Source organism: Geminocystis sp., from assembly GCF_041753295.1.
Lineage (GTDB): Bacteria > Cyanobacteriota > Cyanobacteriia > Cyanobacteriales > Cyanobacteriaceae > Geminocystis.
On record NZ_JBGSUU010000115.1, the window covers coordinates 1 to 50,900 of the forward strand.

General features: G+C 32.4%; 52 protein-coding genes and 1 pseudogene. 30 read left to right on the top strand and 23 right to left on the bottom strand.

The features are described from left to right. Window positions 1-231 precede the first annotated feature (231 nt). The 7 genes from ACEW8E_RS14270 (at window position 232) to ACEW8E_RS14300 (ending at window position 6,162) form a co-directional block, all read left to right on the top strand. A complete protein-coding gene (locus tag ACEW8E_RS14270) occupies window positions 232-1,668 on the top strand; it encodes an LCP family protein (RefSeq protein WP_373481025.1) in 1,437 nt (478 codons plus the stop codon). Window positions 1,669-1,792: 124 nt separating this feature from the next. After that, window positions 1,793-2,785, top strand: coding sequence for a chlorophyll synthase ChlG (gene chlG / locus ACEW8E_RS14275; RefSeq protein WP_373481026.1), 993 nt, complete (start codon window positions 1,793-1,795; stop codon window positions 2,783-2,785). 240 nt (window positions 2,786-3,025) lie between these two features. Further along, window positions 3,026-3,697: an HAS-barrel domain-containing protein gene (locus ACEW8E_RS14280; RefSeq protein ID WP_373481027.1), complete on the top strand. Its 672-nt coding sequence runs from the start codon at window positions 3,026-3,028 to the stop codon at window positions 3,695-3,697. A gap of 136 nt (window positions 3,698-3,833) precedes the next feature. After that, entirely contained in the window at window positions 3,834-4,289 is a 456-nt protein-coding gene (locus ACEW8E_RS14285) for a DUF29 domain-containing protein (protein ID WP_373481028.1), read from the top strand. A gap of 144 nt (window positions 4,290-4,433) precedes the next feature. Further along, window positions 4,434-4,634 (top strand): hypothetical protein, encoded by a 201-nt coding sequence (locus ACEW8E_RS14290; RefSeq protein ID WP_373481029.1) that lies wholly within the window; start codon window positions 4,434-4,436, stop codon window positions 4,632-4,634. A gap of 20 nt (window positions 4,635-4,654) precedes the next feature. Beyond that, complete coding sequence (locus ACEW8E_RS14295) at window positions 4,655-5,452, top strand: aminotransferase class IV (protein WP_373481030.1); 798 nt, start codon at window positions 4,655-4,657, stop codon at window positions 5,450-5,452. 176 nt (window positions 5,453-5,628) lie between these two features. Further along, window positions 5,629-6,162, top strand: a complete 534-nt coding sequence (locus tag ACEW8E_RS14300; RefSeq protein ID WP_373481031.1) for a TRAP transporter small permease subunit — start codon at window positions 5,629-5,631, stop codon at window positions 6,160-6,162. A gap of 55 nt (window positions 6,163-6,217) precedes the next feature. Here the strand turns inward: ACEW8E_RS14300 and ACEW8E_RS14305 are convergent, their stop codons facing one another. Continuing rightward, the gene (locus ACEW8E_RS14305) at window positions 6,218-7,015 is read right to left on the bottom strand and encodes a tetratricopeptide repeat protein (protein WP_373481032.1); all 798 of its coding nucleotides are present in this window, start codon (window positions 7,013-7,015) and stop codon (window positions 6,218-6,220) included. A gap of 186 nt (window positions 7,016-7,201) precedes the next feature. Here ACEW8E_RS14305 and psbP point away from each other — a divergent pair, with 186 nt between their 5' ends. From psbP to ACEW8E_RS14340, 7 genes are all read left to right on the top strand, one after another. Further along, window positions 7,202-7,753, top strand: coding sequence for a photosystem II reaction center PsbP (psbP, locus tag ACEW8E_RS14310; protein WP_373481033.1), 552 nt, complete (start codon window positions 7,202-7,204; stop codon window positions 7,751-7,753). Between the two features lie 44 nt (window positions 7,754-7,797). Beyond that, window positions 7,798-8,382 carry a nucleoside triphosphate pyrophosphatase gene (locus ACEW8E_RS14315; RefSeq protein ID WP_373481034.1) on the top strand — a complete coding sequence of 195 codons (585 nt, stop codon included), beginning with the start codon at window positions 7,798-7,800 and terminating at the stop codon, window positions 8,380-8,382. A 59-nt stretch (window positions 8,383-8,441) separates the two neighbouring features. Beyond that, window positions 8,442-8,771: a hypothetical protein gene (locus tag ACEW8E_RS14320; RefSeq protein ID WP_373481035.1), complete on the top strand. Its 330-nt coding sequence runs from the start codon at window positions 8,442-8,444 to the stop codon at window positions 8,769-8,771. Window positions 8,772-8,826: 55 nt separating this feature from the next. Next, window positions 8,827-9,696, top strand: a complete 870-nt coding sequence (locus ACEW8E_RS14325; protein WP_373481036.1) for a hypothetical protein — start codon at window positions 8,827-8,829, stop codon at window positions 9,694-9,696. A 441-nt stretch (window positions 9,697-10,137) separates the two neighbouring features. After that, complete coding sequence (locus ACEW8E_RS14330) at window positions 10,138-11,556, top strand: form I ribulose bisphosphate carboxylase large subunit (RefSeq protein WP_373481037.1); 1,419 nt, start codon at window positions 10,138-10,140, stop codon at window positions 11,554-11,556. Window positions 11,557-11,733: 177 nt separating this feature from the next. Then, window positions 11,734-12,147 (top strand): chaperonin family protein RbcX, encoded by a 414-nt coding sequence (locus ACEW8E_RS14335; protein ID WP_373481038.1) that lies wholly within the window; start codon window positions 11,734-11,736, stop codon window positions 12,145-12,147. Window positions 12,148-12,150: 3 nt separating this feature from the next. Beyond that, window positions 12,151-12,486 (top strand): ribulose bisphosphate carboxylase small subunit, encoded by a 336-nt coding sequence (locus tag ACEW8E_RS14340; RefSeq protein WP_373481039.1) that lies wholly within the window; start codon window positions 12,151-12,153, stop codon window positions 12,484-12,486. 113 nt (window positions 12,487-12,599) lie between these two features. Here the strand turns inward: ACEW8E_RS14340 and ACEW8E_RS14345 are convergent, their stop codons facing one another. From ACEW8E_RS14345 to ychF, 5 genes are all read right to left on the bottom strand, one after another. Then, the gene (locus ACEW8E_RS14345; protein ID WP_373481040.1) at window positions 12,600-12,857 is read right to left on the bottom strand and encodes a YlxR family protein; all 258 of its coding nucleotides are present in this window, start codon (window positions 12,855-12,857) and stop codon (window positions 12,600-12,602) included. After that, window positions 12,832-13,986, bottom strand: coding sequence for a transcription termination factor NusA (gene nusA / locus ACEW8E_RS14350; RefSeq protein ID WP_373481041.1), 1,155 nt, complete (start codon window positions 13,984-13,986; stop codon window positions 12,832-12,834). Before nusA ends, ACEW8E_RS14345 begins: the two co-directional genes overlap by 26 nt. A gap of 16 nt (window positions 13,987-14,002) precedes the next feature. Beyond that, window positions 14,003-14,467 carry a ribosome maturation factor RimP gene (rimP, locus tag ACEW8E_RS14355; protein ID WP_373481042.1) on the bottom strand — a complete coding sequence of 155 codons (465 nt, stop codon included), beginning with the start codon at window positions 14,465-14,467 and terminating at the stop codon, window positions 14,003-14,005. A gap of 418 nt (window positions 14,468-14,885) precedes the next feature. Continuing rightward, entirely contained in the window at window positions 14,886-16,046 is a 1,161-nt protein-coding gene (gene hpnI, locus ACEW8E_RS14360) for a bacteriohopanetetrol glucosamine biosynthesis glycosyltransferase HpnI (protein WP_373481043.1), read from the bottom strand. Window positions 16,047-16,176: 130 nt separating this feature from the next. Then, on the bottom strand, window positions 16,177-17,268 hold the full coding sequence (gene ychF, locus ACEW8E_RS14365) for a redox-regulated ATPase YchF (RefSeq protein WP_373481044.1): 1,092 nt from the start codon (window positions 17,266-17,268) through the stop codon (window positions 16,177-16,179). A 167-nt stretch (window positions 17,269-17,435) separates the two neighbouring features. On the opposite strand from ychF, the gene ACEW8E_RS14370 reads away from it, so the two are divergent. The 4 genes from ACEW8E_RS14370 to ACEW8E_RS14385 all read left to right on the top strand — a co-directional run bounded on the left by ACEW8E_RS14370 (window position 17,436) and on the right by ACEW8E_RS14385 (window position 21,601). Then, the gene (locus ACEW8E_RS14370; RefSeq protein ID WP_373481045.1) at window positions 17,436-17,831 is read left to right on the top strand and encodes an ArsR/SmtB family transcription factor; all 396 of its coding nucleotides are present in this window, start codon (window positions 17,436-17,438) and stop codon (window positions 17,829-17,831) included. Between the two features lie 26 nt (window positions 17,832-17,857). Then, window positions 17,858-19,873 carry a recombinase family protein gene (locus ACEW8E_RS14375; protein WP_373481046.1) on the top strand — a complete coding sequence of 672 codons (2,016 nt, stop codon included), beginning with the start codon at window positions 17,858-17,860 and terminating at the stop codon, window positions 19,871-19,873. A gap of 228 nt (window positions 19,874-20,101) precedes the next feature. Next, the gene (locus ACEW8E_RS14380) at window positions 20,102-20,308 is read left to right on the top strand and encodes a glycogen debranching protein (RefSeq protein WP_373481047.1); all 207 of its coding nucleotides are present in this window, start codon (window positions 20,102-20,104) and stop codon (window positions 20,306-20,308) included. A gap of 144 nt (window positions 20,309-20,452) precedes the next feature. After that, window positions 20,453-21,601 carry a HEAT repeat domain-containing protein gene (locus ACEW8E_RS14385; RefSeq protein ID WP_373481048.1) on the top strand — a complete coding sequence of 383 codons (1,149 nt, stop codon included), beginning with the start codon at window positions 20,453-20,455 and terminating at the stop codon, window positions 21,599-21,601. A 16-nt stretch (window positions 21,602-21,617) separates the two neighbouring features. Here the strand turns inward: ACEW8E_RS14385 and cobW are convergent, their stop codons facing one another. From cobW to ACEW8E_RS14400, 3 genes are all read right to left on the bottom strand, one after another. After that, window positions 21,618-22,643: a cobalamin biosynthesis protein CobW gene (gene cobW, locus ACEW8E_RS14390; RefSeq protein ID WP_373481049.1), complete on the bottom strand. Its 1,026-nt coding sequence runs from the start codon at window positions 22,641-22,643 to the stop codon at window positions 21,618-21,620. 22 nt (window positions 22,644-22,665) lie between these two features. Continuing rightward, window positions 22,666-23,304, bottom strand: a complete 639-nt coding sequence (locus ACEW8E_RS14395) for a response regulator transcription factor (protein ID WP_373481050.1) — start codon at window positions 23,302-23,304, stop codon at window positions 22,666-22,668. Window positions 23,305-23,561: 257 nt separating this feature from the next. After that, window positions 23,562-24,476 carry a LysR family transcriptional regulator gene (locus ACEW8E_RS14400; protein ID WP_373481051.1) on the bottom strand — a complete coding sequence of 305 codons (915 nt, stop codon included), beginning with the start codon at window positions 24,474-24,476 and terminating at the stop codon, window positions 23,562-23,564. A 116-nt stretch (window positions 24,477-24,592) separates the two neighbouring features. Here ACEW8E_RS14400 and ACEW8E_RS14405 point away from each other — a divergent pair, with 116 nt between their 5' ends. Next, window positions 24,593-24,970: a hypothetical protein gene (locus ACEW8E_RS14405; RefSeq protein WP_373481052.1), complete on the top strand. Its 378-nt coding sequence runs from the start codon at window positions 24,593-24,595 to the stop codon at window positions 24,968-24,970. Between the two features lie 64 nt (window positions 24,971-25,034). Beyond that, the gene (locus ACEW8E_RS14410) at window positions 25,035-25,523 is read left to right on the top strand and encodes a hypothetical protein (protein WP_373481053.1); all 489 of its coding nucleotides are present in this window, start codon (window positions 25,035-25,037) and stop codon (window positions 25,521-25,523) included. 141 nt (window positions 25,524-25,664) lie between these two features. Here the strand turns inward: ACEW8E_RS14410 and ACEW8E_RS14415 are convergent, their stop codons facing one another. After that, complete coding sequence (locus tag ACEW8E_RS14415) at window positions 25,665-25,919, bottom strand: GGDEF domain-containing protein (RefSeq protein WP_373481054.1); 255 nt, start codon at window positions 25,917-25,919, stop codon at window positions 25,665-25,667. A 38-nt stretch (window positions 25,920-25,957) separates the two neighbouring features. Here ACEW8E_RS14415 and ACEW8E_RS14420 point away from each other — a divergent pair, with 38 nt between their 5' ends. Together ACEW8E_RS14420 and ACEW8E_RS14425 are read left to right on the top strand one after the other, a co-directional pair. Then, window positions 25,958-26,308, top strand: a complete 351-nt coding sequence (locus tag ACEW8E_RS14420; protein ID WP_373481055.1) for a cupin domain-containing protein — start codon at window positions 25,958-25,960, stop codon at window positions 26,306-26,308. A gap of 3 nt (window positions 26,309-26,311) precedes the next feature. Next, window positions 26,312-27,364: a DMT family transporter gene (locus tag ACEW8E_RS14425; protein ID WP_373481056.1), complete on the top strand. Its 1,053-nt coding sequence runs from the start codon at window positions 26,312-26,314 to the stop codon at window positions 27,362-27,364. A 58-nt stretch (window positions 27,365-27,422) separates the two neighbouring features. Here the strand turns inward: ACEW8E_RS14425 and ACEW8E_RS14430 are convergent, their stop codons facing one another. Continuing rightward, a complete protein-coding gene (locus ACEW8E_RS14430; RefSeq protein WP_373481057.1) occupies window positions 27,423-27,803 on the bottom strand; it encodes a ferredoxin in 381 nt (126 codons plus the stop codon). 234 nt (window positions 27,804-28,037) lie between these two features. On the opposite strand from ACEW8E_RS14430, the gene ACEW8E_RS14435 reads away from it, so the two are divergent. After that, window positions 28,038-29,882 (top strand): hypothetical protein, encoded by a 1,845-nt coding sequence (locus ACEW8E_RS14435; RefSeq protein ID WP_373481058.1) that lies wholly within the window; start codon window positions 28,038-28,040, stop codon window positions 29,880-29,882. Window positions 29,883-29,901: 19 nt separating this feature from the next. Beyond that, window positions 29,902-31,323 carry a DUF697 domain-containing protein gene (locus ACEW8E_RS14440; RefSeq protein ID WP_373481059.1) on the top strand — a complete coding sequence of 474 codons (1,422 nt, stop codon included), beginning with the start codon at window positions 29,902-29,904 and terminating at the stop codon, window positions 31,321-31,323. Here ACEW8E_RS14440 and ACEW8E_RS14445 read toward each other — a convergent pair. The 3 genes from ACEW8E_RS14445 to glp all read right to left on the bottom strand — a co-directional run bounded on the left by ACEW8E_RS14445 (window position 31,320) and on the right by glp (window position 34,483). After that, on the bottom strand, window positions 31,320-32,126 hold the full coding sequence (locus tag ACEW8E_RS14445; protein WP_373481060.1) for a TIGR03943 family protein: 807 nt from the start codon (window positions 32,124-32,126) through the stop codon (window positions 31,320-31,322). The two genes, ACEW8E_RS14440 and ACEW8E_RS14445, sit on opposite strands and share 4 nt — an antisense overlap. A 23-nt stretch (window positions 32,127-32,149) precedes the next feature. After that, window positions 32,150-33,166 carry a permease gene (locus ACEW8E_RS14450; RefSeq protein WP_373481061.1) on the bottom strand — a complete coding sequence of 339 codons (1,017 nt, stop codon included), beginning with the start codon at window positions 33,164-33,166 and terminating at the stop codon, window positions 32,150-32,152. Window positions 33,167-33,259: 93 nt separating this feature from the next. Further along, window positions 33,260-34,483 (bottom strand): gephyrin-like molybdotransferase Glp, encoded by a 1,224-nt coding sequence (gene glp / locus ACEW8E_RS14455; protein WP_373481062.1) that lies wholly within the window; start codon window positions 34,481-34,483, stop codon window positions 33,260-33,262. A 172-nt stretch (window positions 34,484-34,655) separates the two neighbouring features. Between glp and ACEW8E_RS14460 the strand changes: the two genes are divergently transcribed. Further along, on the top strand, window positions 34,656-35,903 hold the full coding sequence (locus ACEW8E_RS14460) for a M16 family metallopeptidase (RefSeq protein ID WP_373481063.1): 1,248 nt from the start codon (window positions 34,656-34,658) through the stop codon (window positions 35,901-35,903). Window positions 35,904-35,990: 87 nt separating this feature from the next. Here ACEW8E_RS14460 and ACEW8E_RS14465 read toward each other — a convergent pair whose 3' ends face one another. Then, complete coding sequence (locus ACEW8E_RS14465) at window positions 35,991-36,908, bottom strand: alpha/beta fold hydrolase (protein WP_373481064.1); 918 nt, start codon at window positions 36,906-36,908, stop codon at window positions 35,991-35,993. Window positions 36,909-37,039: 131 nt separating this feature from the next. On the opposite strand from ACEW8E_RS14465, the gene ACEW8E_RS14470 reads away from it, so the two are divergent. Beyond that, window positions 37,040-37,480 (top strand): GNAT family N-acetyltransferase, encoded by a 441-nt coding sequence (locus ACEW8E_RS14470; RefSeq protein WP_373481065.1) that lies wholly within the window; start codon window positions 37,040-37,042, stop codon window positions 37,478-37,480. A 179-nt stretch (window positions 37,481-37,659) separates the two neighbouring features. Here the strand turns inward: ACEW8E_RS14470 and ACEW8E_RS14475 are convergent, their stop codons facing one another. The 6 genes from ACEW8E_RS14475 to ACEW8E_RS14500 all read right to left on the bottom strand — a co-directional run bounded on the left by ACEW8E_RS14475 (window position 37,660) and on the right by ACEW8E_RS14500 (window position 42,722). Further along, on the bottom strand, window positions 37,660-38,745 hold the full coding sequence (locus tag ACEW8E_RS14475; protein WP_373481066.1) for a 2OG-Fe(II) oxygenase: 1,086 nt from the start codon (window positions 38,743-38,745) through the stop codon (window positions 37,660-37,662). A 58-nt stretch (window positions 38,746-38,803) separates the two neighbouring features. Further along, on the bottom strand, window positions 38,804-40,033 hold the full coding sequence (locus ACEW8E_RS14480) for a tetratricopeptide repeat protein (RefSeq protein WP_373481067.1): 1,230 nt from the start codon (window positions 40,031-40,033) through the stop codon (window positions 38,804-38,806). A 43-nt stretch (window positions 40,034-40,076) separates the two neighbouring features. After that, on the bottom strand, window positions 40,077-40,499 hold the full coding sequence (locus tag ACEW8E_RS14485; protein WP_373481068.1) for a heavy metal-responsive transcriptional regulator: 423 nt from the start codon (window positions 40,497-40,499) through the stop codon (window positions 40,077-40,079). Continuing rightward, the gene (locus ACEW8E_RS14490) at window positions 40,499-40,792 is read right to left on the bottom strand and encodes a hypothetical protein (RefSeq protein ID WP_373481069.1); all 294 of its coding nucleotides are present in this window, start codon (window positions 40,790-40,792) and stop codon (window positions 40,499-40,501) included. Before ACEW8E_RS14490 ends, ACEW8E_RS14485 begins: the two co-directional genes overlap by 1 nt. A gap of 81 nt (window positions 40,793-40,873) precedes the next feature. Beyond that, window positions 40,874-42,097, bottom strand: coding sequence for an RNA-guided endonuclease InsQ/TnpB family protein (locus ACEW8E_RS14495; RefSeq protein WP_373481070.1), 1,224 nt, complete (start codon window positions 42,095-42,097; stop codon window positions 40,874-40,876). A gap of 175 nt (window positions 42,098-42,272) precedes the next feature. Next, window positions 42,273-42,722, bottom strand: a complete 450-nt coding sequence (locus tag ACEW8E_RS14500; RefSeq protein ID WP_373481071.1) for an ATP-dependent zinc protease — start codon at window positions 42,720-42,722, stop codon at window positions 42,273-42,275. A 252-nt stretch (window positions 42,723-42,974) separates the two neighbouring features. Here ACEW8E_RS14500 and ACEW8E_RS14505 point away from each other — a divergent pair. The 3 genes and pseudogenes from ACEW8E_RS14505 (at window position 42,975) to ACEW8E_RS14515 (ending at window position 45,482) form a co-directional block, all read left to right on the top strand. After that, a pseudogene (locus ACEW8E_RS14505) lies at window positions 42,975-43,849 on the top strand (response regulator). Window positions 43,850-43,858: 9 nt separating this feature from the next. Beyond that, window positions 43,859-44,143 (top strand): circadian clock KaiB family protein, encoded by a 285-nt coding sequence (locus tag ACEW8E_RS14510; protein WP_373481072.1) that lies wholly within the window; start codon window positions 43,859-43,861, stop codon window positions 44,141-44,143. A 121-nt stretch (window positions 44,144-44,264) separates the two neighbouring features. Beyond that, window positions 44,265-45,482 (top strand): sensor histidine kinase, encoded by a 1,218-nt coding sequence (locus ACEW8E_RS14515; RefSeq protein WP_373481073.1) that lies wholly within the window; start codon window positions 44,265-44,267, stop codon window positions 45,480-45,482. 63 nt (window positions 45,483-45,545) lie between these two features. Here the strand turns inward: ACEW8E_RS14515 and ACEW8E_RS14520 are convergent, their stop codons facing one another. Further along, window positions 45,546-47,549: an NAD(P)H-quinone oxidoreductase subunit 5 gene (locus ACEW8E_RS14520; protein ID WP_373481074.1), complete on the bottom strand. Its 2,004-nt coding sequence runs from the start codon at window positions 47,547-47,549 to the stop codon at window positions 45,546-45,548. Window positions 47,550-47,650: 101 nt separating this feature from the next. Beyond that, the gene (gene ftsY, locus ACEW8E_RS14525) at window positions 47,651-49,012 is read right to left on the bottom strand and encodes a signal recognition particle-docking protein FtsY (protein WP_373481075.1); all 1,362 of its coding nucleotides are present in this window, start codon (window positions 49,010-49,012) and stop codon (window positions 47,651-47,653) included. Between the two features lie 299 nt (window positions 49,013-49,311). Here ftsY and ffh point away from each other — a divergent pair, with 299 nt between their 5' ends. Continuing rightward, entirely contained in the window at window positions 49,312-50,730 is a 1,419-nt protein-coding gene (ffh, locus tag ACEW8E_RS14530; protein WP_373481076.1) for a signal recognition particle protein, read from the top strand. Window positions 50,731-50,900: the final 170 nt, after the last annotated feature.

Consider the following 50,900-nt stretch of genomic DNA (forward strand, 5'->3'; position numbering starts at 1 on the left):
ATTTAGGAATTGTCAAAAGACAAAGAAAACCAAGAATGAAATTGATTATTGCTCCTTTTCCAGATAAAGGGAAAAATTTGGACAATTTTTTCTATGAAAACCCCTTGACACATTGCTTTTCACCTTAACTTCTAACCAATGGGTTATTATAGAGAGCGAAAATCTTTAAATAATATTAAGATTGTTACATTGTTATTTTATATTTATCATCTTTGTGTGTGAGGAGACTAAATGTCAGAGGAAAAACTAAAGCATCAAAATAAACCTTTTCATCGTCAACAGTCTGTCAAGATTTCTTCCTCTTCTAAAAACAATCCTCGTTGGTTATTAATTGGTTTAGGATTGAGTGCCATCGCCGTTTTTTCTGCCACCGCAGGAGCAATACTAGCTTTATCTCTATCCAATACACCGTTAAAACAAGCAAAATTAACCGCCGCCGAAGAAGCTGTTTTTAATAAAGAAGAAAGTATTACTTTTGATAGTCTCCAAATTCCTAAATTAAACCGTCCAGTCAATATTCTTGTACTAGGAATTAAGGTAACAACTTCAGATTTACCCGATCAAGTACATGAAGATGTAGGGTATCATGCTTTAGTTAACTCTTTTCAAGGGTTGTCTGATAGTATGTTATTGCTAAGATTTGATCCTGAAAAAGATTATGTCACCGTATTATCTATTCCTAGAGATACTAAAACTTTGGTGGAAGGAAGAGGAGTTACTAAGATAAATGATGCGAATTATTATGGTGGCCCTGCTTTAGCTGCCGAGTCGGTAAGTAATTTATTAGATGGTGTGACCATTGATCGTTATATTAGAGTAAATGTTCAAGGTATTGAAAAATTTATTGATGCTTTAGGAGGTTTAAATTTATATGTACCTCAAGACATGAAATATACAGATTTTAGTCAACATTTATATATTGATTTGAAAAAAGGTGAACAACATCTTGATGGAAATAAAGCAATTCAATTCTTACGTTTTCGCTACGATGCTTTAGGGGATATTGGTAGAGTTCAAAGACAACAAAGTTTCATGCGCGCTTTAATTGAACAGGCTTTAAATCCCAGAACTATTTTAAGAATGCCTGATATTTTATCTGTAGTTCGCGCTCATTTAGATACTAACCTCACCACGAATGAATTAATCGCTTTAGCAGGTTTTACAGGGAAGAAAAATCGCTCTAATGTTAATATGATTATGCTACCGGGAGACTTTAATACCCCCGAAGAAGGAGAGTTAAGTTATTGGTTACCTGATAGTAATAAGATTAGCTCAGTTATGGCTCAACATTTTGATCTTGAATCAGAATATGATAACCTTGCCACAGATTTAGATCCTACTACATTACGAATCGCCGTACAAAGTAACCAAGAAAATCAAGAAACGGCTTTAAAGGTTGTAGAATATTTACAAACTCAAGGTTATAATCGCACCTTTTTAACCCAGCAGTTTATCACAGAACCTTTACTAAAAACTAAAATTGTTGCACAACAAGGTGATAACTATTCTGCCGCTAGAATTAGAGCAGATTTAGGGGTAGGAGACGTAGTGGTAGAAAGTACGGGAGTTTTAAAAACTGATATTACTATTCAAGTGGGGCAAGATTGGAAAACTCCAAACTTAGATAATACTATTGATAATAGTAGTGTTAAAACGATTTCTTATTAACTGACGTTATCAACAAACATTCATTAAATAGAAATAAATTTTTTTTACTCTATATTCTCAAATTATCTATGACTGATTGTTATACTATTTGAAATTAATAAATTAACGATATTATTAAAAAATAATGACAGAAACAGAAAATAAGGATTACACAAAAGTTGAGTTAGATCGTGATGATAAAGGCTCAAAAGCTAGGCAGTTATTAGGCATGAAAGGTGCAACTACCGCTAAAAATATTTGGCAAATTAGACTTCAGTTGATGAAACCCATCACATGGATTCCTTTAATTTGGGGTGTGGTATGTGGTGCGGCTTCTTCTGGTGGTTATGTCTGGAGTTTTGAGGATTTTTTGATGGCTTTAACTTGTATGTTAATGTCAGGACCTCTTTTAGCAGGTTATACTCAAACTATGAACGATTTTTATGATCGAGATATTGATGCTATTAATGAACCTTATCGCCCCATTCCTTCAGGTATTATTAGTATTCCCCAAGTAGCAACGCAAATTTTAGTATTATTATTTGCAGGTATCGGTGTTGCTTATGGTTTAGATGTGTGGGCAAATCATGAATTTCCTATTTTAACTTGTTTAGCGGTGGGTGGTTCATTTGTTTCTTATATTTATTCTGCACCTCCTTTAAAACTAAAACAAAACGGTTGGTTGGGTAACTATGCTTTAGGTTCGAGTTACATCGCATTACCTTGGTGGGCTGGTCATGCTCTCTTTGGCGAGTTAAACTGGACTATTGTTATTCTAACTCTCATCTACAGTATGGCTGGTTTAGGTATCGCCGTTGTTAATGACTTTAAAAGTGTTGAAGGCGATCGCCAATTAGGTTTAAAATCCTTACCAGTGATGTTTGGAATAACCACCGCCGCATGGATTTGTGTAATTATGATTGATGTCTTTCAAATTGGCATGGGTGCATATCTAATTTACCTTAATCAAAATCTTTATGCAACAATCTTGTTATTATTAGTAATTCCTCAAATAACTTTTCAAGATATGTACTTTTTGCGCGATCCTTTAAAAAATGACGTTAAATACCAAGCCAGTGCTCAACCTTTTCTTGTCTTGGGTATGTTAGTAATGGGACTAGCATTAGGAAATAGTTAGGAATAAGAGACTTCTTGCAGAAGTGGAGTAATAAGTAATGAGTAATGAGTAATGAGTAATGAGTAATAAGTAATGAGTAATAAGTAATGAGTAATGAGTAATGAGTTAAGAAATTAAAGTTTTCCATCCTAAAATAGATTTTACTTTTTATTTTGCAAGAGGTCTAAGGAATAAGGAATAAGAAATAAGAAATAAGAAATAAGAAATAAGAAATAAGGAATAAGGAATAAGAAATAAGGAATGAGATTACCACTACCTAAATTAAACAACGAAGATCGTTCTTTAGAACATATTGCAGAAGTAATTGAAACTTCAACTACAGAATTTTTAGCTCAATGTTTAGAGCCTGAAGAGCTGAATTTCCCTGCTATGCCACCTTTTGGCAGTTGGGTTAAATCTTTTGATGAAGAGTCAGGCAATAAAATTTACTCTTTAGTTACGAATGTTACAACAGCACCTATAGATTCAGTACATCGAGCTAGAGCATTAGGTTTAACTTTAGCAGAATTAAAGGATCAACAACCGCAAATTTTCGCTATGTTAAAGACAGAATTTCGGGCGGTAATTATCGGTTTTGAAACGCCGCCAACTAATGAAAATAATGGTTATAGTCCTTCTAATGGTAAAATATACCAATATTTGCCTCCTCGTCCTCCCCAAATTCATCAAGCTGTTTTTTCTTGCAATACTGAGGAAATAATCAACTTTACTTCTAATCCAGACTTTTTACGAGTCTTATTACAAGTGCAAAATACTCCGGTTGAATCTCTCATTGCTGCTACTTTACGAGAAAGTTATCGTTTAAGAGGTGGTGATAGACAATGGTTAGTTAAGGCTGGGCGAACTTTAAGCGTATTATTAAAAAATGACTATGATTGTTTAAAATATATACTAAGTCAAGTTAATTGGTAAGAAAGATAATTGTTTATAGCTATCAGCAGTCAGCTTTTAGTCGTTATGTATAGATTTATAAATTTATTGGTGAATCTTTAATTATTTAAAAATTATTTATATTGGCGATAATCGTGTTTAATTATGAGGATTAATTATGATAGTAAATACTGCTGAAAAATTAAAAGAATTATATGAAATAGATGATCATTTATGGTTAGAAGAAACAATCAAATTATTAAAAGAAAAAAAGTTTAATCAACTAGATTTAGAAAATTTAATTGAGGAGTTAGAAAGTTTGTCACGGAGAGATAAATTAGCCTTACAAAGTCTATTAAATCAAATTATTCGACATTTATTATTAATTCAATATTGGGAAAATGAACGAGAAACAAATTATCGTCATTGGCAATCAGAAGTAATTAGTTTTCGAGGACAAATTAATCAACGTATGACTACTCATTTTTATCATTATTTAGCAGAAAATATACCTTTTATTTATACACAAGCTCGTAAATATGTCAAGGCAAAATCAGGTATTGATACTTTTCCTTCTGAATGTCCTTACAATTTAGATCAATTATTAGATGAAGATTGGTTTCCTCTAGTATAATTAGGTCAAACCAAATCAATAAAAATTCACCGTCTGAGTTATTAACTAAAATATTATTAGTATTTTTGGAAACTTTTTAAGTTGATTTTTGGTCTAAAATAATATAAACGTTGGTTATCTCAATATTTGTCGGTGTTCTTCGTTATGTTTAAGCAAATTAACCCTAAATTTAGATTTTTATGTAACTGTCTAATTATTTATGTTTTAGTCGGTTTTTTCTCTTCTTTAGTTGCTGACTCTCATCAAGATTTTCAAATTAGTTCTCAATCCGATTCAGCTAGTCAATTTTCTCGTATAATATCTCTTGGTGTTGCTTATTCTGCTAAAGAAAGTTTATATAAATAGAATTTAATTGTTATAATTTAATGTTCTATTATAATGGCGAATTCAAAGAAAATAACTATATTTCATTAGATATTAATGATTCTACTTGGTTATACGGTGCAACGGTTTTTACCACTTTAAGAGTTTATCAAAAATCTTTATATCATCCTTTAACTAATTGGCAAAATCACTGCGATCGCCTAAAAATAAGTATAGCTGAATTTAATTGGATTATGCCTTGTTGGGATCAAATAGAAGAGGAATTAGAACATTTATTACAGTATTTTTCAGTATTAAGAATTACCATTTTCCCCGATGGAAAAGAGTTAATAATTGGGCGACAATTACCTGATAATTTAGCAAAAAAACAAACAGAAGGTATTAAAGGTTTAGTGATTATTGATCCTCAAATAATGAGATCATTACCATTACATAAAACAGGAAATTATTTAGCTTCATATTTAGCATTAAACCAAGCAAAAAAACAAGATTATGATGAAGGTATTTTAACTAATTTTGATCATAATTGGTTAGAAACAAGTACAGGTAATTTATGGGGATATAAAGAAGGTATTTGGTTTACTCCTGCCCTAGAAACAGGAATTTTAAATGGAATTGCCAGACAAATAATTATCAAAAATGCCCAATTTCCCGTTAAAATTAATCATTGGACTCCAGAATTTATAGCCGATTTAGAAGCAGTAGCCTATAGTAATAGTGTTGTAGAAATTATCCCTTTTAAGACTATCAAAATTAACCAACAAATCAAACAATATAACTCAAATCATGAGGCATATTCATTATTAAAACATTGTTATGATATACTCAGATTTTCTTAAAATAAGTAATAACATAAAGGTTATGAGATGATACTATTTTAGTCATTCGTTTTCACTTTTGAAATATCGTAAGATTTACTTACACATTTATTTTTTAATCTTTAATTATTCACAAATGATTTAAAATTGCTGTAGAAACATTTTAGATCATCGGTCAAATAAATTATTAATTGTTAATGAATATTGCCATCAAAATTGCCCAAATTATCGATTTAATTACAGAATGGTACGGTAAAATTGTTTATTGGTTAGTTTTAGTTATGATTGGTATTGGTGTATGGAATGTCATTGGTAGATATTTAGGTAAGATTATCGGCGAAAATTTAACATCTAACAGTTTAATCGAATTGCAATGGTATATTTTTGACTTAATTTTTTTCTTAGGCGCCGCTTATACTCTGAAAAAAGATAATCATGTGAGAGTGGACATTTTTTATAAAGATTTATCAACTAAAAGAAAAGCCTTAATCAATATAATTGGTGTTTTATTTTTCTTAATTCCTTTTTGTGGTGTAATTATCTATTTTTCTTGGCAATATGTCTTTAATTCTTGGCAAATCCTCGAAATTTCTCCTGATGATAGTGGTTTACCTCGTTATCCTATCAAAACTTTAATTATTATTAGTCCTATATTATTAATTATTCAAGGTATTTCTGAATTGATCAAAAATTTAGTTATTTTCTTAAACTATTCCCCTGAAAAAATTTGATAGCAGTTAGTTTTTTCCCCTAAGAATAGAGGAAAACAACGAAGACAAAAGAAGTCTATCTTAAATTCGCTCTTATTTCACCGATAATTTTTTTTGCCATATTTACTCCTTCCTCATCCCCTTGTTTTTGATATAAACTTTCGGCTTTTAGCAAATCATTGATAGCATTTTTCGGCTTTTCTAGCCCTAAATAACTCATACTTCTGATAACATAGTTATGTGGATCATCAGGATTTAATTGTATTGCTTTATTAATATCTCCTAAACCTTCTTGATATTTTTCTAAAGAGACATAAGCTAATGCTCTATGATGATAGATTGACGATGATTCTGAATCAATTTTTATAGCTTGAGTAAAAGTATTGATCGCTTTTTGATATTCTTCAAGTTCATTAAAAGTTTTTCCTAAACCAAGATAACCCAATAATATATCTGGTTCTAATTTTATCGCTTTATTAAAATCAGGGATTGCTTTTTGATACTGTTTTAAATAAAAATAACTTTCTCCTCTAAAATAGTAACCATCGGCGGAATCAGGATTTAATTGAATGGCTTTTGTTAAATCCGTTACAGCTTTTTCTTCTTCATCTAACCAATAATAAGATTTTCCTCGATAAAGATAGTTTAAAAATTCTTCGGGATTTAATTGTATAGCTTTAGTAAAATCTGCCACAGCTTTTTTATACTCTTCTTTTTCATAAAAAGCGACTCCTCGATAATAAAAATCTTCTGAAGTATTAGGCTCAAGAGATTGCACTATATTTTTCCCTTTCAAAGATTCTAAAGCATTTACGGGAAAAATAGAAATAGCTAAACTAGATAATAAAACTATTGCCGAAAGTATTTTAATCATCTGTGTTGTTAATTTGTTTATTTATTGTCTAACTATTTATCAGTTATAAATTTTAAAATTATGCACATATATTATTTATTTCTTTTATATTTCTCAAGAGATCACGGTTTAAACAGGAAAAATTTTCCTCATCACAGACTTATATTCGTGGGATAATGACCAAGTAAACGAATTTTTTGATTGAATATGTTAAAGTCTTTTATCTCTATTGTCTTAGTTATCATAACCTTTACCCTTTCTTCTTGTTCATCTGCACTTAGTGGTTTACAAAGTTACGTTGATATTAATGACGGTTATCAATTTTTATATCCTAACGGTTGGATGTCAGTAGATGTAAAAACCGTAACAGAAGGTATTGATATTGTTTATCGAGATTTTATTGAACCTAGCGAAAATTTAAGTGTCATTATCAGTAAAGTTGACCCTAATAAAAACTTAGCAGATTTAGGCACTCCTACGGACGTTGGTTATCGTTTTATGACAATGGTTAACGAAAATTCTAATAATCAAAGAGAAACCGAATTAGTTTCCGCCGAAAAAAGACAACAAAAGCTTCAAGACTATTATTTATTGGAATATAGAGTGAAATTATCAGATAATCAATATCGTCATAATTTAGCTAGTGTCACTACCAAAAACGGCAAACTCTATACTTTTAATATTTCTACCACTGAATCTCGTTGGCAAAAAGTGGAAGATTTATTTAAAACTGTTACCAAATCTTTTTCACTATCTTAATCAAGTTAATCTCTACTTTTTTCCTAACTGTTAAAAATAATTATATGACTAAATTTGTTCTCGCTTCTGCCTCCGTTGCAAGGTTAAAACTATTGAGAATGGTTGGTATCGAACCTATTGTTTCCCATAGCAATTTTGATGAATCTTCCGTTAATTTAACTCATATTCCTGATTTAGTCAATACTTTAGCTTTTAAAAAAGCAGAAATTGTGGCTAATGTTTTTCCTTCTTCTTTAGTTTTAGGATGTGATTCTGTTTTAGAAGTAGAAGGAGAAATTTATGGTAAACCTGATAACCCCAAGGTTGCTATAACTCGTTGGCAACAAATGCGAGGTAAAGTCGGAAAATTATATACAGGTCATGCTTTAATTAATACTGACACTCAAGAAAAAGTTATTCAATGTGGCATTACAGAAGTATTTTTTGCTTATCTTAATGACTCGGAAATTGAATCTTATGTAGCTACAGGAGAACCTCTCAAATGTGCTGGTAATTTTGCTTTAGAGGGTAAAGGAGGTTTATTTGTTGAGAAAATTGTCGGTTGTCATAGTAATGTTATAGGTTTGAGTTTACCTTTGTTACGAGTTATGTTAGCTGATTTGCATTATCAGATTACTGATTTTTGGTAAATTTTTATTGATAATTTAAGTTAAGCTAATTGAAAGCAAAAATTTGAGGTTATTTATTCATGAGTAAAATTGAAGAAGTTAAAGCAAAAATTAGAAGTGGTGACATTGAAGAGGCTATGGCGATCGCCATGTCAGAAGCGATGAAGTTAGAAATAGTAACCACTGTCAATAACGAAGAAAATCATAATCAGATAGTATCTTGTCGTAGCTTGATAGATTTATTACAAAACGAAATAGATCATGAATTAGGAGATTCTCAGAATGTTAAACAAATACAAAATAATCATTTTCAAGAAGTAGAAAAATCTCACAAAAGAATTTTACAAAATGTTCAGAGTTTACAGAAGATGTTTACTCTTTTACAAGAAAATGCCGATAAATTATCTTAGTTATAATTATTAAATAAAATATCTAAATTAAATCATAAAATTAGGGAGTAAGCTAATGAATAATTATGAAGAAATAAAAGAACTATTAAAGAAAAAAAAATTAAAACAAATTTTATTAATAGCCTTAAGTAACAGTTTAAAATTGAAGTTAAATACCTCAGCGAAAACTAAAGATAAACTATCGAATATAGAAACAAAAATAAATTTAATTAGAGGAATAACTACTAAAACCAATAATCTTAGTTTACTTTCTCAAGAAGATCAAGTATTTCAATTTCATCAGCAACAAGTAGAAAAAGCCTACGAAACTTGGGATAAAAATAGAGAAACTTTAGTTCAAATTTTACAAATAATTGGCGGAAATTCTCTTGATTTAAGTACTTTTACTAAGGAATTATCATCATTATCAAAAGAAGAAAACTCCTCAGAAGAAGAAACAAATTATATTGAGAATGAAGCTGAAGACAATTTAGAAGATGATTTTGCTGATTTTGAATTTGATACTCCTTCAGATGAGAATAAACAGGAAATAGAAGCGGATATTTCTGAAAATTGGATTGATGACATTGACAATGAAATAGAAAATCCCGTAGAAGAAAATCTCAACTCAGTGGATATAGTATATATATCAACAGATATTGTGGAAGAAGAAAATATTTTCTCCGATGAAGAGAAAGAAGAAAATGAGGAAGAGGAAAACTGGGATGATTTTATGGATGAAATGCCTATGGAAGATGAAATTTCTCCTCAAGAAGTCATCATTAATTCCGACACTCAAGCTGTTTCTCCTAGCTTAGAAGTGGAGGAAGATTGGCAAGAATGGTTACAAGAAGATAATTTACCTCATCAAAATGGTGAATACGACTCAGAAGCTATCGACTGGAATCAGGAAGATTGGCAAGAAGAGGAAGAAATACCTTTATAAATCAAACTTAGTGTTAAATTGACGATGTATTTGACATTATTGCCATATTCTACATTATCTATTTAAGCATTAATTTTTAACTAATATAAGTATATTTAATTAGTCTAATAATTTAAAAATTCTTTATTTTTTAATATGTAAAGGAATATGTATAAAATAACGTTTTAATGGTATTAAGGATTGTTATCAAAAAAATAAGTTAGTCTTTATACCCTTTAAATAGTTATCAACTCAAGAAAATAACATTAGTTAAGTTAATAAAAATCAGAAAAAATAATAATATAAAATAAGAGAAAAAAAATAAAAACTTGCGCAGAAGATGATCCCCTTCATGATAATATTAATTTTAGAAAACTAAAAGCCTTAAAATTAACTTCAAATTAAAGAAGTTATCAAAAATAAAGCTATAAAGAAAAATTATATATTTGGAGGAAACGACAAATGGTACAAGCTGGATCCAAAAATGGATTTAAAGCTGGTGTACAGGATTACCGCCTGACTTATTACACCCCTGATTACACCCCTAAAGATACTGACTTATTAGCCTGTTTCAGAATGACTCCCCAACCCGGAGTTCCCCCTGAAGAATGTGCGGCAGCAGTAGCGGCTGAGTCTTCTACTGGTACTTGGACTACTGTATGGACTGATGGTTTAACGGATTTAGATCGTTATAAAGGTCGTTGTTACAACGTTGAACCCGTACAAGGTGAAGATAATCAATATTTCGTATTTGTTGCTTATCCTTTAGATTTATTTGAAGAAGGTTCTATTACTAACGTTTTAACTTCTTTAGTTGGTAACGTATTCGGTTTTAAAGCTCTTCGTGCATTACGTTTAGAAGACATCCGTTTCCCCGTTGCTTTAATCAAAACTTACCAAGGACCTCCTCACGGTATTACTGTTGAGCGTGACTTATTAAACAAATACGGTCGTCCTCTCTTAGGTTGTACCATTAAACCAAAATTAGGTTTATCCGCTAAAAACTACGGTCGTGCAGTTTATGAGTGTCTTCGTGGTGGTTTAGACTTCACCAAAGATGACGAAAACATTAACTCTCAGCCTTTCATGCGTTGGCGCGATCGTTTCTTATTTGTACAGGAAGCTATTTCTAAAGCACAAGCTGAAACCAATGAAATGAAAGGTCACTACCTCAACGTAACCGCAGGTACTTGTGAAGAAATGATGAAACGTGCTGAATTCGCTAAAGAAATCGGTACTCCTATCATTATGCACGACTTCTTTACTGGTGGTTTCACCGCTAACACTACTCTTGCAAGATGGTGTCGTGAAAATGGTTTATTACTCCACATTCACCGCGCAATGCACGCTGTAGTTGACCGTCAAAAAAATCACGGTATCCACTTCAGAGTTTTAGCTAAATGTCTCCGTCTCTCTGGTGGTGATCATTTACACTCTGGTACTGTTGTTGGTAAATTAGAAGGCGATCGCGCTGTAACTTTAGGTTTCGTGGACTTAATGCGTGAAGATTACGTTGAAGAAGATCGTTCTCGTGGTGTATTCTTTACCCAAGATTATGCTTCTTTACCCGGTGTAATGCCTGTAGCTTCTGGTGGTATCCATGTATGGCATATGCCCGCATTGGTAGAAATCTTTGGTGATGATTCTTGTTTACAGTTCGGTGGTGGTACTTTAGGACACCCTTGGGGTAACGCACCGGGTGCAACCGCTAACCGTGTAGCTTTAGAAGCCTGTGTTCAAGCTCGTAACGAAGGTCGTTCATTAGCTCGTGAAGGTAATGACGTTCTCCGTGAGGCTTGTCGTTGGAGTCCTGAATTAGCTGCAGCTTGTGAACTATGGAAAGAAATCAAGTTTGAGTTTGACACCGTTGATACTCTCTAAAATTCAGTAGTCAGTAGGGGCGTAATATATTACGCCTGTACAAAAATCAGAAAAAATAAGTATTAATAGTCATTAATGAACAAAAATTCTTCAAATAAAGAGAATAATAAAGTTACTTGGCAATTGTACTTATTTATTAAAATTCTGATCATCGAAAACTGATCTTTACTAAAATTTATGACTTATAAACAAGTCGTTAAGGATACGGCAAAGGTTCTGCAAAGTTATCTCACTTATCAAGCAGTAAGAGTCATTATTGAACAACTCTCGGAAACTAACCCCGGACAAGCTATTTGGCTTAGTGATTATAGCGATCAAAAAAAAGTTCAGGATAGTGACACCTATATCAGCGAATTGATGAAGGAAAATAAAGAGTTAGTATTAAGGATTCTTACAGTAAGAGAAGATCTAGCCGAGCAAGTATTAGAGTTTCTGCCTGAAATGGTGAAAACAAACATTAATCAATCTAATATAGAACATCGTCGTCATCTTTTAGAGCGTTTAACTCAAACTCAATCTTCTTCATTAATGTCATCTCCTGTAGATGAAACAAACTTCAAATCTAATCAATCAGAAAACAAGGAAGAATAAAAGATGCAAACTTTACCAAAAGAGCGCCGTTACGAAACTCTATCTTATTTACCCCCTTTAACAGATCAACAAATCGTTAAACAAGTTCAGTACTTATTAGATCAAGGATTTATTCCTGCCATCGAATTTGAAAAAGATCCTTTACCTACTGATCACCACTGGACTTTATGGAAACTACCTTTATTTAATGCTGTCTCTCCCCAAGAAGTGTTAAACGAAGTTCGTGAATGTAAAGCACAATATTCTGATTCTTATGTAAGAGTTATTGCTTTTGATAACCTCAGACAGTGTCAAACTGTGAGTTTCATCGTTCACAAACCTAATGCAACTCGTTTCTAAGATCAATCATTTAATCTAAAATTCATAATAGGGTAGGCTTAATTGTCTGCTCTATTTTTTTTTCAATGGGAGAGGAATGATTTTATTTAATAATTTTTCAATCCTCTTTTTGGTTAATCTGTGAGTCTTTGCCAAAGTTGTTGGTAAATTTCTGGAAGAATTTGAGCCTTCAACACCCTTGATAAACGTTTTTTTTTCTGGGCTAAATTTAGACATTGTGCTTGGGGGCAAATATAAGCAGATCTTCCCATACCATTATCTAAAGTTATTTGATGCTCTGGATAATTTCTAATAATACGCCAAAACTGTTGACGATCAGCGATACGATTACAGCTGATGCAACGTCTATGATTCTGATTCTTCCTCAGCATATTTTGATTTTGATTTGATGTCAATTTTCCATCCCGTTAGACGTGCAGCTAGACGAACATTTTGTCCTTCTTTACCGATAGCTAAACTAAGTTGATTATCTGGTACAACTACTAAAGATTGTCTTTCTTCCGCATTAGTTAATTTTACCAAATCAATTTGAGCTGGACTTAATGAATTAGCAATATAAGTAGCAGGATCAGGAGACCAACGAATTACGTCTATTTTTTCCCCTTTTAATTCATTGACTACCGCTTGAATACGAGATCCTCTAGCACCAATACAAGCTCCTACAGGATCAATATCTCTGTCTAAGGTATCTACGGCAATTTTGGTTCGTGCATTGATAGATCTATTATTGGGGTTTGCTTCTCTAGCGATGGCTACAATTCTGACAATACCTTCTTCAAATTCTGGTACTTCATTATCGAATAAATATACCACTAACCCAGCGTCAGCACGGGAAACTAATAATTGAGGTCCTCTTTGAGAGCCTTCTCGAACTTTTTTGAGATAAACCTTAAAAGAAGCGTTAGCACGGTAATTATCACTAGCTATTTGCTCATGATGAGGTAATTCGGCTTCCACTTCAGGTCGTCCGTAAGCACTTTGAAGGGTCATAATTACAGATTGCCGTTCAAAACGAAGTACTTTAGCTGGTAAAACAGTACCTTCTAATTCCTTAAATTCTGATTGAATAATCCCTCTTTGTAAATCTTTTAGTTTTTGTTGTAATACCTGCTTGGTTTGCATGGCTGCCATACGTCCAAAGTCTTTCTGCTCAGGAGTTACATCTACTAAAACTTCATTGCCAGATTGTACTTCTTCGTTAAATTCTCGAACTTCTCCTAACGCAATTTGATGATCTATATCTTCCACCGAATCAGTTACCATTTTAAGAGCTAAAACTCGGAATCCTTCTTCTTCTATGTCAAGTTCTAATCTAAAATTATCAAAATAGTCATCAGGAAAAGTTTGATTAGTTGTAGCTTGTTTCGCTCGGCGAAAACGCTCATAACCTTTAAATAATGCTTCTCTTAAGGCTTCTTTAACTAAATTTTCAGGTAAATTATTGCTTTTACTGATTTCTTCAATCAGCATCTTTAAACCGGGTAATTTTACTATACTCATAAGGATTTATAATTATTTATTCGCTTTTATTTTCAAGTTGTACTTTAGTGACAATCTCTCTGGGAATAGCCACCATTTTGCCTTTACAGTTGATATGGATTGCTTTTTCGTCTCTACCTTGGAGATTACCTTGCCAAAGGGTATGTTTTTTATACTCAGTATTCGTTTCTACCATGACGGGAAAACCTTTAAAACTAATAAATTCTCTATCAGTGGTTAAGTTTTCACCAATACCCGGGCTAGAAATTTCTAACATATAAGCCGAAGGAATAACATCTTTAGCGTCGAGAGTTTCTTCTAATAACCGACTCATTTTTTCACAAATTTCTAAACTGGTATCACCAGAAATATGACGAATATCAACCCGTAATAAAGGAGGATTTTTATTGGTTTGAAAAACTAAGTTCACTATTTCTAGCTGTAACTGTTGAGCAATAGGTTGCGCAATTTCTGTGATATTAGCAATTAAAGGATGAATCATAGGTAGAAAAAACAATAAACAGCAATAAAAAAAGCGGGATAAACCCACTCCTGTGATGGCATTTTTTGACTTAACCTCTTTTTTACATTCTTCTCAAACCTGTACTTTTTAGCAATTTTTAAAGTTTTAAGATGGTCAGAGTTTTTAACTTAATGGCAAGATAAAGAAAAAAGGATTTTAGCTAATGGACATTATAACATGAAAAAGTAAAGAGAATTGAAAAATTAATTATGGCTCTGTTACTTCTATTCGTGATAAATTGTTCCTTGAAAAAGATGTCAGGTTTCAGGTGTCAGGGGAAATGTAAACGATGAATCTATAACAAATTTAATTGTTAATTCTTATAATCTTTAATAGTGCCGAGTTTATAACGTTTATTTTATCTGAATTTATTATAACTACTGTAGAAGAGCCTAAATTATTTATTTGACTTTGATTTTAGACTTTCGGAGATTTGACCATTTTTATCTAAAATAAAGTGATTATCTTTCCATTGAATTTTATTGCCAAATAAGCCAATTAACCAGATAAAAAAACGGATAATATCCACGAAAAAAACTAACCCTAAATATTGAGTACAAGTTTCATTTTTTAGATATTTAACTCCTACTAAATACCCTAAAATAAGTCTTAAGGAAAAAGTAGTTAGTAATAATAATAAACTTAAGAGAGAGAATTTACTCATCACCATAAAAATTAGACTATTAATAATACCTTGAGTAAATATCATACCTAAATAGCCCTTAAATCTTTGAATTTTAATACACCTAAACCAGCGAATTTGTCTAAGAAAATAATTATTAAAAGTTTCTTCCTCAATATTATGAGTAACGATATAATTAGATAAAATAACTTGATAACCTAATGTTGTTGTTAAATTTCCTAATAAAAAATCATCGGCTAAACTATTAGCTATAGTTTCAAAATTACCTAATTTTTCTAATACTTTTTTTCTGATTAAAATTGTCGAACCAAAAGCGAATTTTACTCCTTCTAATTGTCTAGCCGTTAAGACACTAGGAATAAAATCACAGCAAATACCAATAGATTCGATAATGGAGACTAAACTATTACCCAGTGATTGATAGAGACAAGTAACTATTCCTACTTTTTCATCTTGAAAAGGTTTAATTATTGTAGCTAAATAATCGGGTTTTACTTGTATATCACTATCAGCAATTAAGATTAAATCATAATCACAAAATTCCAAACCATTAGCTAAATTACTAACTTTATAGTTATAACCAATAAGACGATTATTTACTACTAATTTTAAGTCATAATTAGGAAAATTATCGATTAAATTATTAACAATATTAATCACAGGATCATCTTTTTCTCTAACACAAAAAATAATTTGATAGCTAGGATAATTCTGTTTAATAAAAGAGGTTAAATTTTCTACTATATTAACTTCTAAACCGTACAAAGGTTTTAAAATAGAAATAGGAGGGTAAAAATCCCATTTAATATTATCATTAAAAAGAAAAAATTTTTGAGCAGAATAGATACTATAAAGATAGTAAAAAATTGATCCTAATACCAATATAAAAAAAATCAACCATAGTAAATTAAGCACTATTATTCTGTTAATAACACCTTAAATTGAGGAAAAAATATCAGTTTTTATCACTGTCAACTGTCAAGTATAACAATCTTTAAATCATTGATGAATCTCTAAAAGCGATAAGTGAAGATTGCTATATCAACTAAACATTAAACCTAAATACCATAACATCCCCCTCTTTTACAATATACTCTTTTCCTTCAGATCTAACTAAACCTAACTCTTTAGCTGCACTTATACTACCAGCTTTCACTAAATCATCATAACCGATAGTTTCTGCGCGAATAAAACCTCTTTCAAAATCAGTATGAATTACACCAGCCGCTTGAGGTGCTTTCATTCCTGCGATAATAGTCCATGCTCTAGTTTCGGTTTCTCCTGTGGTAATATAAGTACGCAACCCTAATAACTCATAGGTAGCCTTAATCAGAGACTGTAAACCACCTTCGGTGACTCCTAAAGATTCGAGAAATTCCGCTTTGTCTTCGGGAGATAAATCTACTAATTCAGATTCAACTTGTGCCGAGACTACCACAACTTTAGCATTTTCTGAACCCACAAATTGTTTAACTTGCTCAACCCATTCGTTACCAGTAGCTAAATCTTCATCGGTGACATTGGCGGCATAGATGACAGGTTTGGAGGTTAATAATCCCAGAGGTTTAATAATAACTTCTTCTTCAGGAGTCAATTCTAATAATCTTGCAGGTTTACCATCATTAAGAATCGGTAAAATGCGCTCTAAAATCGTCAATTCTTCGGCAGCTTCTTTATTATTTTTAGCTTGTTTTCTAACTCTATCAATTCTACGCTCAACTTGAGTTAAATCGGCTAAAGCCAACTCTAAATTAATGACTTCAATATCTCGAATAGGATCAACCGAGCCAGAAACATGGATAATATCATCATCATCGAAACATCTTACCACATGGACAATGGCATCAACTTCTCTAATATTAGCTAAAAATTGATTACCTAAACCTTCACCTTTCGATGCGCCTTTGACTAACCCTGCAATATCCACAAACTCAATAGTAGCAGGTACAATTTTATAACATTTAGAAATTTTAGCTAATACTTGCAAACGTTCATCAGGCACGGCTACAACGCCAACATTTGGCTCGATAGTACAAAATGGAAAATTTGCAGCAGTGGCTTTTGCATTGGCAACTACGGCATTAAATAAGGTGGATTTGCCCACATTTGGCAATCCGACAATACCAGCTCTTAACATAAATTTACATATAACAATTAATCAACACTCTATTATCGATGATTAACGCATATATTGCACAATGCTATGACAAATAAATATCGAAACTCTCTCGTTTATAAATTAAAAAAAATATGAGAAGAACACTGTTACAATAGTCATAGCTAAATCTAAGTTAATTGCAATTCATGAATGTTTCTTATCCTCTTAAACCGATTCAAGAGAAAAATAATTTAATTCCTTGTCTTCCTCATTGTCTTGAAACAGAATTAATAGAAATTTGTAAGACTCAAATTTTAGCCCGTGATAAAGCACAAAGAATGGCAGAATTTTTTAGTTTATTAGGAGATTCTAACCGTTTAAGAATCCTATCAATATTAGCACAAAATGAGTTATGTGTATGTGATTTAGCCGCCAGTTTAGAAATGAGTGAATCCGCAGTTTCTCATCAATTAAAAACCTTAAAAGTAATGCGTTTAGTGGCTTATCAAAAAAGAGGTAGAAAAGTTTTTTATCGTCTTTTAGATCATCATGTATTAGAATTATATCGTTCTGTTGCTGAACATTTAGATGAAACTGATTAATTTTCTATTTTCAATTATTTAAGTCTTTGTCAATTATTAAATCTCAACCTATTTGGATATTCGGTAATAGTTATTGCGGAAAAACTACTCGTTTAGCCTCAATTATTTCTCAGTGGTTAGAAAAATCTTCTTCTTTGAAAAAACCGTTAATTTTATGCAGTAATGAAGAAGGTAGAAAAACTTTAACGGATACATTATTAAATATTAATCCTCATCATTATTCGGGTAAAATCAAAACTCCTTTTGCCGTGATAATAGAAGATGTTATTCTTTTTTATCCTTTAATTATTCAAGAATTAGGAATTAAAGCTCATATTCCTCTCAAGTTACGACCTGAAACAGAGCAAGAATTAGCTACCCAGTTATGGAAAACATCTTTAACTCCTGAATTAGTAGGTATTTTTGGCAATGAATATAACTGTGTCAGACGCATTTTGGATTTTATGCAGTTAGCCGCATCTGGCGGAATTCCACCCGAAGAAATTAGTCATCGTTTATATCAGTCAATGGTGCTAAATATACCAAATAATCAAGAAATTAGTGATTTAATAGGAAAATTAATTATAACATGGCGACAATGGTCACTAGAAAGAGGTTTATTAAGTTATGGTTTAATTTATGAACTTTATGGACGTTATTTATTACCAAATACTTATTATCAATCCTATTTAATGGATAATTATAATGCTATTTTCGGCGATGATGTGGATGATTATCCTGCTATTGCTGGAGACTTAGGCAAATTTTTTCTAAAAAACAACCTATTTGGAGCTTTTACTTATAATAATACTGGAAAAGTTCGCTTAGGGTTAAATGCTGATTCTGAATATTTGAAAGAGTTATCCCATTTTTGTCATCAAGAATCATTATTACTTAATCAAATAGATAGTTTAGGGATAAAAGTAGAAGAATCAGTCATTAACTTACTTAATAATAACTTCACTCAAAAGAAAATTATCGGTATTGAAAGTATCGTGACAAATTCAAGAGGAGAATTATTAACAAAAATGGCTGAATTTATCATTGAATCCATCAACTCAGGGAAAATTAAACCAGAAGAAGTTGTAATTATAGCACCCGGTTTAGATGAAATTGCCCGTTATACTCTTATGAATATTCTTAACAGTAACGATATTGAAATTAAACCATTAAATGAACAACGCCCCATAATTACATCTACTTCAGTGCGGAGTATTTTAACTCTTTTAACTCTAATTTATGAAGGCAATGGTAAATTAATAGACAAAGCCATGATAGCGGAAATGTTAGTTATTTTATCACAGCAGAAGATAGACTTAGTTCGTGCAGGTTTATTAACTGATTATTGTTATTATCCTGATGCAAAATCTCCTCGATTATTAACCATAGAGTCTTTTCCTCGTTGGGATAGATTAACTCATCAAAGTCTGGAATCTTTTAATAATATTAAAGAATGGCTTGAAAATACTCAAATAAACGTAAAAAACGGACAAAATCATCTTTTAATAGTCATTGACGACATTATAAAGCATTTCTTTGCTAATATTACTGATTTAAACTATAGTCAATCAAAAACCCTTCGTGAATTTCGAGAAACTGCGCAACATTTTTGGCAAATACAACAAAGACTAGGGAATCAAAATAATTATGATATGATGACTAAACTGGTTACTTTATTGCGTAAAGGTACAATAACCGCAAATCCTTTACCAATGGAAGTTATCCCCTTTTTAAAACAAAGTTCAAAAAAAGCTGTTACCATTGCTTCAGTATATCAGTATCGCTCATATCGCAGTCATCATCCTTGGCAATTTTGGCTTGATGTGGGAAGTCATCTTTGGAGTCAAAGCAGTGAATTATTTGCATCATCAATATTTTTAAAATCGTGGCAATCTCACTCTATTGTCTCTGACACACTAACTGAAAATGAATTAGTTACTAGAGTTATACAAGATTTATTAGCTAGAGTCACCGAAAAAGTTTTTTTATGTCATAGTGAGTTAGATATTAACGGAAAAGAGCAAATTGGTAAGTTATCTACTTTAGTAAATAGTTTAACTTAATATCGATAAAGTTATATATTTTTCGAGATTTATCGAAGTTTCTTTCTATGATATAATTTCTATATATTTATTTCTTCAAAAAGTCATCAAAAATTACTCAAAGAATAAACTGAGATTTACTATTAATCAATATTAATCAAAGATAAGGAAAATTAACGATTTTAAAAGATATATTAGCAACTTTTAAAAAGAAGAAATCAACAACTATTCACTATCAACTAATTTATTATGGCTATTTGGGTTAACGAACAAAAAGATGGTTGTGGTATAATTCAGGCTTGTATTGCTACTACTAATCAAAAGGCAGCAGAAGATTGTCATAATAATTGGCTAGAAAAATTAACACCGCAACAAAAACAACAGGGATGGGAAGTTACCATTAAAACTGTTGCTTGTTGGGATGATGTGCCTGTTAATGCTTTAAAACTTAGTTAACTTTAAGATATTTTGATTAAATATTACATAATCTTTTTGCAGTAAGTGCATAAAAAATATTTTTATGTGATCAAAATTACTAAATAAGGTTTGCCGAAAATTTATTCTAAAAAGACATAATTCTTCTTTTTACCTTCTTCTCTCATGGTTAGTATTTTCCCTGAAAAAAGTCTTATTCCTGCTGATTTATCGACTATTTCTCTTGATAATCCTGAAACTATCTCCTTAGAATTAGCTTTGGAGATTCTCCCATTGGGAGATTTTGAACAAAAATGGGCAGTAGCAAAAATACTGGTAAAATACGGTAGTCAAGTAATTCAACCTTTAAAAAAAATAATTTTAGATGAAAAAGCTAATGTTGAACATCGTTGGTATAGTTTAAAAATACTTAGTGAAATCAAAAATCCTGAAATTATTTTAATTGTTACGGAGTTATTAACTATCACTCAAGAAGAAGATTTATTGTTGTTAGCTTCTCAAACTTTAGCTAGTCAAGGAAAACAATCAATTATTTTTTTATCACAGTTACTAGATAATCTTTCTTCTCGTCTATTAGCTACTGAGGCTTTGGCACAAATTCCTAGTTTAGAAGTGATTAAACCTTTATTATCGGTTGTTAATGATCAAGATAACACTATTAGAACAACTGCCATCGCTACTTTAAGAAATTTTGATACTCCTGAAATTAAATCAGTAATGATTAATGCCTTAAAAGATTATGCCTCATCCGTAAGAAAAGAAGCAGTTATCGCCTTGGGTTTAAAATTAAAATCTGGTGAAGATGTAGAGTTAATCAAATTATTGTCTCCTTTATTAGAAGATATAAATTTATCTGTGGCACAACAAACGGCGATTTCTTTAAGTCGTAGTAATCATATTTTTGCCATAGAATCTTTAAACAAAGTTTTAGGCAATGAAAATACTCCTATACCGTTAAAAGTTACAATTGTAAGATCTTTAGCATGGATAGCAACTCCTGAAAGTTTACAATGTTTAGACAATTATTTATATAAAGAGGATTTGGATTTATCCATCACTTTGGAAATCATTACTGCTTTAGGAAGAGTGAGAAAAGCAACTTTAAAGCATCAATGTGTAACAATTCTAAGCAATTTCTATGAAAATAATTACTCTAAGTTAAATCAGCCAGAAATTTTACAAAGTCTTTGTTATAGTTTGAAACAACTTAATGTCGTTACTGCGGTTAAGATTCTAAAAGCTATAGAAATTAATCATAATGCACAAGTTCGTTTTCATGCCCAAAATGCCCTTAAAAAATTTGAAATTAAGTAATTAAGTAATGTCAAACTCAGGTAATAATCAAATCTGATGGTTTTAAGTTACGCCCAATTATAACTAATTTTGTTGCTCTTTTTTCCTCTGGTTGCCATAATCGATCATAAAATGTTTCAAAGCGATCGCCTACTCCTTGTAATACCATGCGCATAGGTTTATTAGTGACATTAACAAAACCTTTAATACGATAAATTTCTAAATTTTTAACCAGATTTTCTAAACGGGAAATTAAAACTTGAGGGTTAATAGTTTCTTCCATAGATAATTCTAAACAATTAATATCATCGTCATGATCGTGTTCTTCTTCGGTATCATGATGGGAAGGGCGATTAATAATATGATCTTCTACGGCGGCATTAAAACCTAATAAAATCTCTGAATTAATTTCTCCTTGATGACAGGGTATAACTTTAATTCCTGTGGGTAATTCCTTTTCTAACCAGTTTTTAACTTGAGTTAACTCATCATCTTTGAGTAAGTCAGTTTTAGTCAATAATACTAAATCAGCACAAGCGAGTTGGTCTTCAAATAATTCCTCAATGGGGGTTTCATGATCTAAACTAGAATCATTTAATCTTTGTTGGTTAATAGCTTCTAAATCACCGACTAAATTACCCTTAGCTAAACCATAGGCATCGACAACGGTAATAACTCCATCTACAGTGGCATGATTACGGATTTCTTGCCATTTAAAGGCTTGTATTAAAGGTTTTGGTAAAGCTAACCCAGAAGTTTCGATGACAATAGCATCAATTTGATCTTTTCTGGTTAACAATTTTTGCATAGTGGGATAAAATTCTTCTTGAACAGTGCAACAAAGACAACCGTTAGTTAATTCGATAATATTGCTATTTATTTCTCCATCATCATCACAAACTTGACAACTACGCAATAATTCTCCATCAATGCCAATTTCGCCAAATTCATTGACAATAACGGCAATTTTTCTACCTTGATTATTTTGTAAAAGATTGCGTAATAAAGTTGTTTTTCCTGCGCCAAGAAAGCCTGTAATGACTGTAACTGGTATTTTGTGCATAATATAAGATATTTATTGTTGTTTAAATTAATTCATTTTGAATTGCCCACCGAGATAATTCTGTACGATTATGTAATCCTGTTTTATTTAACATATTAGATACATGACTTTCAATGGTGCGTTGACTTACTCCTAATTCTTGGCAAATTTCTTTATTCGACATTCCTTGAGCGACTAAATTAACTACTATTTTTTCTGTGCTAGTTAATAATACGCTTTTTGGTACATGAATGCGAGAATAATTTTCTACTTTTTTGAGGCTACTAGAGATTAAACGCATACTTTGATTGAGAGTAGATTTTACTTGTGCTACTAACTCATCAGGTTCAAAAGGTTTTACCATATAAACATCAGCACCTTGACTTAAACCTTTAATACGATCTTTACTTTGCCCTTTTGCTGATAAAAATATAATAGGAAGCCACTCTAAATGAGGATTTTTTCTAATTTCTTGAACAAAAGCATAACCATCCATTTCTGGCATCATTACATCACAAATGATTAAATCTGGTGTTTGCCCTTCAAGAATTTTGATAGCTTCTCTACCCTGATTCGCCGTTAACACTTCATAACCATTAAATTCTAAATAATCTTTTACTAATAATATTAGATTGGGGTCATCGTCAATCAGTAATAATGTTTGTTTGGAATTGTCTTTCATGATGTTTAGCCAAGAATCAAAAAACGGTTAATCTTCATTCTATATGCTAATCCTTTTCGGAATTTTACAAAAAATAAATATGGCTCTGTTACTTCTGTTGGTGATAAATTAAATTATTCCTTGAAAAAGGTGACAAGTGTCAGGTTTCAGGTGAAATGCAAAGAGTGAATATATCACAAATTTAATGGTTAATTCTTATAATCCTTATAGTGCCAACTTTATAGTGTTATTTTATCTGATATTTTTAAGTATTTCTCCTAACTCCTATTTTCATCATTACAAACCCAAGGATCGAGTTTAAATTGTAATTCTAAAAAATGAATAAAACAACTAATTTTGGCAGGATAAAAACGACTACGATGATAAACTGCATTAATGGGGAATGATGTAGGGGGATAATCTTGTAATACAACCTTGAGATTCCCCCGATAAATTTCGTCACCAAACATCCATACGGGGGCAACGGCAATGCCTAAACCTGATAAAATAGCAGATCGAATGGCGATGGAACTATCAGTTTGAAAATAGCCTCCCACTTTGACTTTAATTATTCCCTCTTTTCCTTGAAAATACCATTCATTACCCGTTGCTAAATGAGTATAAACAATACAGTGATGATTAACTAAATCTTCTGGGGTTTCAGGTTCACCTGCTTGATCAAAGTAGCTTTTTGTTGCTACAGTGATACGGCGAGTTGTACCAATGTGGCGGCTAACGAGAGAATTATCTTGATGATTGCCAATACGAATCAAAACATCTAAACCTTGCTCTACAAGATTAACAAAATGATCCGCCATCACTAAATCAATTTTGACATCGGGATAAGATTTGAGAAAAGTATTTAAACGAGGTACAATTTGCATCTGTCCAAAAAGTACTGAGCAACCTAATCGTAAAACTCCCTTTGCTTGTTTTTTCCCCGTCAGATTCGCTTCAGATTCCGCAACGATTTCCAAAATCTGTTGACAGTATTGATAATATATTTTGCCTTCTTCCGTCAAGCTCAAATTTGTCGTGGAACGAATTAGTAATTGTACTCCTAAATATTTTTCTAAAGATGCAATTTGTTTACTAATAGTTGGTTGTGTTGTATTTTTTTCTCGCGCTACGGCAGAAAAACTATTCAATTCCACAGCCCTAACAAAAAGTTGCATACAACTAATTCGATCCATACTGGGTTTTTACCTCTTCCAAAATTGCATATAGCTTATTCTATTTTGCCTACTTCTCAAAGAAAATGAAATAAATTAGGATACCGTTATTGATTATTTTCTTTCTCAAAACGAAAATGCTAAAATCCAAATTCTTAAGTCCTTTCCTTGCTCCTTTCGCCCTCGCTACGGTTATCACCGTGGGTGATGTTGCGATGGGTAGCTTTGTCTCTCAATTCCAAAATGATGCGATGGCAGCTCCAAAAATGACTCCAGCTCAACAAATTGAAGCCGTGACAAAAAATAAAGGACAAATTGGAGGAGGTGATCAACTACGTCGCTTTTTCTATGGTGATTTATTACCTTTAGGAGTACAACCCGGCGGTGCTGGTATGGTAGTGAATTTATACAACAAAGCTAACGATGTAACTTTCTCTTACTGTGCTACCTATGACGTGGTTGTAGCAGTCAAAGAAGGTAAAGTAACCATGTTTCCACCCAATGAAGTCAAGTAATTAACACTGTCTTCATCAATTTATTGATCTCTTATCAAATTCTATTATTAAGGATTTTAATACCATGAACTTTCGTTTTATCGCAACTTCTCTTTCCGCTTTAGCTATTTCTAGCACTTTTACTTTTCTGCCTATCGTCACTCCTCAAGCCCAAGCACAAATGATCATGAATTTTAGTGCTCCTTTTGTCTCTAACTCTGGTATTGTAGGGGCGGCTGCCGATACTCATTTTATTACCTTAGCGGTGACGGGATTTTCTTTAGAATCAGCAACAATTTCTTTACCCAAGGATATGGGGCGCTCCATTACCGCAAAAGCCCTAGATAGGGATGGTAGAGAAATTCCCAGTACGATCGCATTAACGCCTGGGGCGGTAACAATTAATTTTGCTCAACCGATAAAACCTGATAATTACGTCACCATCAGACTTTCTGGTATTGATATGTCCAGAATGGGCGGTCGTGTGCTTTATCGAGTCAGTGCCAAACTACAAGAATTAGGTGAAGAAATCCCTATCGGCTCGGCAATGGTTAGACTTAAAGATCAAGGTTAGGTTAAAGTCTAGTCTATGTGTAGGGTGTGTTAACAAACGATAACTAACGCATCAACTATATTGAGTGATAGAAGGAACTTATAAAATAACTACAATTTTGTGATGGTGGGCATTGCCCACCCTACTTACTGATTTTTACCCTTAGTTATGGAGAATAAATTGATTTCTACCTTGATGTTTGGCAGAATATAATGCCTTATCCGCTTTTAAAATCAAGTTTTCTGGTGTGTCATCATTATCAGGTACTTTGGAAACTATACCCATACTAGTATTAACATACTCAAAGGGTGAACCCTCGTGAATATCATTTAAAGAGGGAATTTTATCAATGCTTCTTGTCTCGTGCCCCTTGCCTCTTGCCTTTTTCAACCTAAATATACAATTAATTTTACTCACTTACTTATCATGATCCTTTTGAACCCTCTACATCTACTATGAATACTAGAATTTTTGCTTTAGAAAACTATACTCGCTCCAATAATAAAAACGCTACAGTAACAGAAATTACTCAGACGAAAAACTCTAGCGTTGCGGTATGGTGCGTAAAACCCGGACAAATTGTTCAACCTCATTATCACCCTGACGGACAAGATACTTGGGTTATGATTAAAGGTATTTTAACCTATTATTTAGGTGATGGTCAAAGCCAAAGTTTAAATGTGGGTGACATTGCTTTAGCTGACAAAAATCAGATTCATGGGGCGATTAATGAAAGTAACGAAGATGCTATATTTATTTCTATTTATTCTGCACCCAATATTGGCTATGAAAAGGCATCACCTTAACCGATGATGAAAGTTATTAATAGTATAAACAAAAATTTAAGTAGAGTTCCTACTTCCCTATATCTTTCCATTGCGGTTTTAATTTTTGCGGCTTCCAACTCCGTCACCAGTAAACTTATTAATATTGGCAACTATCACTTAATCAATGGTAAAAATCCGATTTCATCCTGTAATGTTTTATTTGTGGGTAATATTTGTGCCTTGGCATTGATGTTGCTTATTTTTCATCAAGATTGGAAACCGACTACTCTCAAACTTCTAACTCGTAAAGATTGGATTAGTTTAACTATCACGGGTATTTTATCAGGAGCGATCTCACCTTGGTTAATTTTTACGGCTCTTGAAAAAACTAATGTTACTAATATCGTTTTAATTGGGCGTATAGAACCTATTTTAAGCCTAATTTTCGGTGTTTGGTTATTGGGTGGCTCACGGATTAATTTTTGGACAATAGGAGGCTCTCTTATTTCTTTTCTTGGGGTGATAGTAACTGCTTTGTTAGGAAGTTCAGGACAAATGATCAATATGGGAGGATTTCAAATCGGAATCGGCGAAATTTTCGTGGCGATCGCCGCTATCATTAATTCTATTTCTAACATTATGGGTAAATTACAATTGAGATCTATTCCCATCGGTATTTTTATGATTTATCGCAATATACTAGGTACAGTGATTTTCTTTCTATTAGCGAATATTCTCTACGGAGTGCAACATTTTAGTCAAATATTCTCCCCTTTTCTTTGGCAATGGATGTTGATTTATGGAGCAATTATTGTTGTAGTCGGTCAATTATGTTGGTTAGTGGGGTTAAAGAATGCCACTTCAACGCAACTTAACTTAGCCAGTTTAATAAATCCCATCGCCGCTATTTTTATGGCTTATTTAATTTTGGGAGAAATTCCTACTATGGCTCAATATCTGGGAGGAAGTTTATTGTTAGTCGGTGTTATTTTGAGTTTTGTAGGTAATTTATACCAAGCTAAAATAAATCCACAATTAATGAAATCTAACCCCCGTGAAGCAATAGAAACATCCATGGGTTTTAAAGGAGTTTAACTTATCTCAATTCGATATAAAATTCTCGGTTAGGGTAAGAGATAGGAGATAATAGTAATTAACTTAAGGGATGTTGATGAAATAAATATTCTTCGACAACGTGATTATTAATTATATGCTCTTGAATAATTTTTTCGATTACTTCTGGTGTAGCGTGACGATACCAAGTACCATCAGGATAAATTAACAAAATTGGTCCGTCAATACAAACTCTTAAACAATCAGCTTTGGTGCGGAATACACAATGAGATTTTTCTGAACTTGGTTTATCTAAGTTTAACTCTTTGAGTCTATTTTTAAGATATTCCCAAGACTCTAAACTATCTTTTTTAGAACAACATTTTGGTTTATTTTGATCACAACATAAAAAAATATGACGCTCAATACTAGATAATCCCAGTTGTTTTACTGATTCAGCTAAAGGGTTATTTTTACTCATAAATAATAGGTGGCTATAATATCATCAGGAAATTAAAATACGGTAATCATACTAATATTTTGTACTTCATTTCTTTTATTCCCTACACTTTTACCTTTCATTGTTAACTATTCGTTGTCATGTTAAGATATGCTAAGTCAAATTTAATCTTGAAATATACTTAACTATTTATCATCAATAATATCATTTTTTAATTCTTAATTTTTAATTCTCTATTCTTTACTTATTGAATATATGACCACAAAAATCGAAAACAATAATCTTAAAATCTCATGGCAATTATTAAGTCTAATTTTAGCTGTTTCTTTTGGTGGAGTTGGATTTTTAGCCACTACGGTTTTATTACGTTTACCTAGTAATCCTAGTTGTAACCCAGTATCTTTGTTTTTTAGTTCTGCTACTAATCGTATTTATTGCGCACAATTACAAGCTCAAACTAATACCGTTGATGGTTTATTAAAAGCTATTGCTTTATTACAAGTATTATCTCCTACTCATCCTCTACGCAATGAGATTAATCGTCATGTAACTGAATGGTCTAATGATATTATTTTATTGGCAGATAAAGAATTTAATAAAGGAAAATTAGATGAAGCCATCGCCATCCTCAGAAAAATTCCTGAAGAGATAGAAAATTATAATATTATTGAAGCGAAAATTACGACATGGAGAGAAATATGGGAAGAAGCTAAAGGTATTCAAGAAGAAGTAGAATCAGAATTAAAAAATTCTCAGTGGAATAAGGCTTTTTTAGTAGCTGTAAATTTACTAAATGTTAGTAATGAATATTGGCAAACCACAAAATATCAAGAAACCGTTAAAACTATTAATTTAGCCAGAGAAGAAAGTAAAAAACTCGATGGTGCTTATGTTACTCTAAGATCTGGCGGTGTGGATAATTTATTAAAAACCATTGAAATTGCGTCGATAATTCCTCCTTCTAGTTATTCTTATAATGAGGCGAGTAAATTAATTAAAGAAGCGGAAGATAAAATCAGCGACATAGTACAAGAATTAGTTGACAATGAAAATTGGGATAATTTATCAGAGTTAGCGGCGAAAATTCCTGATAAAAGTAATCTTAAAAATCAAGCCAATGATTGGACAACTATGGCAAGTGCTGGAAGAAATGCTAATTTAGGTACAGTATCAGGTATGGAATTGGCCATCGCCGAAGCTGAACAAATTCCGAGTGAGAGTAAATTATATAATAAAAGTCGAGAATTATCTAAAGGATGGATTGCACAAAAAGAAGATTTAACTCACTTAGCCAACGCTAGACAGTTAGCAAGATCTGGACAAATAGGGGACTTAAACGCAGCCATTACCAAGGCAGAATTAATTAATAGTGATAATCCTCTTTATGGAGAAGCTCGTCAAGAAATACGTCAATGGCAAAAAGACATACAAATTCAAGAAGATAAACCAATACTAGCAAAAGCTCAAGAATTAGCTCAGGGGAATACCGTTGAATCTTGGCAACAAGCTATTAATCAAGCGAGTCAAATTCAATCAAATCGTGCATTATACGCCGAAGCTAGTGATTTAAAGAGAGAATGGCAAAGTAATATTGAACGGATACAAGATCGACCTGTTTTAGATAAAGCTATTTCATTAGGAAATAATAATACTTATCAAGAAGCTATAAATGTAGCTAGTCGTATTGGCAGAGGTACAGCATTATATTCAGAAGCACAAACTCAAATAAGACAATGGCGTAAAGAAATGAATGCTCAAGAAAACTTACAAAGAGCATATCAAGTAGCACAAACCAATGATCCTCAATCTTTAATTCAAGCGATTAATATTGCTAACCGTATTCCTTCTTCTTCTTTTGTGGATAATCAAAGTCGTCAAGCAGTAGATCGTTGGTCAGAACAATTATTAATGATAGCAAAAAGAGCAGCTTCTGATTATTCTCCTTCATCTATGGAACAAGCGATTGATATTGCTAATATGATCCCAGTGGGTACTTCAGCGTATAATCAAGCAAGACAGGAAATTAGAAACTGGCGTAATGAAATGAATCCGTCTTTAAATCCGAGTATTCCTGTTCAGGAAACTAACTTTTATAATTAATCAATAATTAGAAACGATTATGGATATTGTCATCAAAAAACCTATTTTAGTGGCTGGTATTTCTCTTTCTTTTTTGCTTTGGATAGGGCAAAATGTCAAAAATTCTCTCGGAGAAATGGGAGATTTTACGATGTTAATGGTAACTTTAATGGGTTTTTTATGGCTAATATTACAAAGAAATAAAACAAAAAAAATTGTTACGAATCCTTTATTTTTTACCGTTGATTCAGTTGATTTTCAGAAAAAAATTAGTGCAGTAAAAACTTTAATTAATACTTTATTAACAGAATCAAAAGAGTCGAATAATCAAGATTTATATAATAATGATTGTGAGGTTTTTAATGAAAAGATAATTAAAATTGATGCAGAAACTAAAAGAAACTATTTAGAAGCAATTATTATTAGTGATAATAAAGTTAGTCCTATTACTTTAAATAAAATTTTAGAAACGCAATTTACTACTCTTAAAATTAAGATTAATACTGATATTCTTAAAACTGTAGAAAATCCTTCTATAAATTTATTTGAATCTGACTTAATTTTATTTATTCTTCATGGTGATTTAAAAGAATCAGAAAAACGAACTATTCAAAATATTGTTAATAATAACCAAAAATTATTAATTTTATTTGATGATATAGATTATAATTTGGAAGAAGAAAAAACTCTTATTTTTGAGAATCTTAAAACCAGACTAAAAGAAATTATTGAAGATAAATATATTATTAAAATTTCGACAAAAAATCAAATAACTAAAGTAAAAAAATATGAAGATAAAACTAATTATCAAGAATGGGAAGAAATAACTCCCGGAGAATATAAATTATTAACGGATATTTTACAAAATATTATTGATAAAGATCAAGAAAAATTAATCTTATTAACTGCTTATAGAAAACTAATTAATTTACAAAAAAATGTCAAAGACAAAGTAAATTTAATTAGAAAAGAAAAGGCTTTACCTTTAATCGAAAAATATCAAATTATCGCAGCAACAGCAACTTTTGCCAATCCTGTATCAAGTTTAGATTTATTAGCAACGGCGGCAATAAATACTCAAATGATTGTGGATTTAAGCAGTATTTATCAACAGCGATTATCTTTGAATCAAGCGCAGGAAATTTCTCTTGCTTTAGGAAAATTAATGGTTAAATTAGGCATAGTTGAAATATCTAGTCAAGCTATAACTACTATCTTAAAAACTAATTTTATTACTTATATAGCTGGTGGTATTATTCAAGGAATTAGTGCGGCTTATTTAACTCGTATTTGTGGTTTAAGTTTAATAGAATATTATGAAATCGCAGATTTTAGTCATCAAGAATCGATAAATTTAACTAAAATTAAAGAGAAATTACAGCTAATTTTCCAAAGAAATAAAGATAATAATTTATTAACTAATTTTGTGAAAAAAACCGTTTTACAATTTCCCGCAGTTTAATAAGCATAAGGATTTTTAGGAGTCGGAATAGTTTTAACTTCTTTTGCTTGTAAGACTAATTGACGTTTATCTTTTTGTTTCCTATTCTGACTAGAATCGACAGGGGGTAAAGTTTCGGTTTTCATGATTCCTTGTATTTCTAACCAACTATCAACAGGGAAATTATTTCTGGATTTGGGCAATTCTACCAAAATACCAACAGGATAAGCATCAACGGCACAACAAGTAAGCACAAAACGAGATAAATAAATATAATTTTCTGGTAAATGATCTAAATGTACCACAAAACCTGTAATATTAGCTGTTTGTCCTGTATAGGTATCAGGTTCGGGATAAGCATTTAAGGTTCTTACCCATTCTATCAGCGATCGCTTTTCGGGGGAAGTTTGAGTTAAGAAAGATTGAGTTTCTAAGGTAGTTGGAGGTAGTGTGTCTGTTACTCCTCGTTGCATGGCGGTTTGACTACTTAACACCATTGGTTTAATTATTAACCCTAAGATTGCCACAAAAATTAAGATACTACTTGCCCATCCTTTTGGTAATAAATTTGAGTGTTGATTATTATTAGTATAGTTATGAAAATTATGGTTTTTTTGATAGTAATTAAAAAGTTGAATAATTTTGGCAATAGTTAATAATAAAAAAATAATACTGGTTATTAATACTAAAGAAAAATAATTAGGATGTATTAATAAATTTAACTCTCCAGTTATCCAATATTTAAACAGTAATAATGACCATAAAAAAATTGCTATTATATCTAATAAGTTTAACCAAAAATCTTGTTTTATTGAATTATTCATTTGCTTGAAATACCTTGATATATCTAATAAAAATAACTATAAGATAAGGTAAAAATAAAGGTTAATTGAGCGGCGATCGCCGTTAGATAAAGAATCATTCTGGGCTTAAAAATTGACAACATTAAACCAATAGACTTAATATCAATCATAGGGCCAAATACTAAAAAAGCGACTAAAGAAGAGGTTGTAAAAGTAGAAGCAAAGGATAAAATAAAGAAAGAATCCACAGTAGAACAAATAGAAACAACTGCGGCTAAAATCATCATTGCTACAATAGAAGTAATTGTACCTTGCCCTAAATTGAGGATAATTTCTCTAGGCACAAAAACTTGAATTGATGCGGCGATGGCACTACCTAAAATTAAAATTCCTCCTAATTCTCTTAACTCATATTGGACATTATTGATAAACAAATCCCATTTTTGCCATAAAGACAAACTATTATTATCCGTATCGTCAAGTAAACTTTGAGTCATTTTAATGGGTTTACCTTTTTCGCCAAGAATAAAACTACCAGATTGCAATAAACTATATTCTTTGATATTAATATTTTTTTCCTCCTTTTGACCTTCTATTAAAGCTGTCAAACGTTTTGCTAGTCTAGGTTTTAATAGAGGACGAGGATCAGATTGTAAACTAAAAATACAACCAATAGTAATAGCAATTGTCAAAGAAAAAATCATCCTTAACCAAACAATTTCTGGTTGTCCTCGAAAAGCAACATAAGTTGACCATAATACAATCGGATTAATTGTTGGTGCGGCGAAAAGGAAAGATACCGCAACGGAAGTTGGTAAACCTTTAAGCAAAAAACGACGAGCTACAGGTACGTTACCACATTCACAAACAGGAAAGAAAAAACCAAAAATACTGCCAATAATTGCACCAAGAAAAGGATTTTTAGGAAGTTTAGTAATTAATTTATTCTCATCCAAAAAGAAAATAAGACTACTAGATAGCAATACCCCTATTAACAGAAAAGGCATTGCTTCTACTAATAGACTGGTAAAAAGAGTAAAAGCGCTAGATATTTGATTCATAAAATACTATTAACCATAAGCAATTAATGTTGATTTTTGATGGTTAACTGATAATGGCAAAAACTATTATTGTCAACTTTCCATTGTTAATTGTCAATGGTTAACTAAAAGAATATCTACATCATCACCGATTTCGATTAAATTTGTACCCTGTGGAATAATAGCTAAGGCGTTAATATTTTGTAAATTAACTAAATTTCCTGAATTATGAGAACCTTGTGCTAGGGTAAACTGATAATATCCCTCCACAACTTTAACATTACCCCAAACATAGTTTTCTCGATTACCTTGAGATCTTAAGTGATTACGAGTGATACCTTTAACAATAGAAGGATAGCGATAATTTTTTTTTCCTGACAATTTTTCCATAGCAGTTTGTAAAAAACGCCAACAAGTCACCATTGTCGAGACAGGATTTCCCGGAATACCAAAATATAATTTATCTTGGTCAAAAGTTGCTATGGTTAAAGGTTTACCCGGCTTCATTTTTACTCCTTTAACGTGAAATTTACCTCCTAATTTTCGTAAAACTTCATCAACATAATCATAATCACCCACGGAAACGCCACCAGTAGAAATTACCCAATCAGCTTTATTTAAGGCATTAGCAATGACATTTTCTAAAAACAGAGGATTATCAGCAATGATACCTAAAGGTAAAGGAATACCGCCATTTTGTTGAATAAAACTAGCTAATAAATATTGATTTGAGTCTATGATTTTACCTTTTACCATAGATTCATCTGGAGTTATTAATTCATCCCCCGTAGAAAGAATTGCAATAATTGGCGATCGCACAACAGGAACTTGTAAACATTGAGCAGTAGCTAAAATAGCCATTTCGGGGGGATTAAGTTTACTACCAGAGGATAATAAAAAATCACCAGCCCGATAAAAAGAGCCTTTATAGCGGACAAAATCATTTTTGAGGGGGGGGGTGAAAATATCAACTTGACAACCTTCTGATTGAGTATTTTCTTGAATAACGATGGTATCAGCACCTAGTGGTAAAATTGCCCCAGTAAAAATTCGAGCAGTTTCTCCAGATAAAATAGTTTTTTGTGGACAATATCCAGCAGGAATTTCCTCTACTATATTTAACGAAACTGGGGAATCCTCACTAGCCATAAAGACATCCTGAAATTTAACAGCATAGCCATCCATAGCGGAATTATCGTCATAAGGAAAATCAAAATTAGAAGAAATATTGTCCGCTAAAATCCGATTAGTAGCTTGAGGTAAAGGTATAAATTCCTTATCAGTGAGAGGCTTAACTAAATCAAGGATAATTTTTTCAACTTCGGTAACACTCAACATAGTTAATAATGAATAATGAATAATGAATAGTTAACAATAACTTTTTTTGTGAAGTTAGGAGATAAGAGATAGGAAAAATACTGATAAATCAAGGTGTAAATCATTGACTTTTTGTTTATTCCCTTTTTTCATTAATAATTGATTAAAATATATTTTTTATAATTTATCGTCAGTGAAACAAAATCAAAAACATATTCAAAAAACTACATTAAATAACGGTATTACCTTAATAGTTACAGAAAATCCCACCACAGAAATAATTGCGGGGAAAATTTTTTTACGTCATGCAGGTAGTTTATGGGAATCAACTCATCAGGCAGGAGTTTTTCATCTTCTAGCTAGTGTAATGTCAAAAGGGACGAATAAATTATCATCCCTAGAAATTGCTGAAAAAGTAGAATCTATGGGAGCATTATTAAGTATAGACACCTCTAGTGATTATTTTCTAGTGAGTATGAAAACTATCACCGATGATTTTACAGAAATATTCAACTTAGCCGCAGAAATCCTGCGTTTTCCTTCATTTCCCGAAAAAGAAATCGAATTAGAGAAAAAAATTACCCTACAAAACTTATTATCTCAAAAAGAACAACCTTTTAATGTTGCTTTTAGTCAACTAAGAGAGATGATTTATGGACAACATCCTTACAGTTTCTCAACATTAGGTACAGAAAAAACTATACAAGATTTAACCATTGCAGACTTAAAATATTATCATGAAAAGCATTTTCGACCTGACAACTTAATTATTAGTTTAGCAGGAAAAATTAATCTTGATCAAGCTATTTCTATGGTGGAAAAAACTTTTGGAGACTGGAAAACCTCATCAACTCCTACCACCGAAATAAATCCTTATCCTCTCTATCCTCAAAGTAGCTATAAAAAAATAGAGCAATCAAACCAACAAACTATAATCATGATGGGATATTTAGCACCAGAAATGAAACATCCTGATTATGCCACTTTAAAATTATTAACCACTTATCTAGGTAATGGATTATCTAGTCGTTTGTTTGTAGAATTAAGAGAAAAACGAGGATTAGCCTATGATGTATCATCTTTTTATCCCACAAGACTTGATAAATCTCAATTTGTAGTTTATATGGGAACTTCTCCTGATAATACAGAAATTGGTAAAGAAGGATTATACAATGAAGTTAAGCGATTAAGAGAAGAAAAACTGAGCTTAGAAGAGCTAAAAACCACTAAAAACAAACTTTTAGGACAATATGCCCTAGGAAAGCAAACAAACGGCGAATTTGCCCAAATTTTTGGGTGGTATGAAACTTTAGGTTTAGGCGTTGAATATGACACAATTTTCCCTCAACAAATCACTAATGTTACCCTTGAAGATATACAAAGAGTCGCCAATGATTATTTTCAAGACGATTTTCTTTGTACATCTATTGTGGGTGACTAGAAAATGCCCCCAGCCCCAACTTTGGGGAGAGAATAAGTTAATGAATTAAAGTCTCCAGAATTGGGGATTTAGGGGCGTATCCCAACATCAATTAAACTTCCCCAGAATTGGGGATTTAGAGGCGTATTTGCCTTCAGAATTATTTAACCATTGAGCTAACAATTGATGAAATAAATCTGGGGATTCATCATGAAGACAATGCCCTAAATTATCTAATAGTTTTAGTTCAATTTTAGGATTAGTTTTTGCTAATTCTTCCGCTAAAGTAGGGGGAATTAATTTATCACTTTTTCCCCATAATAATAATATCGGAATATTAATTTTTTTAAGTAATTCTTCAGCCGATAATGAGTAATCACTAACAGATTTAGTTAAGGCTATTAAAGCACGAGCAGCGCCATTATCTTGGGGTGGAAGACTAATAATATTGACTAATTCATCATCAACATTAGTATGATTAATATAAGCAACTTTTAAACAACGACGAATAATATTAGGTTGACGTGCCACTAAAAAAATTAAACGGATAAGTATAGGAGAAGCTACTAAATTTTCTATGGTTTTAATGAAGGGGAAAATTTTTGCAGGAATTAATTTTTGTCGTGCCGCTATATCAGGTAAACTTAACATAACTAAACCTTTAGCTATTATGGGATATTTAGCTACTGTATTTAAGGCAATTAATGAACCAATAGAATTACCAATAACAATGCAAGGTTTATTAATAAAAACATTCCAAAAATCATAAACTAATTGTGACCATAATTCAATACCATAGTTAGTATAGGCTTTTTTTGATGCCCCAAAACCCAGTAAATCAATGGCATAAACCGTATGATTTTGACTTAAAACGGGGATGTTATGTCGCCAATGTCCTAAAGATGCACCAAAACCGTGTAAAAGTATTATAGGTATATCCTTCGATTTATTTTCTAAAACTACTCTTTGAAAACTATAATGAATATGCCATCCGTGCCAAATCCAATCTCTTTCGTTGCCTTTCATAAGAATATAGTTAGTTTTTTGAAAAAATCTATTTTAAATTTTGTTTATATTTGATAAATTTATCATAATCTAATTATCTGTAAATGTGCTTTTTTTACAGAAGAAAAAATAGTTATTTAATCTAATAAAATATGACAAATAATGTTTTAATAAAAGCCGTTAGTTTTGATTCTCAAGAATATTATCAAGCTAGAGAAATTCGAGAAAAATATCTACGTCTTCCCCTTAGAATTATTTTCACCGATGAAGATTTAGAAATTGATCGCTATAGTTATCATTTCGTAGCTTATAATGAACAAAATATGATTGTTGGTTGTGTTTTAGGTATAAGAGAAAATCACCAAGTAAAAATTAGACAAATGTTAGTTATTCCTGAATATCAAAAAAAAGGAATTGGTAGTTTATTGTTAAATAAAATTGAAGAATTTTTCTATAATTTAGGTATTAATCATTTCTATCTCCATGGGCGTAAAGAAAGCATTATATTTTATCAAAAAAATGGCTATATTTTCGCAGGGAATTCTTTTATAGAAGTAGGAATACCTCATCAACGAGGGGATAAATTTTATTAATGAAAAAGTATTTTAATGTCTTTATTAGTTATTATTTAACCTAGTTTATTTGTGTAATTTATCTGATTATAATTATGATAACAAGAATTTTTATTGATTAATCTTAACTGTTTAATTCGGGTTTCTTGAATAAATAGAAACTCTTTTAAAATCAAGGATTGAGAAATATAAAACAATCCCTAATTAATAAGAAATTTTTGGTTTTCTTCTCTTATTTTTGCGGCATCATCATCATATAAAAATGGTAAAGTAGCATAGCGAATACCTTTTGTTACTGGTGTTGCTTCATGTAATAACGAGCAAGAAAATACCACAGCACCTCCTGTAGGCGCACGATAGGTTTTTCTACCAAATTCAGGAAAACGTAAGTCTCCTCCTTCATATTCTTCTGTATTAAGATTTATTGTTACCGCAAAACGACGATGGGCGGTGGCTTTGGTGGTATTATCTCGATGAGGGCGGAAAAATCCCCCTGATTCACTATCATAACAAGCAACTATATAACGTTCAATACGAGTTACATTATAGTTAAATGCTTTTTTTATTTCAGGAAGTAATCTTCTGATTAAACAACTTCTAATATAACTTTTAATTTCTTCTGACTCTATATTGTAATCTTGACGACGTTTAAAACTATTATTAATTATTCCAATAGTGTTACCATTTTTCTCTCTCATGAATCCTGATTCACTACCACCATTTTCGTGATATAACTTAATCAGTTTTTGACAAAATTCTGGTTCAAATACACGGGGTACGATTAAAATAGGAGCAGATAAAGGTACTTGTGCATAATCATCAATGAAGGGTAATGTATTAATTATTTTACTTACAATAGAGTTATGAACATCTGGATCAATAAGTGGTATATTAGCAATTACTCGTAATGATGGATCAAGAATCAGGGTAAAAGGATGATATAGAATATTACCATCTTGAAATTCTAACGCCCCATATTGTTTACTAACTTGTAAATCAAAATCCCAAAAAAAACGAATACCGGGCATCATTTCTTGAATACGATTTAATTCTCTGTCTTTAGGATCAACACTAACACCAAAAAAGCAGAAATCACTATCATTAAATTTCCATCGCATCTGTTGACAGAAAAAAGACACCGCTTTTACACTACTTTCTGCTGTCATGGATGCAAAAAAACATATTACTACATAACGACCGCCAACGGTGCTAAAGTTATAATTAGAGTTGCTAGTACTATTACATTGAAACCAAGGTACTGGATCACCTACTAGAAATCTATTCATTTCAAGTATTTTGCTACTTTCTTTCTATAGATCAAAAAAATTATTTGACAATTATAACTTACATAGAGAGAAATTCCTCATTTTCCACTAATTCTATGGCTATATCTAATAATTCTTGTTTTAACTCTTTAGCAATTTCTGGATTTTGTTGTTTATGTAAACTATAGGCTTTTTGAAAGGCTTTGATACTCTCCTCGATTTCCCCTTGTTTATATAATAATACTCCTAAATTTTGATATGCCCAAGGATAATTTGTGTCAAGTTTGATGGCGTTTTGATATGCGTCTATGGCTTTAAAATTACGCCCCATTGCTCGATAAGATAACCCTAGATTATAGTAAGCTAAGGCAAAATTTGGCTCAATTTTTAAACACTCTTGATATAGTTTAATAGCGTTATGGAAATCCTGCCCTTGATAACATAAACTACCGAAGTTATGATAAGCGCCTAATTTCAGTTTTGCTAATATCGGTTGTGTCATAGCTTTTTGATAATGTTTTACTGCCATTTCCCATTGTTTTTCTTTAACTAAAGCATTGGCTAGATGGTAGTGCAACTCAAATAATGTCGCAGTGGTAGCTAAATTCGATTTTAAGCCCGTCTTAAGCAATTTTATACCTTTTTTGGTGTCTCCTAATTCCAGATATAAAGCACCTAATTTACTGCACACATAAGCATCATTAGGATTTTGACTTAAATAAGATTCCATGGCTTTTTTTGCCCGTTTTGCTTTATCTTGAGAAGCGATAATTTCTGGTTGATAACCATAATGTTTGATGGCAATTTCTGGTAAATCCACAATACGCCAATGAGTTTCTTGTTTTTGTAAAGATAACACCGCATCATCAATTAAAGCATGATAGGGGCGAGAAAATTTGATGTCGGGGTGTTTCCGAAATAAACGAGATAATTGAGAATAAGGGGAAGAAAGTGCGCCAATTTCGTGACGAATTAAATTAACCACAAGATTCTCTTTTTCCTTAATCACTTGCTGAATATAAGGAATAATCACAGGGTTTAAAACTTCATCGGCATCTAACACTAAAACCCATTCGGTATTGACATATTCTAGGGCATAATTTCGAGCCAACGCAAAATTTTCCTGCCATGAATAATCATAGACTTTTGCCCCAAAACTATAAGCGATTTCCTTCGTGTTGTCCGTTGAACCTGTATCCACTATAATCATTTCATCCACAAAATCTTTAACGCTATGGAGACAATCGCTGAGGTTATGTGCCTCGTTTTTGACAATCATGGAAAGAGTGATATTGCTATGGATAGTCATGGGATAAGTCTTAATTATTGATATTACATTAATAATCTAATTGCTAATGGTTAATTATATTTGGGCAAATACTTTTTTTCAAACTTTCTTGGGAGGAAAAGTCTTGCCATCCTGATAAAATACCTTTTAATTCTATTTGTAATATATTTAATTCTTCTATTTGATGTTTAATATTCTCTAATTTATCTACTAACAATTGTTTTATCATTCCACAAGGAATTTTACCTTCATCATGTACTGTTAAGATCTCTTTTATCTGTTTTAAGTTTAATCCTAAACTTTGCGCACGGCGAATAAAATTTAAGCGATTGATAACCGAGGGAGTAAATAAGCGATAACCAGAAGCATTGCGAGACAAATGAGGAGAAAGTAAACCTAAATCGCCATAATAACGGATAGTTTTCACTGGTAAACCGCTATTAAAGGCTACTTGTCCAATTTTTAAGGTTTCAAACTCTGTTACCATTACGATAAATAATCCCGTTTTCTTTTGAGAGGCGGTAAAGGAGTTAAATCACTGGTGCTAGGATTAAGATAACGTTGAGGAGTATTGAAAGTAAAGGCTTTTTTTGTTTTTTGTATTTGTAACCATCGCATCCAACCGCCGATGATAACTAACAACATCCCTAATGATAGCAAACTCCACCGCTGACTAAAACCCCCTAACATGGCATCCATTACCCCAAAGGTGAAAATAAACGCCGATATTTTCTCTTGACGATATATTAATTTCAATTTTCGAGCTAATGTAACATTCATCTAGTTTTTAAGTGTTTAACTATATATTTTCTATTTTATCTTAATTGACATTCGCCCCGACCTGAAGGTACGGGGATTCTCTCATTGCTGGGAAAGCTTCCTCTTTCGACGAGTTCCCTTACCAATTTCTATTGCTAGAGGAGAGCAGAGGGGATTCTCTTCAGAGGCGTTGATTTCCGTGTGCCCCACGGTATTTGCTAATTGACGGAGTCCTTTTTGCAAAATATTATTAGACGCATTACCATCACGAGTGTCTTTGTGTCCGCAATGAGGGCAGTCATGAGTTCTAGTGCTTAAAGTTTTAGGGACAATCTGATGACACTGACTGCATTCTTGAGAAGTGAAATGAGGTGCAACAGCGATAACAGGTACACCATAGATTTTTCCAAAATATTCTAGCCACTGACGGAATAGACTCCATGACACATCGCTAATTGATTTGCTTAGTTTACGATTCTTTACCATATTCTTCACTTGAAGATCCTCCATCGCTACAAGATCGCTAGATTTGATGACGTGTTGGGCTAATTTGCATACCCAATCGTTACGTCTGCGACTGACCTTCAAGTGAGCTTTACCTAATTTTCTCCTAGCTTTCGCTCTATTTTTACTACCTTTTTGGGTACGGGATAAACGGCGGTTGAGCTTTTTGAGCTTCTTCTCGTCTTTGCGTAGGAATCTAGGATTTTCTACTCTTTCACCTTGAGAATCCGTATAAAAATTTTCTAGGTTTACATCGATACCTCGCTGAATCCCCGTTAATTCCTTGTCGATGTGACGAGTATGATCAATAACGAACTGACAATAATACCCATCGCATCGACGAACTACTCTGACCCGCTTAATTTGCTCTAGTTGATAATAGTGCAAATTACGACTACCCCACATTCTGAAGGTACCCGCCTTAAATCCATCGGTGAAAGTGATAGATTTTCGATCTTCTGAGAGCTTGTATCCTGTGGTTTTATACTCCACCGAATCTCTCGTGGTATGTTTTTTATATTTTGGGAAGCCTTTTTTGCCCTTTATTCCTTTTTGACAGTTGCGATAAAATCTCTCAATACCAGCCCAAGCCCTTTCAGCATGAGCTTGTCTCGCCATTGAATTTAATTGTTTTGCCCAAGGGAATTCGGGATTGTCTGCCAACGTTTTGCAGTATTTGTATGCGTCATTACGACTTTTGATAACTCCATCCATCCATCCACGCACAATGCTATTACGAACAAAACGACCACTACGAATAGCATTGTCTAGCCTTTCGTATTGCTTGTTTGTTCCCTCTAACTTTGCTTCGTAGATGATCATGAGTTATCTTTTTCGTTGACGATAATATCTTAGCGTCTTGAGTGGATTTTGACAAGAGAAAGAAGGAAAGAGGGAAATATAGAAATATAGAAATATAGAAAAGTCGCCCTGAAGTGCAAGGCTTTCAACCCAAAAAAAACTTCGGTAAATTAATAATTCCGTTCAAATATCAAGGTTAATGAAGAAAAGATTTAGTACAATCAATCAGAAAACGTTTTTTGATGGCTTGTCTTCCTAATAACATTCTAAAACCCATGACATCACGATTAGTTAAAGTTAACTCAATATTCCACTGATAATCTCCTAATTGTATAGGAGTAACGATTACTGGTCGAAGTTGAGTATGTCCTCCTGAATTAGTAACATGACGATATTCTAATAATGGTGCAACACAATGAATAGTTGTATGAGTTTCTCTTTGGATAGGATGGACTTCAAATTTTACCATCTCTAGGCTTTTTTCTTTATAGGTATGAATATGAAGAGCGTGTATAGCGGATGTCCTAGCACCAGTGTCAATTTTAACTTTAATTTTGTCAATGTTTAATATCGGTAATGTTAAATATTCTCGCCAACCAATTAAGGGTAATTCTTTCTTTTCATGTTTTATTTTGTTTTTAACCATATTTTTTTAAATATTACTTAATTGTCTTCAGTAATATTAAGCTAAAAAGTGTTTGATTCTCATAATTTATGGCGTTTTAAGAAAATAAAATACTATCAAAATATTTTTTTCTAATAATTAATAAATATGAAAAGGTCTGTAATATGGTAACTTAGAAACAGTTTATTTATTTTTCTAATCAAAGTTGACATTAACTCCTGAAAGTACTAAAAAAGTCTTTATTTGTTGATTAAATTTTGCACCCCTCGAAATATGCTCAATTGTGTCTATGAAATTCTATTAGTAGAGGATGATGCTATTAATGCGCAACTAATTCAAAGTTTATTATCTGATTCTCATAGTTGTGTTTTAGCGGAAGGATTATCTTTTGATTTATGTTTAGTAGAAAATTTAACTGCTGCTTTAGATATTCTTAAACAGAAAGATTTTGATGTAATTTTACTAGATTTAACTTTACCCGATGGCAAAGGTATTCAATCATTATTAAAAATTAAAGAAATTGCCCCAGATATTCCTATAATTGTAGAAACGGATATTCAGCACGAAACACTTGTAGTTCGAGCATTTCAAATGGGTGCTAATGGTTATCTACAGAAAAAACATTTAGATGCCAACTCCTTAATTTATGCAATTCGTATTGCTATTGAGAGACAACAATACATTAATAAAGTTTCCCTGCAACAACAAGAAAAAGAATTTGCTAGTCTTGAAAATTTAGCTAATGCCATTAAACCTAGCATCACAGCGAGAATGTTTGCCTTGCCTCAGAGGCATTAAAAGAGTGTATTCCCGAGGTATTTGCTGATTTAACCACAAAATATGGCCAATTATTAGACTTAGCCTTAGAAGAAAGAGCTTTTAAAGTAGATTACAATGTTTCTGAAGAGTTACGATCTCTGGCGGCAAAATTAGGTTTTTTTAAAGCTAGTCCACGAGATATAGTTGATATTCATACTAAAGCCCTTAAAATAAAAAGTAAGAATGTAAATTTAGCAAAAGTTCAAGCTTATGTTGATGAAGGTCGGTTAAGATTATTAGAGTTGATGGGTTATTTAACTTCTTATTATCGTAAGTACTATATTGGCATTAATAATCTTAACGTTTTTTTTCCTTCTGACTCTGAGTAAATTTAATCCATGAGTAACTATTTATTACGACTATATATTACTGGTAATTCTCTTAATTCTCAACGGGCCATCGCAAATCTGTTAAAATTGTGCAAAGAAGAGTTAAACAATCAATATAAAGTAGAAATTATTGATGTATTAGAAGAACCACATCGTGCGGAAAGGGAGAAAATTTTAGTAACACCCACTTTAATTAAGCAATTACCACCACCATTACAAAGAATTATTGGGGATTTATCTAATAAAGAAAGAGTTATTTATGGATTAGATTTAATTGCTAAAAATCCTGATTAAATCAAGATCAAAAATAGTTTATGACTAATAAATAATTACTAAGAGACAACTATCACTTTCGTTAATTTTTAAATATAAAATAAATTGCTAATAAAAATTTAGAGTTAAGAAATAATCTATTATGAATAATGATGAAGATGTTAAAGTTAGTAAAGAGTTTATTAGTCTTTGTGAATCACAATTAAACCTAATTTTACAGAGTTTTTTAGTACAAGAAAGTGCTATTTATTTAACAACTTCAATGAATAATGAAACTCCAAAACTGATTCCGATTTTAGTTTATCCAAATTCCCCTTCTTCTCCATTTAATTCTTTAGCATTTTTACCCTCATCATCTTTTGAAGAAACATTAAATGAGTCTTTTCAACCAGAAGAAATAACCAGTTATCCTCCTAATTCAAAAGCACCTTATCAACTGATATTACCCTTAATTTATCAAGATTTAGTATTAGGTTTATTAGCAATAAAAAGAAACAAGTTTCCTTGGCAAAAAAATGAAATTGTACAAATAAAAGAAATTGCTCAAACAATTAGTTTAGCTCGTATTATCGAACAAAAACAACAATTAACACAGATAAAATTAAATCGATTAGAAAAATTAAGAATATTAGAAAATAATCACATTGAGGACTTTTTACATCAACTTCGTAACCCTTTAACGGCTATTCGTACTTTTGGAAAATTGCTCTTAAAACGTTTATTAAATGATGAACCCAACTACAAAGTTTCAGAAAGTATTATTAGAGAAAGTGACAGACTAAAAGATTTAATAACAGATTTTAATGAACAATGGGAAGGATTTAATAATAATGAAATTTTACCATTAAATACCAGTTTTTTCTTAACAGAAAAGATTGAAAATTTAGAAAAATTTGAGATTCAAGAAATAATTAATCCATTAATTTTAAGTATTCAAGCCATTGCGGATGAAAAAAATATCCAAATATTAACAGAGATTAATCGTAATTTATCATTAATTATCACTAATAAAAAAGCCTTGGGAGAAATTCTGAATAATTTATTAGAAAATGCGGTTAAATATACTCCTATAAATGGTAAAATTTTATTAGAAACTAATCAAAATGAATTAGAACTTATCATCAAAATTAGTGATACTGGTTATGGTATTCCTGAAGAAGAACAACAACATATATTTGAAAGACATTATCGAGGTATTCAAAGTCAAAGTTCAATTTCTGGTAGTGGTTTAGGTTTAGCCATTGTCAAAGAATTATGTGATCAAATAGGTATTAAAATTAGTTTAATTAGCCCTTTTTATTGGATAAAAAATCAACAATATCAAGGTACACAATTTTCCTTATTTATTCCTTTATCTTAAATCAAAAAGAAACAAAAATTTTGGTGGGCATTGCCCACCCTACGGGTTTAAAAAGTACCCATGTTAACTAATAACGGTAAATGCGATGGCAAAGCCTAATACTGCGGCAAAAACAATTAGTGCGTAAAATTGCACTCTTCCATTTTCGAGGTATTTTAAGCCTTCGCCACTGATGATGGTTACTAAACCAGTTAAATTCACTGCACCATCGACTACTTTATAGTCAACTTCCATGATGCCACGAGCAATACGGCGACATCCTTGCACAAATACTTTATCGTAAAACTCGTCAAAGTACCATTTATTTAAGGAAAGCTCATATAAGGGTTGAATTTTAATGGCGATCGCTTTGTAGTCAATTTTACCTTGTAAGTAACATAAAGAGGCGATGGTGATACCAATTAAAGCGATACCGACAGAATTTCCACCCATAATTAAAAACTCGTTTAAGTCAAAATGATGAGCAACTTCGGTAACTTCATTAGGATTTCCGATAAATTCTTCAAAACGATTATTCCAAGGCATACCAAGTAAACCGATGAAAACCGAAGGAATGGCTAACATCATCAAAGGGAAAGTCATGGTTAAAGGAGATTCATGGGGTTTTTCGCCGTGATGCCCTTCACCACTTAAGGTAATACCAGCTTTTTGTAATAATTCTTCTTGAATTTTATGATCTTTACCTCGGAAACCGCCTTCAAAGGTCATAAAATACATTCTAAACATATAAAATGCCGTTAAACCAGCCGTTAACCAACCCACTAACCATAAAACAGGATTTGCTTCAAAGGCTAACCCTAGAATCTCATCTTTTGACCAAAATCCAGCAAAAGGAGGAATACCACAAATAGCAAGAGTGCCGATGAGAAAGCAAGAGGAAGTAATAGGCATATATTTGCGTAAATTACCCATTAATCTCATATCTTGCGCTAAAACTGGCTCATGGCCTACAACTTCTTCCATGCCGTGAATAACTGAACCTGAGCATAAGAATAACATAGCTTTGAAGTAAGCATGAGTCATCAGGTGAAATAATCCTGCACTATAGGCGCCAATACCCATAGCCATCACCATATAACCTAACTGGGAAATGGTGGAGTAAGCTAAACCTTTTTTGATGTCATTTTGAGTTATGGCTATGGTAGCACCAAGAAAAGCAGTAAAACAACCAGTCCATGAAATCAAAGTCATTACTTCTGGAATCGGCTCAAATACGGGATACATCCGAGCGATTAAAAATACCCCAGCAGCTACCATTGTCGCCGCATGAATTAAAGCTGAGATGGGAGTAGGCCCTTCCATAGCGTCAGGCAACCATACATGAAGGGGAAATTGGGCTGATTTTGCTACAGGTCCTAAAAAGACCAAAACCGCAAATAACGCCGCTAACCACCCAGCAACTTGCCCTGAGAACACTAACTCATGAAGGCGATCGCCCATAGGGATAAATTCAAAAGTGCCAGTAGCCCAATATAAGCCAAGCATACCAAGCAATAAGCCAAAATCCCCAACCCTGTTGACGACAAAGGCTTTTTGACAGGCATCGGCGGCGGGTTTGCGATCATACCAGAAACCGATGAGTAAATATGAACATACCCCTACCAATTCCCAGAAGATATATACTTGTACTAAGTTAGGACTAATAACTAAACCTAACATAGAAGCACTAAAGATACTCAGATAGGCATAAAAACGGACATAACCGTCATCATGGGCCATGTAACCATCAGTGTAGATCATTACCAATAAGGCAACGGTAGTTACAATAACGAGCATTAAAGAGCTAAGATGATCGATAGTGTAGCCCATATTTAGACTAAAATCTCCAGCTCTAGCCCATTCTATCATGGTGGTGTAGGGTGCGTGTCCTTGCCATTGACTCCAAAAAAGAGCGATGGACATAGTTAGACAAACCCCTAAAGTAGAGATAATAAAAATAGAGTTAATTTGTCGTAATTTGTTAGTAGCTTGATTAAAAGAAATTAAGCCGATACCAACTATCATTGAAGAGAGTAGAGGTAGTGCTGGGATTAACCAAGCATATTCATATAACTTTAAACTATCCATCCTAATTATTGTCTAATTTATTCATAACGTTTTAATTGTGACATAGGTTGATGAAGAATGAACAATTAGGAATTAGAAATTAGGAGATAGTTAACAATAGATTAAGCAGATAATAAAGCCTCCACAAATTCATAACTAGAAAAAGGGCGTAAATCTTCAATACCTTCTCCTGCGCCTATAAAACGAATGGGTAAATTTAATTGCTGAGATACTGCAAGGGCAACACCACCTTTAGCTGTGCCATCTAATTTAGTTAAAACTACTCCTGTTAACCCTGCCGCTTCGGAGAATACTTGAGCTTGTTTGAGTCCATTTTGTCCTAAGGTAGCATCTAACACTAATAAAGACTCAATATGGGCATTTACAGCTTTTTTATCGATAATGCGACGAATTTTGGCTAATTCTTCCATTAAGTTCTTTTTATTCTGTAATCTTCCTGCGGTATCTATTAATAACAAATTTGCCTCCCTAGCTATAGCGGCATTAATACCGTCAAATACTACCGCCGCAGGATCTGTATTTTGTCCTTGATTAGAAATTACAGGAGTGTTAGTTCTTTCTCCCCAAACCTTAACTTGCTCAACGGCAGCCGCTCGAAAGGTATCTGCCGCTGCGATAACGCATTTATACCCTGATGTTTGTGCTAAATGAGCTAATTTACCGATGGTAGTGGTTTTTCCTGCACCGTTAACCCCTGTTAATAACCAAATGTTAAGTTTTCCTTCTTCTGGCTCAAATTCAGTTTTCGTTAATTTTTTGAGAGGCTCGTCTAATACTGATTGTAATATCTCTTTCAAATAGGCGATAGCTTCTTCTGGGGGTAAGGCTTCCTCTTTGAGTTTATTTTGTAAAGTATTGATAATATGGTCTGTAGCTTGAATACCCACATCGGCACTTAATAACATCGCCTCAATTTCCATTACCGCCTCTTGATTGAGAGGCCCTTGTCCTACAACAGATTTTAGCTGATTGATTAAATTACGACGAGTTTTACCTAAGCCTTGACGTAGTTTTTTAAGCCAAATAAACTCATCTTCGGACACATCATCGGGTAATCGCCCTTGATTAGCTAAAACTTGAGCTGACCATAAGAAATCTTCATCTAGCTCTTGTTCAGGCTCAATTGCTGTTTCTTTTAATATATCAAGACGATCAGACTTTTGCAACCAAGCTGGGATGTTTTCCGTGTCAGATATTTCTTGAGTTACCGTTTCAAATTCGGTAACAGGAGTTTGAGTTTTTGTATCATCTTCTTGTATCTCCGTAGCTGATTCAGTTATAACCTCTAAAGTAGGGGAGACTTGTTTTTGTTTTTGAATATTCGCAAAAGCCGCTTTTGCCCATTCCAAAGAGGCAGTGTCAGTGACTTCCTCAATTTTTTCTTCTTCAACGATGGAAGGAGTTTCTACTATTTCAGGGGTGACAGGATTATTTTCTTTCTTACGACGAAACCAATTAAACATATAAGGTTATGATTATTATTTTATTAATATTTCTTACTTTATCTTATTTTTTGATCTCTCATAGGCAATTTGTTGCCTCTTAACTCCCCGTTTCCTTTCTAATTCCTAACTCCCCGTTTCCTTTCTAATTCCTAACTCCCCGTTTCCTTTCTAATTCCTAACTCCCCGTTTCCTTTCCAATTCCCTCACCAAAAAACTTTTTCAGCAAACCCTAATTACGGTGGCGTAATCCTTTAAAATATTGATTTATAAGTGATAAATTGGTATTTTTAAAATTTTAAATATAGATTAAGTTAATTATGTTTGATGCTTTAGCAGAACGTTTAGAAGATACATGGAAAAAGTTACGAGGTCAAGGTAAAATTAGTCAGTCTAACATTCAAGATGCACTGCAAGAAGTTAGACGAGCTTTATTAGAAGCAGATGTTAATTTTCAGGTAGTTAAAAGTTTTGTAGGGGAAATAGAGAAAAAAGCCCTAGGTGCGGAAGTTATTTCTGGGGTAAATCCACAACAACAGTTTATCAAAATTGTTTATGATGAGTTGGTGAAGGTGATGGGAGAAAGTAATGTTCCTTTAGCTTCATCGAATACACCGCCGACAGTTATCTTAATGGCTGGTTTACAAGGTGCAGGTAAAACTACCGCTACAGCAAAACTGGCGTTATATTTACAAAAACAAAAACGTAGTTGTTTAATGGTGGCTACAGACGTTTATCGCCCTGCGGCTATTGATCAATTAATTACATTAGGTAATCAAATCAAGATTCCCGTTTTTGAGCTGGGAAAAGAAGCTAATCCTGTGGAAATTGCCCGTCAAGGGATTGCCAAAGCTAAAGAAGAAGGTATCGATACCGTAATTGTTGACACTGCTGGACGATTACAAATTGATCAAGATATGATGGCAGAGTTAGCCCAAATCAAAGAAGTGGTAAAACCCCATGAAATTCTTTTGGTGGTGGACTCCATGACAGGGCAAGAAGCCGCTAATGTTACTCGTACTTTTCATGAGCAAATCGGCATTACTGGGGCAATTTTGACGAAAATGGATGGTGATAGTCGTGGTGGTGCGGCGTTATCTGTAAGGACAATTTCAGGGCAACCTATTAAGTTTATCGGGGTTGGGGAAAAAGTTGAAGCCTTAGAGCCTTTTTATCCTGAGCGTATGGCTTCTCGTATTCTTAATATGGGAGATATTGTAACTCTGGTGGAAAAAGCCCAAGAAGAGTTAGACATCGCCGATGTGGAGAAAATGCAGAAAAAAATGATGGAGGCGAAGTTTGATTTTAATGATTTTATCAAACAAATGCGTCTATTAAAGAATATGGGTTCTTTTGCAGGGGTAATGAAATTAATTCCGGGTATGAATAAACTTGGTGCTGGAGCATTAGAACAAGGTGAAGTTCAATTGAAACGGACTGAATCAATGATTAATTCCATGACGAAAGAGGAAAAAGAAAACCCTCAATTATTGGCTCAGTCACCTAGTCGTCGTCGTCGTGTAGCTAAAGGCTCAGGGCTTCAGGAAAAAGACGTTTCCCGTTTGGTTAGTGATTTTACTCGTATGCGTACCATGATGCAACAAATGGCAACAGGAGGAGGAATGCCCGGTATGGGAGGCTTATTTGGGGGCAATGCACCTCGCCCCGGCTCTCGGAATCAACCTGTAGCTAAAAAAGCGAAAAAAGTCAAGAAAAAAAGAGGCTTCTCTGATTTATAAATCTTGAGATGGAGGAAATAAGAATAGTAATTTAAGTAGGGTTTGCTGAATAAATCAGAAAGCTATTAAAATCAAGGCTTGGGGCATCGTTAAGTTAATAAAAAAGTGCGTAGTTTTAGGCATTTTTGCTCAAAAAACAGGGTAGTATTATACAGTTACAAACTCTAATT

Bases quoted from the DNA above. Each gene is read 5' to 3' on its own strand.
- ACEW8E_RS14270 (WP_373481025.1), top strand. From the start codon at position 232: ATGTCAGAGGAAAAACTAAAGCATCAAAATAAACCTTTTCATCGTCAA.
- chlG (WP_373481026.1), top strand. From the start codon at position 1,793: ATGACAGAAACAGAAAATAAGGATTACACAAAAGTTGAGTTAGATCGT.
- ACEW8E_RS14280 (WP_373481027.1), top strand. From the start codon at position 3,026: ATGAGATTACCACTACCTAAATTAAACAACGAAGATCGTTCTTTAGAA.
- ACEW8E_RS14285 (WP_373481028.1), top strand. From the start codon at position 3,834: ATGATAGTAAATACTGCTGAAAAATTAAAAGAATTATATGAAATAGAT.
- ACEW8E_RS14290 (WP_373481029.1), top strand. From the start codon at position 4,434: ATGTTTAAGCAAATTAACCCTAAATTTAGATTTTTATGTAACTGTCTA.
- ACEW8E_RS14295 (WP_373481030.1), top strand. From the start codon at position 4,655: ATGTTCTATTATAATGGCGAATTCAAAGAAAATAACTATATTTCATTA.
- ACEW8E_RS14300 (WP_373481031.1), top strand. From the start codon at position 5,629: ATGAATATTGCCATCAAAATTGCCCAAATTATCGATTTAATTACAGAA.
- ACEW8E_RS14305 (WP_373481032.1), bottom strand. From the start codon at position 7,015: ATGATTAAAATACTTTCGGCAATAGTTTTATTATCTAGTTTAGCTATT.
- psbP (WP_373481033.1), top strand. From the start codon at position 7,202: ATGTTAAAGTCTTTTATCTCTATTGTCTTAGTTATCATAACCTTTACC.
- ACEW8E_RS14315 (WP_373481034.1), top strand. From the start codon at position 7,798: ATGACTAAATTTGTTCTCGCTTCTGCCTCCGTTGCAAGGTTAAAACTA.
- ACEW8E_RS14320 (WP_373481035.1), top strand. From the start codon at position 8,442: ATGAGTAAAATTGAAGAAGTTAAAGCAAAAATTAGAAGTGGTGACATT.
- ACEW8E_RS14325 (WP_373481036.1), top strand. From the start codon at position 8,827: ATGAATAATTATGAAGAAATAAAAGAACTATTAAAGAAAAAAAAATTA.
- ACEW8E_RS14330 (WP_373481037.1), top strand. From the start codon at position 10,138: ATGGTACAAGCTGGATCCAAAAATGGATTTAAAGCTGGTGTACAGGAT.
- ACEW8E_RS14335 (WP_373481038.1), top strand. From the start codon at position 11,734: ATGACTTATAAACAAGTCGTTAAGGATACGGCAAAGGTTCTGCAAAGT.
- ACEW8E_RS14340 (WP_373481039.1), top strand. From the start codon at position 12,151: ATGCAAACTTTACCAAAAGAGCGCCGTTACGAAACTCTATCTTATTTA.
- ACEW8E_RS14345 (WP_373481040.1), bottom strand. From the start codon at position 12,857: ATGCTGAGGAAGAATCAGAATCATAGACGTTGCATCAGCTGTAATCGT.
- nusA (WP_373481041.1), bottom strand. From the start codon at position 13,986: ATGAGTATAGTAAAATTACCCGGTTTAAAGATGCTGATTGAAGAAATC.
- rimP (WP_373481042.1), bottom strand. From the start codon at position 14,467: ATGATTCATCCTTTAATTGCTAATATCACAGAAATTGCGCAACCTATT.
- ychF (WP_373481044.1), bottom strand. From the start codon at position 17,268: ATGTTAAGAGCTGGTATTGTCGGATTGCCAAATGTGGGCAAATCCACC.
- ACEW8E_RS14370 (WP_373481045.1), top strand. From the start codon at position 17,436: ATGAATGTTTCTTATCCTCTTAAACCGATTCAAGAGAAAAATAATTTA.
- ACEW8E_RS14380 (WP_373481047.1), top strand. From the start codon at position 20,102: ATGGCTATTTGGGTTAACGAACAAAAAGATGGTTGTGGTATAATTCAG.
- ACEW8E_RS14385 (WP_373481048.1), top strand. From the start codon at position 20,453: ATGGTTAGTATTTTCCCTGAAAAAAGTCTTATTCCTGCTGATTTATCG.
- cobW (WP_373481049.1), bottom strand. From the start codon at position 22,643: ATGCACAAAATACCAGTTACAGTCATTACAGGCTTTCTTGGCGCAGGA.
- ACEW8E_RS14395 (WP_373481050.1), bottom strand. From the start codon at position 23,304: ATGAAAGACAATTCCAAACAAACATTATTACTGATTGACGATGACCCC.
- ACEW8E_RS14400 (WP_373481051.1), bottom strand. From the start codon at position 24,476: ATGGATCGAATTAGTTGTATGCAACTTTTTGTTAGGGCTGTGGAATTG.
- ACEW8E_RS14405 (WP_373481052.1), top strand. From the start codon at position 24,593: ATGCTAAAATCCAAATTCTTAAGTCCTTTCCTTGCTCCTTTCGCCCTC.
- ACEW8E_RS14410 (WP_373481053.1), top strand. From the start codon at position 25,035: ATGAACTTTCGTTTTATCGCAACTTCTCTTTCCGCTTTAGCTATTTCT.
- ACEW8E_RS14420 (WP_373481055.1), top strand. From the start codon at position 25,958: ATGAATACTAGAATTTTTGCTTTAGAAAACTATACTCGCTCCAATAAT.
- ACEW8E_RS14425 (WP_373481056.1), top strand. From the start codon at position 26,312: ATGATGAAAGTTATTAATAGTATAAACAAAAATTTAAGTAGAGTTCCT.
- ACEW8E_RS14430 (WP_373481057.1), bottom strand. From the start codon at position 27,803: ATGAGTAAAAATAACCCTTTAGCTGAATCAGTAAAACAACTGGGATTA.
- ACEW8E_RS14435 (WP_373481058.1), top strand. From the start codon at position 28,038: ATGACCACAAAAATCGAAAACAATAATCTTAAAATCTCATGGCAATTA.
- ACEW8E_RS14440 (WP_373481059.1), top strand. From the start codon at position 29,902: ATGGATATTGTCATCAAAAAACCTATTTTAGTGGCTGGTATTTCTCTT.
- ACEW8E_RS14445 (WP_373481060.1), bottom strand. From the start codon at position 32,126: ATGAATAATTCAATAAAACAAGATTTTTGGTTAAACTTATTAGATATA.
- ACEW8E_RS14450 (WP_373481061.1), bottom strand. From the start codon at position 33,166: ATGAATCAAATATCTAGCGCTTTTACTCTTTTTACCAGTCTATTAGTA.
- glp (WP_373481062.1), bottom strand. From the start codon at position 34,483: ATGTTGAGTGTTACCGAAGTTGAAAAAATTATCCTTGATTTAGTTAAG.
- ACEW8E_RS14465 (WP_373481064.1), bottom strand. From the start codon at position 36,908: ATGAAAGGCAACGAAAGAGATTGGATTTGGCACGGATGGCATATTCAT.
- ACEW8E_RS14470 (WP_373481065.1), top strand. From the start codon at position 37,040: ATGACAAATAATGTTTTAATAAAAGCCGTTAGTTTTGATTCTCAAGAA.
- ACEW8E_RS14475 (WP_373481066.1), bottom strand. From the start codon at position 38,745: ATGAATAGATTTCTAGTAGGTGATCCAGTACCTTGGTTTCAATGTAAT.
- ACEW8E_RS14480 (WP_373481067.1), bottom strand. From the start codon at position 40,033: ATGACTATCCATAGCAATATCACTCTTTCCATGATTGTCAAAAACGAG.
- ACEW8E_RS14485 (WP_373481068.1), bottom strand. From the start codon at position 40,499: ATGGTAACAGAGTTTGAAACCTTAAAAATTGGACAAGTAGCCTTTAAT.
- ACEW8E_RS14490 (WP_373481069.1), bottom strand. From the start codon at position 40,792: ATGAATGTTACATTAGCTCGAAAATTGAAATTAATATATCGTCAAGAG.
- ACEW8E_RS14495 (WP_373481070.1), bottom strand. From the start codon at position 42,097: ATGATCATCTACGAAGCAAAGTTAGAGGGAACAAACAAGCAATACGAA.
- ACEW8E_RS14500 (WP_373481071.1), bottom strand. From the start codon at position 42,722: ATGGTTAAAAACAAAATAAAACATGAAAAGAAAGAATTACCCTTAATT.
- ACEW8E_RS14510 (WP_373481072.1), top strand. From the start codon at position 43,859: ATGAGTAACTATTTATTACGACTATATATTACTGGTAATTCTCTTAAT.
- ACEW8E_RS14515 (WP_373481073.1), top strand. From the start codon at position 44,265: ATGAATAATGATGAAGATGTTAAAGTTAGTAAAGAGTTTATTAGTCTT.
- ACEW8E_RS14520 (WP_373481074.1), bottom strand. From the start codon at position 47,549: ATGGATAGTTTAAAGTTATATGAATATGCTTGGTTAATCCCAGCACTA.
- ftsY (WP_373481075.1), bottom strand. From the start codon at position 49,012: ATGTTTAATTGGTTTCGTCGTAAGAAAGAAAATAATCCTGTCACCCCT.
- ffh (WP_373481076.1), top strand. From the start codon at position 49,312: ATGTTTGATGCTTTAGCAGAACGTTTAGAAGATACATGGAAAAAGTTA.